At 51.3% G+C, this 57,671-nt stretch carries 53 protein-coding genes and 3 tRNA genes (1 of these 56 only partly in view); 28 read left to right on the top strand and 28 right to left on the bottom strand.

Translation table 11 applies throughout. The features are described 5' to 3' along the window. From Pr1d_RS16865 to Pr1d_RS16855, 3 genes are all read right to left on the bottom strand, one after another. Positions 1-712 carry the 5' portion of an S-4TM family putative pore-forming effector gene (locus Pr1d_RS16865; RefSeq protein WP_148074618.1) on the bottom strand. It extends 257 nt beyond the left edge of the window, so the window shows 712 of its 969 coding nt (coding positions 1-712); it begins with the start codon at positions 710-712; its stop codon lies off the left edge, out of view. 246 nt (positions 713-958) lie between these two features. Further along, positions 959-1,192 carry a hypothetical protein gene (locus Pr1d_RS16860; protein ID WP_148074617.1) on the bottom strand — a complete coding sequence of 78 codons (234 nt, stop codon included), beginning with the start codon at positions 1,190-1,192 and terminating at the stop codon, positions 959-961. A 21-nt stretch (positions 1,193-1,213) separates the two neighbouring features. Next, the gene (locus Pr1d_RS16855; protein WP_148074616.1) at positions 1,214-1,624 is read right to left on the bottom strand and encodes a hypothetical protein; all 411 of its coding nucleotides are present in this window, start codon (positions 1,622-1,624) and stop codon (positions 1,214-1,216) included. 155 nt (positions 1,625-1,779) lie between these two features. Between Pr1d_RS16855 and Pr1d_RS16850 the strand changes: the two genes are divergently transcribed. After that, on the top strand, positions 1,780-1,962 hold the full coding sequence (locus Pr1d_RS16850) for a hypothetical protein (RefSeq protein WP_148074615.1): 183 nt from the start codon (positions 1,780-1,782) through the stop codon (positions 1,960-1,962). A gap of 30 nt (positions 1,963-1,992) precedes the next feature. Here the strand turns inward: Pr1d_RS16850 and Pr1d_RS16845 are convergent, their stop codons facing one another. The 7 genes from Pr1d_RS16845 to Pr1d_RS16815 all read right to left on the bottom strand — a co-directional run bounded on the left by Pr1d_RS16845 (position 1,993) and on the right by Pr1d_RS16815 (position 15,743). Continuing rightward, on the bottom strand, positions 1,993-2,715 hold the full coding sequence (locus Pr1d_RS16845) for a 3'-5' exonuclease (protein ID WP_148074614.1): 723 nt from the start codon (positions 2,713-2,715) through the stop codon (positions 1,993-1,995). After that, positions 2,712-3,023, bottom strand: coding sequence for a hypothetical protein (locus Pr1d_RS16840; protein ID WP_148074613.1), 312 nt, complete (start codon positions 3,021-3,023; stop codon positions 2,712-2,714). Before Pr1d_RS16840 ends, Pr1d_RS16845 begins: the two co-directional genes overlap by 4 nt. 579 nt (positions 3,024-3,602) lie before the next feature. After that, positions 3,603-4,781, bottom strand: coding sequence for a PD-(D/E)XK nuclease family protein (locus Pr1d_RS16835; RefSeq protein ID WP_210417748.1), 1,179 nt, complete (start codon positions 4,779-4,781; stop codon positions 3,603-3,605). Positions 4,782-4,860: 79 nt separating this feature from the next. Continuing rightward, positions 4,861-10,413, bottom strand: coding sequence for a DEAD/DEAH box helicase (locus Pr1d_RS16830; protein WP_148074611.1), 5,553 nt, complete (start codon positions 10,411-10,413; stop codon positions 4,861-4,863). Positions 10,414-10,437: 24 nt separating this feature from the next. Then, a complete protein-coding gene (locus Pr1d_RS16825; RefSeq protein WP_148074610.1) occupies positions 10,438-11,517 on the bottom strand; it encodes a hypothetical protein in 1,080 nt (359 codons plus the stop codon). After that, positions 11,514-14,462 carry a hypothetical protein gene (locus Pr1d_RS16820; RefSeq protein ID WP_148074609.1) on the bottom strand — a complete coding sequence of 983 codons (2,949 nt, stop codon included), beginning with the start codon at positions 14,460-14,462 and terminating at the stop codon, positions 11,514-11,516. The genes Pr1d_RS16825 and Pr1d_RS16820 overlap by 4 nt, the downstream gene beginning before the upstream one ends. 21 nt (positions 14,463-14,483) lie before the next feature. Next, entirely contained in the window at positions 14,484-15,743 is a 1,260-nt protein-coding gene (locus Pr1d_RS16815; RefSeq protein WP_210417747.1) for a Druantia anti-phage system protein DruA, read from the bottom strand. A 439-nt stretch (positions 15,744-16,182) separates the two neighbouring features. On the opposite strand from Pr1d_RS16815, the gene Pr1d_RS16810 reads away from it, so the two are divergent. Next, on the top strand, positions 16,183-16,599 hold the full coding sequence (locus Pr1d_RS16810; RefSeq protein ID WP_168205293.1) for a hypothetical protein: 417 nt from the start codon (positions 16,183-16,185) through the stop codon (positions 16,597-16,599). 188 nt (positions 16,600-16,787) lie between these two features. Here the strand turns inward: Pr1d_RS16810 and Pr1d_RS16805 are convergent, their stop codons facing one another. Continuing rightward, complete coding sequence (locus tag Pr1d_RS16805) at positions 16,788-17,111, bottom strand: hypothetical protein (protein WP_148074607.1); 324 nt, start codon at positions 17,109-17,111, stop codon at positions 16,788-16,790. Between the two features lie 502 nt (positions 17,112-17,613). Here Pr1d_RS16805 and Pr1d_RS16800 point away from each other — a divergent pair. Continuing rightward, entirely contained in the window at positions 17,614-17,991 is a 378-nt protein-coding gene (locus tag Pr1d_RS16800) for a hypothetical protein (RefSeq protein WP_148074606.1), read from the top strand. 163 nt (positions 17,992-18,154) lie between these two features. Here Pr1d_RS16800 and Pr1d_RS16795 read toward each other — a convergent pair whose 3' ends face one another. Further along, positions 18,155-18,973 carry an ArdC family protein gene (locus tag Pr1d_RS16795; protein WP_148074605.1) on the bottom strand — a complete coding sequence of 273 codons (819 nt, stop codon included), beginning with the start codon at positions 18,971-18,973 and terminating at the stop codon, positions 18,155-18,157. A 645-nt stretch (positions 18,974-19,618) separates the two neighbouring features. Between Pr1d_RS16795 and Pr1d_RS16790 the strand changes: the two genes are divergently transcribed. The 3 genes from Pr1d_RS16790 (at position 19,619) to Pr1d_RS16780 (ending at position 23,317) form a co-directional block, all read left to right on the top strand. Next, the gene (locus tag Pr1d_RS16790) at positions 19,619-19,999 is read left to right on the top strand and encodes a hypothetical protein (protein ID WP_148074604.1); all 381 of its coding nucleotides are present in this window, start codon (positions 19,619-19,621) and stop codon (positions 19,997-19,999) included. A 91-nt stretch (positions 20,000-20,090) separates the two neighbouring features. Beyond that, the gene (locus tag Pr1d_RS16785; RefSeq protein WP_148074603.1) at positions 20,091-20,627 is read left to right on the top strand and encodes a hypothetical protein; all 537 of its coding nucleotides are present in this window, start codon (positions 20,091-20,093) and stop codon (positions 20,625-20,627) included. Positions 20,628-21,124: 497 nt separating this feature from the next. Further along, positions 21,125-23,317 (top strand): sigma-70 family RNA polymerase sigma factor, encoded by a 2,193-nt coding sequence (locus tag Pr1d_RS16780; protein ID WP_168205292.1) that lies wholly within the window; start codon positions 21,125-21,127, stop codon positions 23,315-23,317. A 329-nt stretch (positions 23,318-23,646) separates the two neighbouring features. On the opposite strand, the gene Pr1d_RS26750 is transcribed toward Pr1d_RS16780, so the two are convergent. Then, a complete protein-coding gene (locus Pr1d_RS26750) occupies positions 23,647-23,823 on the bottom strand; it encodes an ATP-binding protein (protein WP_390622091.1) in 177 nt (58 codons plus the stop codon). A gap of 958 nt (positions 23,824-24,781) precedes the next feature. On the opposite strand from Pr1d_RS26750, the gene Pr1d_RS16770 reads away from it, so the two are divergent. The 19 genes from Pr1d_RS16770 to Pr1d_RS16680 all read left to right on the top strand — a co-directional run bounded on the left by Pr1d_RS16770 (position 24,782) and on the right by Pr1d_RS16680 (position 39,731). Then, complete coding sequence (locus Pr1d_RS16770; protein WP_148074601.1) at positions 24,782-25,531, top strand: DUF5131 family protein; 750 nt, start codon at positions 24,782-24,784, stop codon at positions 25,529-25,531. Positions 25,532-25,534: 3 nt separating this feature from the next. After that, positions 25,535-25,732: a hypothetical protein gene (locus Pr1d_RS16765; RefSeq protein WP_148074600.1), complete on the top strand. Its 198-nt coding sequence runs from the start codon at positions 25,535-25,537 to the stop codon at positions 25,730-25,732. Between the two features lie 226 nt (positions 25,733-25,958). After that, a complete protein-coding gene (locus tag Pr1d_RS16760) occupies positions 25,959-26,408 on the top strand; it encodes a hypothetical protein (RefSeq protein ID WP_148074599.1) in 450 nt (149 codons plus the stop codon). A gap of 161 nt (positions 26,409-26,569) precedes the next feature. Next, on the top strand, positions 26,570-26,854 hold the full coding sequence (locus Pr1d_RS16755; RefSeq protein ID WP_148074598.1) for a hypothetical protein: 285 nt from the start codon (positions 26,570-26,572) through the stop codon (positions 26,852-26,854). A gap of 146 nt (positions 26,855-27,000) precedes the next feature. Then, on the top strand, positions 27,001-27,768 hold the full coding sequence (locus Pr1d_RS16750) for a vWA domain-containing protein (protein ID WP_148074597.1): 768 nt from the start codon (positions 27,001-27,003) through the stop codon (positions 27,766-27,768). A 2-nt stretch (positions 27,769-27,770) separates the two neighbouring features. Beyond that, positions 27,771-29,111, top strand: coding sequence for a hypothetical protein (locus tag Pr1d_RS16745; RefSeq protein WP_148074596.1), 1,341 nt, complete (start codon positions 27,771-27,773; stop codon positions 29,109-29,111). A 101-nt stretch (positions 29,112-29,212) separates the two neighbouring features. After that, positions 29,213-30,469, top strand: coding sequence for a hypothetical protein (locus Pr1d_RS16740; RefSeq protein WP_148074595.1), 1,257 nt, complete (start codon positions 29,213-29,215; stop codon positions 30,467-30,469). A gap of 207 nt (positions 30,470-30,676) precedes the next feature. Beyond that, positions 30,677-31,066 (top strand): hypothetical protein, encoded by a 390-nt coding sequence (locus Pr1d_RS16735; protein WP_148074594.1) that lies wholly within the window; start codon positions 30,677-30,679, stop codon positions 31,064-31,066. Between the two features lie 86 nt (positions 31,067-31,152). Further along, positions 31,153-31,773, top strand: coding sequence for a CAP domain-containing protein (locus tag Pr1d_RS16730; RefSeq protein ID WP_148074593.1), 621 nt, complete (start codon positions 31,153-31,155; stop codon positions 31,771-31,773). A gap of 87 nt (positions 31,774-31,860) precedes the next feature. Then, positions 31,861-32,601 carry a hypothetical protein gene (locus Pr1d_RS16725; protein ID WP_148074592.1) on the top strand — a complete coding sequence of 247 codons (741 nt, stop codon included), beginning with the start codon at positions 31,861-31,863 and terminating at the stop codon, positions 32,599-32,601. Further along, a complete protein-coding gene (locus Pr1d_RS16720; RefSeq protein WP_148074591.1) occupies positions 32,598-32,861 on the top strand; it encodes a hypothetical protein in 264 nt (87 codons plus the stop codon). Before Pr1d_RS16725 ends, Pr1d_RS16720 begins: the two co-directional genes overlap by 4 nt. Continuing rightward, positions 32,858-34,306, top strand: coding sequence for a TraM recognition domain-containing protein (locus tag Pr1d_RS16715; protein WP_148074590.1), 1,449 nt, complete (start codon positions 32,858-32,860; stop codon positions 34,304-34,306). Before Pr1d_RS16720 ends, Pr1d_RS16715 begins: the two co-directional genes overlap by 4 nt. Positions 34,307-34,559: 253 nt before the next feature. After that, complete coding sequence (locus Pr1d_RS16710) at positions 34,560-35,096, top strand: hypothetical protein (RefSeq protein WP_148074589.1); 537 nt, start codon at positions 34,560-34,562, stop codon at positions 35,094-35,096. A 483-nt stretch (positions 35,097-35,579) separates the two neighbouring features. Next, positions 35,580-36,134 carry a hypothetical protein gene (locus tag Pr1d_RS16705; RefSeq protein WP_148074588.1) on the top strand — a complete coding sequence of 185 codons (555 nt, stop codon included), beginning with the start codon at positions 35,580-35,582 and terminating at the stop codon, positions 36,132-36,134. Between the two features lie 445 nt (positions 36,135-36,579). Then, the gene (locus Pr1d_RS16700; protein WP_168205291.1) at positions 36,580-37,236 is read left to right on the top strand and encodes a hypothetical protein; all 657 of its coding nucleotides are present in this window, start codon (positions 36,580-36,582) and stop codon (positions 37,234-37,236) included. Between the two features lie 101 nt (positions 37,237-37,337). After that, complete coding sequence (locus Pr1d_RS16695) at positions 37,338-37,676, top strand: hypothetical protein (protein ID WP_148074586.1); 339 nt, start codon at positions 37,338-37,340, stop codon at positions 37,674-37,676. A gap of 81 nt (positions 37,677-37,757) precedes the next feature. Beyond that, positions 37,758-38,105, top strand: coding sequence for a CHC2 zinc finger domain-containing protein (locus tag Pr1d_RS26745; protein ID WP_148074585.1), 348 nt, complete (start codon positions 37,758-37,760; stop codon positions 38,103-38,105). Further along, the gene (locus Pr1d_RS16685) at positions 38,102-38,539 is read left to right on the top strand and encodes a TSCPD domain-containing protein (protein ID WP_148074584.1); all 438 of its coding nucleotides are present in this window, start codon (positions 38,102-38,104) and stop codon (positions 38,537-38,539) included. Before Pr1d_RS26745 ends, Pr1d_RS16685 begins: the two co-directional genes overlap by 4 nt. Positions 38,540-38,891: 352 nt before the next feature. Then, the gene (locus tag Pr1d_RS16680; protein ID WP_148074583.1) at positions 38,892-39,731 is read left to right on the top strand and encodes a GP88 family protein; all 840 of its coding nucleotides are present in this window, start codon (positions 38,892-38,894) and stop codon (positions 39,729-39,731) included. Positions 39,732-40,357: 626 nt separating this feature from the next. On the opposite strand, the gene Pr1d_RS16670 is transcribed toward Pr1d_RS16680, so the two are convergent. From Pr1d_RS16670 to Pr1d_RS16615, 12 genes are all read right to left on the bottom strand, one after another. Next, positions 40,358-41,413, bottom strand: coding sequence for a tyrosine-type recombinase/integrase (locus Pr1d_RS16670; RefSeq protein ID WP_148074581.1), 1,056 nt, complete (start codon positions 41,411-41,413; stop codon positions 40,358-40,360). Between the two features lie 144 nt (positions 41,414-41,557). Continuing rightward, positions 41,558-41,631: transfer RNA gene (locus tag Pr1d_RS16665), tRNA-Val, on the bottom strand. Between the two features lie 38 nt (positions 41,632-41,669). Then, positions 41,670-42,077 carry a Sec-independent protein translocase subunit TatA/TatB gene (locus tag Pr1d_RS16660; RefSeq protein ID WP_148074580.1) on the bottom strand — a complete coding sequence of 136 codons (408 nt, stop codon included), beginning with the start codon at positions 42,075-42,077 and terminating at the stop codon, positions 41,670-41,672. A 102-nt stretch (positions 42,078-42,179) separates the two neighbouring features. Continuing rightward, positions 42,180-42,371 carry a Sec-independent protein translocase subunit TatA/TatB gene (locus Pr1d_RS16655; RefSeq protein WP_238476525.1) on the bottom strand — a complete coding sequence of 64 codons (192 nt, stop codon included), beginning with the start codon at positions 42,369-42,371 and terminating at the stop codon, positions 42,180-42,182. Between the two features lie 227 nt (positions 42,372-42,598). Then, positions 42,599-44,434 (bottom strand): prenyltransferase/squalene oxidase repeat-containing protein, encoded by a 1,836-nt coding sequence (locus Pr1d_RS16650; protein ID WP_148074579.1) that lies wholly within the window; start codon positions 44,432-44,434, stop codon positions 42,599-42,601. Between the two features lie 28 nt (positions 44,435-44,462). Next, entirely contained in the window at positions 44,463-44,894 is a 432-nt protein-coding gene (locus Pr1d_RS16645; protein ID WP_148074578.1) for an ExbD/TolR family protein, read from the bottom strand. Between the two features lie 84 nt (positions 44,895-44,978). After that, on the bottom strand, positions 44,979-45,668 hold the full coding sequence (locus Pr1d_RS16640; protein ID WP_210417745.1) for a MotA/TolQ/ExbB proton channel family protein: 690 nt from the start codon (positions 45,666-45,668) through the stop codon (positions 44,979-44,981). A 144-nt stretch (positions 45,669-45,812) separates the two neighbouring features. Then, positions 45,813-48,272 (bottom strand): tetratricopeptide repeat protein, encoded by a 2,460-nt coding sequence (locus Pr1d_RS16635; RefSeq protein ID WP_148074576.1) that lies wholly within the window; start codon positions 48,270-48,272, stop codon positions 45,813-45,815. Between the two features lie 114 nt (positions 48,273-48,386). Next, complete coding sequence (locus Pr1d_RS16630) at positions 48,387-48,974, bottom strand: hypothetical protein (RefSeq protein ID WP_148074575.1); 588 nt, start codon at positions 48,972-48,974, stop codon at positions 48,387-48,389. Positions 48,975-49,275: 301 nt separating this feature from the next. Further along, positions 49,276-50,094, bottom strand: coding sequence for a BON domain-containing protein (locus Pr1d_RS16625; protein ID WP_148074574.1), 819 nt, complete (start codon positions 50,092-50,094; stop codon positions 49,276-49,278). 311 nt (positions 50,095-50,405) lie between these two features. Beyond that, positions 50,406-50,657, bottom strand: coding sequence for a hypothetical protein (locus Pr1d_RS16620; RefSeq protein WP_148074573.1), 252 nt, complete (start codon positions 50,655-50,657; stop codon positions 50,406-50,408). Between the two features lie 282 nt (positions 50,658-50,939). After that, entirely contained in the window at positions 50,940-52,832 is a 1,893-nt protein-coding gene (locus tag Pr1d_RS16615) for a thioredoxin-like domain-containing protein (protein ID WP_148074572.1), read from the bottom strand. 244 nt (positions 52,833-53,076) lie between these two features. Between Pr1d_RS16615 and Pr1d_RS16610 the strand changes: the two genes are divergently transcribed. The 3 genes from Pr1d_RS16610 (at position 53,077) to Pr1d_RS16600 (ending at position 54,471) form a co-directional block, all read left to right on the top strand. Further along, positions 53,077-53,150: transfer RNA gene (locus tag Pr1d_RS16610), tRNA-Ile, on the top strand. A gap of 93 nt (positions 53,151-53,243) precedes the next feature. Then, positions 53,244-53,316, top strand: a tRNA-Ala gene (locus Pr1d_RS16605). Between the two features lie 153 nt (positions 53,317-53,469). Beyond that, entirely contained in the window at positions 53,470-54,471 is a 1,002-nt protein-coding gene (locus Pr1d_RS16600; RefSeq protein WP_148074571.1) for a tyrosine-type recombinase/integrase, read from the top strand. Here Pr1d_RS16600 and Pr1d_RS26740 read toward each other — a convergent pair. The 3 genes from Pr1d_RS26740 to Pr1d_RS16585 form a co-directional block, all read right to left on the bottom strand. After that, entirely contained in the window at positions 54,461-54,691 is a 231-nt protein-coding gene (locus tag Pr1d_RS26740) for a helix-turn-helix domain-containing protein (RefSeq protein ID WP_210417744.1), read from the bottom strand. The genes Pr1d_RS16600 and Pr1d_RS26740 overlap by 11 nt on opposite strands. Positions 54,692-54,982: 291 nt before the next feature. Further along, positions 54,983-56,482 (bottom strand): replication initiation factor domain-containing protein, encoded by a 1,500-nt coding sequence (locus Pr1d_RS16590; RefSeq protein ID WP_148074570.1) that lies wholly within the window; start codon positions 56,480-56,482, stop codon positions 54,983-54,985. A gap of 304 nt (positions 56,483-56,786) precedes the next feature. Beyond that, on the bottom strand, positions 56,787-57,050 hold the full coding sequence (locus tag Pr1d_RS16585; RefSeq protein WP_148074569.1) for a hypothetical protein: 264 nt from the start codon (positions 57,048-57,050) through the stop codon (positions 56,787-56,789). Positions 57,051-57,671 lie beyond the last annotated feature (621 nt).

The raw sequence follows: 57,671 nt of genomic DNA, 5'->3' as shown, positions 1-57,671 counted from the left end.
CTGCAGAGCTTTCATGCTTGCACACATCTCGATATATTTTCGCTGCCAAGGGTAGGGTGGGAGCCAGAACCGATATGACGATCGTATTCATATTAAGTTCGAAGTAGACGCAACCTAAACAGATCAGTGCAGCGATTACAAAACCCGACAACTTCACTCCCATAGCTAGGTTGCGACGAAGTTTGGAGTCCCAGAAGAGACTAGCTCTCTGGCAGATAAAGCGTGCATATTGAAGTGGCAGTTGTCCGACTTGCGTCGGGTACCAGTCCTTTAGCTCGGTCTTGTTTCTAAGTCCCATTCGTCTCAGCAATCCTCGAGTCATCCCAGGGTTCTTGGCAGCACGAACGAGTCCAGCGATCTCTTCCTTCGCGGTGGATGGGCCGACGCGGTAATCATTCCAAGGCAACTCGAATAACGTCGTATCGAATATTTCTTGAATATTAGCGGCCATTCGTTGGTAATTATTACGGCATTTTTCAAGCAGGAGGGTATTAAAGAAGAGCACCAGAAACGAATATACGGCTGCCAAGGCCTTTCGGTCTGGATCGCCGGGAAACCAATGGTAGGCGACCTGGGAAGCCCCGATAGCCGAAATCGCGAGAAAGCACTGTACGTTGGAAGCGGTCTTCGCCAGTTTATACGCACGTTGCGAGGCGAATAGCAAGTCGATGAACTCAGGTTCATTCTGGCGTTCTGGAATTGAATTCGACATTGAATTGACGCTCGTTGGGTTGGCCAGCATGGACCTAATCGATTATCTCTATCATAGCACTAGTCTTCGGTTCTCAGGAAGAAGGCAACCTATTGTATTGATGTCCAGCTAAGGAACCAGTTCTAAGTCTCGTCCACATCAGTCGATGCGATTAGAACCTGCATCTGTCGTAAAAACCGAACGCACGAACACAACCCACTCCCTCCTGCGCTGCGAACTCACCTTTTGTATCGTATCGTTAGCTGATCAGTTGGACAGTGAAAAAACGGTCCCGTCTGGGAGCAACACGTCTCCTACGGTGAGCCCAAAGGCTTTTTCCCAGTCGGAGGTGAATTCAGCCTCACCGGCTTCGCTTAGAAAGCCATTGGCATCGATGTCGGCCTGCACCTTGATACAAGCATCTTTGAGGGAGATCGCTTCAATCTCGACAGTGCCGTGGGCAGGAATATTGACGGTTACGGGAACACTCTGTTTTGGCATGACTAATATTCTCCTTTTTGATTAGTAGTCGTTGGGGTCGGGATAGGGTTTTGGGGGTGTGGATGGTCGGCGAGGTTTCGAACAAGCCTGTCCTTTGCCACGAAATACAACTTTCTCCTCTCGTGTGGGCTGAGGTAAGTTACTGGTTGCTTGATTCACATACTGCACCTCGGTTGGCTGATTCTGGAAGAAGTCAGCCGTGAGTTTCTCCAGGTGCTTTTTGGCCGCTTGCCGAGCACGAGTCTGCTCTTCGTAGTTCCAAAGGTCCATTTCAGGGATGATCACCGCTTGCCCCGTGCGGGGATTGACCCAATAGATGCCCAGTCGAGCCGAAAGTCTTTGCCTACCGCCAACGATCGCTGAAAAGATCTGATAAGCGGTCCGTTGGCCGATCTTTACAATGGGGCTGACTGGAGTGCGTTGTTTTGTCATGTTAGCCTACCTCGCTTGATTTCTTTGCTAGATATTCCGACAAACCTCTCCGCTAGTCAAATCTATCTGCGTCGATTCACTGAGTCACTCAGTCTGTCCTTTCATAATCGCAAAGAACGTTGCTTTGGAACGCAAAAGGGAGGTAGAATTGAGGCATGAGTTTACAAGTCATAATTCCTGATGATAATGCCAAGAAGGTCCTAGAACGGTCCAAGGCTACGGGAACGGCCCCCGAGGCTATCGTGATCGGTGCAGTGCGAGAAGCGTTTACCAAGTCGGGGATTACAGAAGCTGAGTTATCCGAGCTACTTGAGAAAGAAAACACGCCCTCCGCCTAGGGAAATGATTCGCGTGGCCTTTGACTAGCTTTAGTTGGCCATCTCTCTTACCACAGCATTGATGGCCCGATTCAGCATGTTGCGAAGTGATAAGCCGGTAACTCCTGACAGGTGGTCCAAATACAGCCGTTGATTGGCAGTGAGGGCCAGAATTTGGCTTTTGAGCACTCGGTAGAGTTCAATCGTCGCTCGAATATCGTTCATTGCCGTGTGGTCTGGCGTAGTCCGTACCCCAAAATACTCAGCCAGCGTGCCAAGCTTGTAGTCAGCAGGTGGGGTGAGCGAGTGGTCTTCTTGAAACAGCCAGAGGGCACGCTGCAAAGTACAAAGTGCTTGGCGAGCAGCAGGCAAATACTTGTAGTGCTGACGATACCAGCCGTGCAAAAATCCCACATCAAACGCCGCATTGTGGGCCACAAGTTTGGCGACGCGAAAATGGCTACCATCTTTCTTGCGCAGATCCACGGTGGCGTGCCGGCGCAAGTAGTCCGCAAAATAGATCGTGACGAGTTCCGAGGGGATCGCCGTCATCGCCCAGACATCCGGGTCGAATTTGTTGATGCCGAGTGCCTTGGGGTCACACATAGCAGGATCGAATTCGACATTCATCTCAAACGATTCAATCTCAGAGAGTGATTCGGCATCCACGGCAATCGCTGCGATCTGGATGACTGGATGGCACGCTTCGACATGGAGCCCGCCCGTTTCGAGGTCGACAAAGACGAGCCGTTCTGCTGTGAGTGCAGCAGTCATTGGGCAGTCTCAGAAAGATTTGCGACTGGAGTGAACTGGTCACGAGTTCGTTGGAGGCACTCTGCTGCGGCAATTTCAGCGACGCGGACACTTGCCTCGTGGTGCCGGGGAAGCAGTTTATCTGTGCGAAGTCTCTTCTTCCCAAACGGGTACTCTCTTACGACTCGGTAGTAGTAGTAATCAATCTCCGGGTCCCCGTAAGTCGTTCCCTGCCAGACTTCGGCGACAATGTCACTATCCTCTTGGTCGGCAATCCGCTTAAGTAGTTGGTCTTTCCGTTTGGATGCCTGTTTACGTTTTGTTTCCATAGTGTACTTCTCCTACGAAGGTAATCAACACAATATAAAGCTTGCACAGAGGTAAGCAACTTTTTCTCGATGCAGTTCGCCACCTCACATTCTGGACGAGTTGCCTACTCAGGTTCAAATCTTACGCCATCCGTTAGTGGGTGCACTAAGCAACTCCCAGTCGAGTTATTCCCAGTAGGCAGGGTGGTAAGAATCTCACAGCCCACTCACCAAGCAACGGATCGCTGGAGCACCCAATGGAGAGGTCAGGCAGCATTGCGCGGCTGGCAACTAAACCTCTCGTAGAGTTGGGGGATGATGGTCCCAGGCACACGCTACAGAGCAAAAAACTCTCCATACGCTTCCAGTACCCGGTCTCCTACTGAGAGCGGCATCCCACACCACTGGCAAGTTGTTTCCATCTGCCACTGAGTAATGCGATACCACTCGGCTTCTGCTGCGGCGGGAGGGGAAAGGGAGAAGCGTCGTGCGTTCCCAAAACCTGACAGGGAACAAGTTGCAACGCCGGCCTTCGGGTTGGTATCAGCGGCACGCCCTCAGAGAGTCTTTGTGACAGTGGGCAATATGAATTGTGTGGATTTATGGGCTACAAAGAAATGCTTCACTCGTAGTTCCCATTTTAACTACGCAAATGTGCGATTCCTTTTGATCGTCCACTTGCTGCGGTACGTTAATGTGGACATTCAGCAAGCGAAGCCTCTGACCGGTGCGAAGTTCGAATTGCAGGTTAGCCGTTCGCATAAGAATGTTCGTGTGTCGCGAGGCTATCGGATCATACATACAGCCATCCCAACTCAGCGGTCCATGGCGTCCGGTTAGAGTCACTTCGACATCGCTAAAGTATGGCTGAGGAGTCTCCAGCACGGCAGATGAGTTTGGCAACCAATTCCAATACTCGTCGCACAAATGCCGCACCGGGCAGAATGCGCAATTGTCAACGCCGGGTCTGGCGTCAGGCAATTCCTGCGCAATAGACTCCAGGGCCGTCGCAGTACGCTGGCGCAATTCCTCTCTTAGCACAGCCATCGCTTCGTCATTAGGAGCGGGAATCTCCGTTTCGTGCTGTGAGTACGAAAGAATCAATCTGTTTGCGCATCGGCGAGTTGGATTCAACTCGGCGTCTGCTGACCAAAGTACCGCATATGCGGAGATTTGCAGGTTGTCTGCTGGTTTCGGACTCCCCGTCTTAAAATCTCGGATCTCGCATACCGTTGCAGATAAAGACAAGAAATCTATAAACCCCTGCCAACCGATCGCAGCATCGCGAACCTCAAGCTCTGTATACGTTCCATCGACCAGTGGTCGGCGACCCATTGGCGAGCGCGACTTTCTTAAGCGCGTGGTATTTGGAGCCTGATCTCCGAGCGTTAAGCGTGAAACGTGCATTTGAACCAGCGACCGTAGTTCAGGTAAGCGCGCCGTAAGTCGTTGCCGTATTGTTTCCAAAACTGGGAGTGCGCGAGGGTTCGTCGCGTATGATCGTAAACCCTCAATGATGCATTCCTTTATGACAACGGTGTATCCACCCAACTCGCGAAGGGCTGTTACCGCAGACGCATCTCGGACCGAAGTGCAGCCCTTCGCAGATATCGCAGCATTTATTCGACCGATCGCTCGATGGACGACAGTGCCTTCAAGCGACGATTGCACGGGAAGCAACGGATATCCGCGCCCTTCCCACAGCCCCGAGTATTCGGCCCATTTGAGTGCCCATCGCCTGGGGCACGATTCCAACTCAAGTAGGGTCGAAAATGACATCCGCTCCGGCGCAGCGGGCCACCGCGATGGACTACACACATTCCAAATGGCAGTAGTATTATCGTTCGACATTTCGGAGTTAGCTGATCTGCGGGATGAGTTCGCTTGTAGCACGCGGTAAATTTCGTCGAACAAGCATTTCATCGATTAATCGGACTGTGATCGCGGCACCAAACTCTTTCAATGTCGCGATCAATTCGTTGTCAGTTTCGCCAGGCGTCAATGGCCCATGCAGAGCGATTACGAATTCAGCGCCATCGGAGATTCGCATCGCGAAGATTGGCGCAGAAATCTGGCCAATGCCCGGAACGTTCAGTTGCTTGTTACGCTCTATGGTGACGGATTCCAGCTTCTGACGCCGAAGGTCTTCGAACAACAAATCCGTCGATGCGGCTAGACGTGGAGCATCGATCGCTGGATATGTGCCGTTGAGCAAAAAGCGAAGCAAGCTAGCGCCTACTTGCCTGTCCAGCAAGTCATGCTCAAATTTATTCTTATAACTTCTAAGACAACGGTAACAGGAACGATCGCAATTCTCTGGACACGACTCCAATATTCTTAGAGCTTCTGTAAAGACGACTAGGCCGAGCTGGCCGGCTCGACGCGAGAAGCCTGCGCCGCCGGGAAGGGTATCGTAAAGATAGATTTCTGCTTCCAACCCTTCGCGACCCGCCTGGGTTAATGCCGGACGGAACTCAGCTTGAAGCTCATTCGGTTCGAGTTCTAGGATTGAGCATGCCGCATTGGTGATCGCTTCGCTGACTGTCCGTAGCGCAACGTCGGTGGACAATATTCCCGGAAGCAGATTTATCGGGGGCGTTACAGACAACGAAACGAGTAGCACGTCACTGATAAAATCGGTCCCAAGCACCATGCCTTTGGTCGCACCACCTCCTGGGCAGTCTTCATCTCGGGGAACAGGAAATGGCTTTTTGTGTACACTTCCGACAATGCCATTCGGCAATGCAGTCGGCTCGGTCAGCCCACACTTTGTGCAATACGTATAGCCTTCGTCGCGAGGACCTCGATTTGTAACGAGCAGGTGCTGCCTCGTTGAAAACACTCGCACTCTTTCATTAAGTGTCCTCCACGTTGCCTCAGCAGGAGGCGTATGCATCGTGAGTTTTGCGCGAGTCGCGTAGCTCTTTGCCGGTTGATCATCGGGTGATGTGCCTTCTTCCTTTGTGACGGGATGTGCAAACCCGGGTGGCCGCAGCCAGTATGTTGCGGGACCGAAGGTGCCCACCCCCCCGCACGCTTCGCAGTCCTTTATTTCTCCGCGGACACCGTCTTCAAGAGTGGTTGTCTTAGCGTAGCGGCAGTTGCTGCACTCGTAGTAAAAACGTCTTGAGGTCCAAGCGCGATACCGGTCTTGCCCAACCGGAGAATAGATTGCACCGGAAGTCCATAGCTTGTTCGCGACCCATATTTCTTTTCCAGGAGCGTACTGCGTAAGAGCGACGGGTAGACCTTGCGAAGGAGTATAACGAAAGGCGGGTCGATATTGGGTCGAGCGTTCGCGATCAAAAATATGGAATGTCGCTACATCCGTCGGAAAGGCATAACGTGGCAAAACGCCTTTGTAGAGCAGACGGTCAAGCAGGTTTTCTGATGCGGCTTCGCGCCCAGGGGTTTCTTCACCCTGTTCTTCCGGCACCTCAAGGCTGGTCCCGGCTTCACTGCTTTCTTCGTTAGACGAACTGCTACCGCCTTCTCCTGAACCCTCAACGTTCGCAGCATCGAACTCGATCGCTTCGTCGATGGGACGTAACGTGTGCTCAACGAGAGCATCTAAAAGCTCCTGCCGCTCAACCGTAGGGATCTGGCTCGGAAGCCAAGCATCAACATCGGCTTTTAATTCTGCCTCCTTCGCACGCAGCCACTTTTCAAAATCGACTCGGTTCAATACTTTCGTAGCATTCTTGAAGTCTGAAACTGTGCCCAACACCGCAAACAGATGCGGCTGAGATTCAGGTTCGATATCAGGGAGCTTGTCCTGATGATACCTCTGGAGCAGATATGCAGTGACGTGCCGACGAGCGATCTCAGGATTGTCCAACGTAAGAGTAGGATCGTCGACATCCCCTCTAATCATTAAATCGGGATGGGTAAAGTAGTGCTCATCGTGGCTGTCGGCGCTGCCGAATGCAGTCACCGTTGCCACAGCGTTCCCGCGTCGGCCTGCTCGACCAGCGCGTTGTTGGTAGTTGGCGCGCGCCGGGGGCATGTTTCGAAGCGACACACCCGACAAGCTACCGATATCTATACCCACCTCCATGGTCGTCGTACATGACAACACATCGATTGCTGGTCGTTCGCGGCCAGCATCATCGCGACCTAAGTCGACATCTTGAAAGAGAAGTTCATGTTCCTCGGCCTTGGAAAACACTTCTTGCGATTGGGCGGTATTGAGCTGTGCCGTATGCTCCGCCGCAATAATTGCCATCGGAGGCGTAGGAGGAACGTGCATTGCGTCTACAGTGCTCGCCCGGTAGTAACCCTTTCTCGCCTTAAATACCTCGTCTGTATTTGGATCGATCGGTATCGCGCTGTCCTGTCCGCAGTTGACGCAAGTAAGTCGGCCGGGAAATGGCCGTTGTGAAGTGCGACATGATTGGCAGTACGCCCATGCGCCGGCAATCTCAAGCGAAAGCTCACTTCCTTTCAAACGATACTTCCCAGCTTCGCGCTGTTCTGTGAACAAACGAAGGAGTTGGGGCAACCATTGCTTCTCGAAGATAGAACGCGCATTTCTATCCCGAAGAAGAATCTTCATGTCGTTGAATTTGCCTGAGTGTGGATGCACGTCGCGTAAGTACCAGGCTGGTGGCATCCGACTTAGCCAAAATGATGAGCGGCCCCAGCATCGCAGCCATGCCCGCGAAAGCGCACGTTTCTCCTCTGGGGATTGAACGCATCCTTGGATATCGGGAAGCGCATCGAGCTTCGGCGTATGTTCTGGCCGCTCGGTGATTGATGCGAGCCCCAATGATTCAAGGCCGTAATATCGGTCAATCAACGGCTTAGTGATGGCCTTAAGAAGCGATTCCGGTGGAGCAGACCCTCTTAGCCGAACAAGGAGTTGCAAAAGATCTGTGTCGCGGGTGAGAACACCGTTTGTGACTGCTTCTTCAACTATGTTCTCGTCGTCAAAGCTCTCGCCAACTCTAAGTTCAGGTCGTAGCCGGACACCCAACACCTTCGTGGCCAACAACACACCAAGATAGAGGTCTTCAAGACAAATCAAGTTGGAAATTATTGGAACGCCTATGAGTTTCGCATATCCCGAAACAATAAGTGGTCTAAGGGCGTCTTGCGTCGAGTACGTTTGGACATTCGGCGCAAGCCTCGCAGCGGTTTGCCGAGAGTCGGAGAATATCAATACTTTCCGGCCGCGAAGTGGGGCCAGATGTGTTGCAGGTGCAGGACTAGGGGGCTGAACTTGGATCTGCTTCGTAATCAGAGCCTGAAAAGGCTGATCGCCTTTCGTCTGATGATCCTGCACAGACGAGCGGCCAAATGTTGCGCTTTCACCGCAAACTGCACACGGCCGAAACTCGCCGGGCGAAGAGTTGCGCGGCTCGTCGTCCGGGTCCACTGCTACTGTTCGATCTGCCCGAAGGTAAATTTGTCTATTGCGTTCGCCGAGTTCGGGGGGATTCAACCGTCCCGTCACAAGATCGTATTCTGCTGGTTCAACTCCATCTGAGAGGAGGGGACGTTCCAGTAATAGGTCGAGAGGAGCGAGCTCGTCGAATTGGCGGGCAACTGTACGAAATGCCCCTCCCGGTTCCGACCAAAGGAAGTTTGGATTGTCTATGTTATCGGTGTATGCGCGAGCGTACGCCGTGCCACAGTTGCGGCACGTATACATCTCTAATACGCGCGACCCACAATCGCATCTGTCGCGCGGTTGACTGTAGAGCATCCCTGCTGGTCCGCCACGGCTTGATTCAGGCAACACGCTGCATTGCGAGTCCATACAGACCCAGAGTCCGGCCAATCCACGGTAAAAGGAGTGAACTCGGCATGGAAGTAGCCCTGGTTCTGTTGGCTCACGGCGCGCGTGACTTCCGAGCGCAAGCAGTGTCGTTATAGCGTGAGCTGCTTTTGCCGGTGACGACGAGTCGAAAAACGTTTCTCCGAGGGAGCTTACTGGCTGTGCCTCTCTCATTGTCGAATTGATAAGTTTCGCCATAGGCGGGTACGATACGAGCGCGTCGTATAGAGAGCGCTGTAGTCCACTTGTTTGCGTCACCTGTCGATATTTGAGAAACGAGTCGACTGACGCTAAACGTGCCTCGTCAGTCGCGGCCTCATAAAATGCTTGTAGGTCAATTGAGGCTAGCACGTCGACATCTGCCTGGGTGCCTTTGGCCTCGTCCGCCCGAAGGTGAAGATCTCCTTGAACTTTTCTAAAATCTGCGGACTGCTTTCCAGTTAGTTCTGCTCCAAACTCGACTGCGTAATCTGCATCTTGGAAGCTAGCGCTTGTACAAATTACCTGAAGGCGTTCCGGTGGAATTCCAAGACGCGTCCGAAGTCGACGCACTAGTAGCGCCACTTCCGCGCCTGCGGCACCACGATAAAGGTGCGCCTCGTCAATGACCAACAGGAACGTTTCCTTAGGATTAGCGGCGAGCCACTCCTTCGTGTGGTCAAAAATCGGCCGTTCAAGTGGCCGCATAAGCATGTACTCCGCCATCGAGTAGTTCGTTACGAGAACGTCGGGCGGAGCTTCATGGACCTCGTGTCGCGTAATCAGTTCGGGATCGTAGGGTAGTGTAATGCAGCGTTTGAATGCACCACTCTTTGAGTCTCTCCAACGCGAGCCTTTTTTTCCGTACCAGGCTTCTAGGTCAGGCTTTGCGGGCCACTTGCCTCGCTTTTTAAGTTCGTCGACAAGCGCTTTTGCCGCCGCCTGCTGCGGTGATGGCGGTGACGCCGCAAGTTCCAAATTATGAACATAGTAGCTTCCGATCGGTTGCAGCCGCTCTTTATCTTTGTCTTCATTGCGAACGCCCGGATACAAAGTGCGACTCGTGTATCGCGCGAAACGCGCGGGCCTACCGCTCCATTCGACGAACTGCCCCGCGATACGAGGATCACCGAAAAGCAAACGCAAACGGCCGAGCTGATCGTTGACCAGCGCATTCATCGGGTAGAGAACTAGGGCGCGAACAGCCGAGGTCGAGCCAAACCGCTCGCCGTTCTTGCTAGCTTCCTGTGCGAGCTTTCCCAAGATAGGAAGTAGGAAGCACTCCGTCTTACCAGATCCGGTCCCTGTCATTACTACTAGACTCTTTCTGTCCACAAGCGAGAGCTTGATCGCTTCGGCTTGGTGGTGATACGGCGGATCATGAATCAATAATCCCAATTCTCCCTGCGGCTGAGATACTGCCGAATAGATTTTCAGAACAGACGGATCTAGCCCAAGTGCAGCGAAGCCTGCTCCGCTCTTATAGCGTGGAGTACTCTCCAAATACGGACGCTGGTGGATGACGCCCGGTTGCTCTAGCAGTTGACGACGTTGAGTAACGAGCGTCGGATGGCTGACGTGATACGTGGCTTCGATGTAATCTCGCAGCGCATTGAAAAGCTGCTGGATTGTCTCGCCTATCGTCAAAGACATTATGATCCTCCTATTTCCATCGAGCTATGTCGCCACGACTTCTTCAAGCCAAAGCGTATCGCGAGCAAATTTCACTTCTTGAGCAAACTCTTCTTCGCTAATTCGGTATGCGAACAAGCAACCGGTGATCGGAACCGGTTCGCCAATGGCGTTCCATCGCCGCCGAGCCCACATTGGGACTGGCGAAAAGAGCTGAAGGACTCTGCTGCCAGCCGGTCCAGTTAGCAGACGATATCGTTGCGGTTCACCACGAATTGCGTCAATCGCCAATTGAAGATGCCAAGCCTCGTCGCAGCCCCGCCATCGACTCGGCTTGCTTGGCAAGTCGAGCATTATCTCCGGCTGTCCATCCTTCAATTGGACATAACACCATAGATCAGCACCGTAGGCCTGAGATCGTCTCGCAACAAAGCGACCAGTATGTGATTTAGGCTCCGTCCAGCGTCCTCGGTAGTATCGGGTTGGCCTCGTCGAATCAAGAATTACGAGACCGGGGATTTCTCGCGAAGGTGTCTGTGCTTCAAGCACTCTATCAATTTCAGACTTGAACTGAGCGGCAGTTTGATCCTCAGAGTAATGAAGCCACGCATCATAAGTAAGCTCAACCAATCCAAGCTGCTGAAGGTCGGCGGCCAAATCCTCATTAGCCAGCGGCACGAGCTTTCGGACATATGCGATGTACTCAATACGCGCTTCCAAATCGTCAGGCAGTGGGGACAACTGATCCGAGGAGATACCGAGCAACAGCGCCATGCCACTTTCTCGGACCACAAACGCAGGAGGTGTAGCATATAGCAACGCGGGCGACATTAAACCGGTAGCTTCGTCGCACTTCCGCAACTCGCACAGATCCCCGTGGGCCACCATCGCCTCCAGCGTCTCGTCGATTTGCTCTTTCACTTCGTTGATGTCATTTACAAGACCTCGCAATGGCGCTACGACGTTGCGCACCAACGTTGCCGCTGTGCAAGGACAGAGAAAGCCCGCGGCGCGACGTAACGCCCCCGCGATGGCCTCTACTGACATCATGTCGAGAGCGGCTGGATCTAGCCCCAACTCTGCAACCTTTTGGGCCTGGACCTCAGGCCCGGATAGTCGTCTCATATCCATTTCCAACTCGCGTAGATTTCATTTCCAGACGTATCTGAATCTAGATGATGATCAGTTGTGATGACAAGGTATCGTGCCGCTCTAGCGAGTGTTGGAACTTCTTCTATTAGTCGCTTCACTCCATTTCTTAAATTGTCACCAGCCCACGCAATCGCACTGCCCGGTTCACTTGCAAGTCGAAGAGCTAGTTCACTCAACCATTGTGGGTCAGTATCTGTCGCTCCCTTAGGCGATGCGTCTGCTGTTTGCGGCTTTGATGTAACAGACGCTTTTAGTGACAGATATCGTTGTGCCAAATACGTGAGGCGCTCGATCCGCTGACGGCAAGACTGAGAGCTCAGAAGTGAGCAATCGCGAGAAATGACCGCGCCGATGGCAGCCTCATCACCCCTTCGCGTAACTGCATCCTTCAATCGAGACATAGCGAATGTGCTGCTAATGTCGTCGACATCCGCACGCGCCCAGTTGTCGCCGCCAATCAGTTGAAGGATGTGACGAATGATGCAAACGAGCACCTCCCGCCGCCACTTTGCCGATAAGATGCCACCTGGAAGCGATGCGCTCATCCACGAATGTGCCACGCCTATCGCAGCGCATACTGATTCGACACTTCGGGGCATCGATCCGATTGTCGGAGAGCATGTCAATGCGCCAAAAGAATCAAATACTGGGGTAGGCGGGACGATTACAGCCGATGTGAAACCATTCAAAGACGCGGAGTATAAGCCTCCTAATTGCTCCGCCAAGTATTCTGGCGCGTTCGCGAGGGATGTGAATACCGCAGGCGTCTCGAACGAAGAATAAGTAATGGTAGGGGGAGTGCTGTTACCACTATCGTTGATCAACCGAACGATGTAACGTCGGCCGTCACGTCTGACGGTCCACCGCAATGGCGAGAACTCACGTTCAGCGCTAACAACAAACTCGCCTAGTTCCTCAGCCGTAAACGCGATCTCGCAGTGACGCGCTGCATCATACGCGGCTTCGGCTCCTGGCTTTTGACGAAAGTGACGCTCAAAATGTCTGCTCCAAGCATCTGGGCTGACAGGCAACTGGAGTGCAGGCAATCGCTCGGCAAATGAAGGAGGGCCATTCTTCTTCTCGCTCAATGACACCTGGCATTTAGCTCTCCGGCCCGCAGGGCCTTCGATCGCAATCTCGGTGCGGCCCTCCCACAGTTGCTCAAGGGTTGGTACGGGCGGATCTATGCTCACCAACAGTGGCCCATGAGGACTCACGCCTGGCGACCACGGACGCGCATCTCGGATACGCATGACTATATCGAGTTCGCCGAGATCTTCGATGTCGCCTGAATTAGCACTCCTGGTTGCGACATGTACTGTGTGAAGGCCTACTGGCAACTCTGGGAGTGCGATGAATATCGGCTCGCCTGGAACAACGGGTGCGATTTCCATTGGCGCAGAAGAACTATCAAGGCCTAGCAACAAAGCACCAACGTGATGGTCAGAACAAATAGCCAGAGTCGGTCGTTCAGACGCTAACCATTCCCCATGCCCTTCGCCGTCCCACACCACAGCCGAGAGTCCAACCGGCCAGACTTCAATTGCCTTCGCGCGCGTCACACCAAGGGCCTCCAGCTTTGCATCCCATGTTGAGTCGAGCGCTGAGGGAAGGTCAATTAGCGCCGCAGTCACACCCTCGCAATTGACTGTGATAGGACGAACCATGTCGTCGTATGCAAATGTGTCCGTCGATCGTAGCAGTATGTACTTATTCCCGGGTCGAACTTTCAGACTACGCGCTACATACGCAAGTCCGTCCGTCGCAATTCGAAATAGCCAAAGCGGTCCGGGTCGTAGAAGGCATTCGGTGCAAAGCAGAAACTCCAGTGAGGGATCTGCATTGTCAAATTGGATCAGCACTTCATCTGGCTTCGGCCAGCGAGTGAGCGTAACCACTCGTGGTCCTCCGAGACACCAGCCTCGCGCGCGAGGGCCGATGGAAGTACCCGCGATTACGCATCGCGAATTAGTGAGAACTTCGCTTGCAGTAGGAAAGCGGAACAGCAACGACGACAAATCCGGAAGTTCGAGAGCAACGCTCCACGTAGCACCTGCAACATCAACAGGCTTGAGAATCGCTCTCGGCTCAATCCCGAGAGCGGCAATTTGTGCCCTGGCCTCTTGCGGACGCCTGCTGCCTGACAGGCCGCCTTTCTTAACCAGGGAAAGTCCCCGAACCTGAGCACGTTCGTGAGCAAATTTACGAGCTCCCCGAAGCCACTCGCGAGCTCGCCGCTCTTGGTCCAAATCTTCGCCGATTCTTTTCAGCGTGGGCGCGTAAAGCAAATTATCGAACCCTGGGTCGCCTCCTAACAGGAGTGCGGTAGCAATCTGACCGACAAGTTGCTTGGCCTGAGAAAAATTTTTAAATCGGGACGTACTGTTCCAACTTCGAGATGAGATAAAGTCCCCGAGTACCATTGGGGACTCAAATAGTTCGGCCGAAAATGAATGGCGTAGTTCGTAGAGCACGCGTGCGAGTTGCCGCTGAAGATCACAAGGCAAAATCGCATGGGTTATGGGCCAACAAATAATCGAAAAGTGATCAGCCCAACGGCCAGTAGGCTGCGCGCCGCCAAAGTCTTTTGCAAAACTCTGAAACCGTCGGCGCAACCAATCGCGATCGCCATTCAAAGACCATCCGGGCGTTTCGTCTTCGAAAGTTTGCCAGAACTCATCGCCCGCGTAGCCGTATCCGATTTCGGACGCATACGCGATCCATGCCAAGGCGTGTTTGCCCGATGGTGTGTCTGAAGCAATGTGATTGCGTATTGCAGTTGCTAGGTCAGTACGCTGATCCTTATCCAGGCCATGTTCTAGAGCAAAAATCGGCCTGTCTGGCGACAACAGGGTCCGAGCGCTGCGCAAGCACGCGTAGTGATTCTCAAGGTAAATGTGCCAGTCGACGAGTTCCACTTGTCACTCGGTTTCTCGGAGTTAAGCGTAAGTCCTACGAATCTCCTCCATGGGCGCTTCCAAAATGCGGTGACCGTTAGAATCGAACATCGGCTTGAAGAGTTCATCGATCTGCGTTCTTCGCCATTGCCTAAATTCACGCATTCGAGCTGCCCTTGGAGCAACCCAACGATCGATCGCGAGGTCGGAAACTGTCTCTGCCGATTGAAGTCCGCGGTAATTTGGCCTGACCGCCTCGCCGCGGAGAATCTTCGTCGCGTTAGACGCCAGTTCGCAGATGTAAAGCTCACGGAAGATTCGATGGCAGAGAATGTCAGGGTTTTCACCAAGGAGTTTAATTGACTCCCGCATGGCGCGCATTTTCCAGTTGGGACCTTGCCCGAAGCGGTGGTTCTCCGCGTACTTGTGCTTCTTGCGCTTTAGATACTCGCGCATCTCACCGAACAGCTCATCCGGTATGTGAAAATGCCCCCATCCCTGCGTGAAGCCTACGTTCTCGAAATAGGGTTGGCCATCTAGTTTTAGGCGATTATAGATCGATGATCGTCCCAGCGAAGACGAAGTAGTAACCATAACAAGACTGGCCTTCTTCATCCGACCAGAAATGACGCCTTTAGTTTGCCGATAGCGCAAAGCAAAATGGTCCACCACCTCGCGCGTGCGTATTAAGCTCGCGATTAGCTTGCCGCCGAGCAGCATGTTATACGGAGGCACAGCTCCGAGAACAAAGGCGTCCAAGACGTTTACAAGTCGTTCGCGCCGTCCATGCGAATCCCATCCAATCAGTTGATCGCGAACCCTCAGATTGAATACAGGATCTCCTAGAGCGAAGATCCCGATTAGCTTTCCGTTATGGTCGTCCCATACGAGGAATCGCATGCGGCGACCATATCCCTGGGAAACGGGAACGGCCCAAGTCAGACTAGCGAGCCTAAACAGTTCCGATTGCTCCGTACCTGCCTCGATCAGTTCGAGCCGGGGCATTATGCGAGAGGGAGCTATTTCACGGCCATTCGCGAAGAATTTCCTAAGAGTGGGGAGTTTCTCATCGATGAACGATTGGGACTGTTGAATTCGCTCGGCTCTCTGCATTGCATGAAGCCGTCGGATACCTTCCTTCGAGGTGTCTGGCGGCGCTAGAGCGCCGTCTGCGGATCGAGTGAAACCTAGGGACTTCAAATGCCGGCGAAGAGTGCGTTTGAGCCTCGCTTCGACAGTCAGCAACGGAATGGTCCGTAACTGACGGCTATCGCCCCCATTCTTGTTTGCGCGCTTCGCCACGTCGGGGACCCATCAGGTAAGAAGAATGGAAGAATCTGATCGTAAAAAATGGTTCGTAACGCGACTGCGAGCGCAACGTCAAGCTGCTGCTGAGTCTACAACTTTAATGGGGTAAGGTCCACCCCCGAGGTATCTTGAGAGAACGTCCTTTAAAGCTAGTTCAGGAGCTTGCCATGGCACAGATTGCGCGATCTGCCTGATCGGAAATGACGCGATGTCCCAGAGTGACGCTTTCGGAACTTCGATAAAAGAGTACCTAAATCAGCGTAATGTCGAAGAGTGGAGGAACTCTCTTCAATCCTGCGACGAGAGAGCCAACTAACCTGTTGAAGTAGGAAGAAACGATCGGCACTTTACCCTTGCTGGCAATTTCGCGGATGCATTTCAAGGTTTACTAGGAGCTGTTCTTGACGGAACCGTGGCGCTCGCACAGAAGCCAGTGCTGTGGGACGATATTTATAAAGTTATTCCGAGCAATCAACAAGACACTATTGCTCGCAGGGTGATCGAAATGGCTGATGCTCCGAACAAGCAGCTTGCGGCGGTAATTGACCTATTCCCCGATCGTCTTGAAAACGCCGCAAAGGCACACAGTGAGGAGTCGTTTGTCCGCAACGCTTTGGTTCCGCTGCTTCGTTCAACTAAGAGCGACAACTTACGATGGTTGCCAAACGTTGTGACAAAACGTTATGGCGGCTGGATGAACGTACCAGAGTCAGACCGGATAACGTTCGCGAAAGAACTTAGCGCTGCTTTTCGTGAGGCAAGTGAGGAGTTAAGGGATCACTTGCTTAGAATTGGCCATGAACTAGAGCTGCGAATAGAAGAACCAGAAGGATCTCAGGAAGGCACCTAGACGCGTTCGAGCATTCTCTGGCGAAACAATCAGTCTATCTGTTCGAAAATACTACGTTTTTATGTCGCCTGATAAGAAGACTTATCGGGCAAATGCTTGAATAGCCAAGCATTTGCTGGACTCACCAAACCCTAACCACTCTCGGATCTGGGAGCAAGCATTCTCGGCGAATGAGTCCGCGCACTTCGTTACTCTCCACCCTTCCACCAATCGGCAGGATCCTCTGGTTCGCGAAACTCGTTCGCCAGCTCGCGGAGTTGCTCGATGAATGCCCGCTTAACCAAACCCCGAATCTCTACCTCTAGTACTTCTGTTAGCATCTTCGGAAGCAATTCGCGGACCTCGAACTGAGCTGTTGAACAAACTTCTTCGCACAACGACTCGCGAAGTTCATTCAGTAGAGTTTTGCTAACGTCCTTTGCTAATTGTGATCGCTGGTAGACCACGTCGTCACGCAGGAATGGAAAAAGCATCACCGTGGTCTCAAAATCAAGAGTTCGTTGCTGTTGCATGATTGGTTTTTTCTGGTGTTATGTCGCCTCGTGTAGAAAGTGTGATTTAAGAGATTTTTTCGTAACTGGTGCCCACGGCCATCAACGGAAATAATTCCAGAGAGAAGCACTCTGCTCGACTTTTGTTGCTCAAACTCCACGCGAAATCAAACCGAGGTAAAACTTTAGCGGTGGGATAGTAAGTAGCCCTTGACCTGAGTGATACAATCAGAAGTCACTACGAGAATGCCCCAAGGCCAGTCTAGTGCCAAACACTTCTGACCAGAGTAGGCAGTTGAGCGCAATATCGAAGAGAGCGAACCCACAAAAAAAGCCCGCTACCACCGAGCGTCCTGCGGGTAGCAACGAGCCGAGAAAGGAGTTGGCGATGTTAGTTCCGCCAGGGGTATTGTCGAGTGCAGAGGGCGAAGGGCCAGCGGCCGTCGCATTTAGGGGGCGTATCTAGGAAAGCAACACAAGTGCTAAGAGAAGAGATGAGTCAACGATGACAGAGGGTCAGTTGATGTTTGAGTTTTCCCGGGACTACCCGGAGCTAGTCGAGAAGGCAGTCCGGCAAGCAACGACCGAGGTGGTTCGCGAGTTTCTCAAGGAGAAGGAGGAACTGGTCAACAAACTACTGGGCGAATTGGTGAGGCAGGAGGGAAGGCGAGTTGCTCAGAATGCCTTTGATGGTGAGCTGCGGGGAAATAGCCAGGAATCGCTGCCAGTGGTGATGCGGCGGGAAGCGATCAGCCACCTCGTCGACTTGCGTAAGAATCTCGCCTTGAAGTTGGTCATGATGGAGCATCAGCTGGAGGAGCTTTGCAAAAACATCGATGATGAGGCCAACTGGAGGAAGCGGGGCGTGAATCAGGAAGAGGAGGACGAAGCAGACGAATAACATTGTCAACTTCAGCGAGAATCATTTGCTAAGGAGCCTCTTAGGACCAGAGAGAAGAAGCCCGACTTAGTTTGGAAGTTCAATTCCCAAAGAGAGGTCTGGAGCGACGTGCAGCGTGCTTTTCCAGAACCTCTTGTAAAAACCTCCTTTCGTTGACAATTTCTCAAGCGACTTCCGAGAGTGGTTCCAGTGGGACCGCTTCTAACTGCTCTAACAAGAGCGAAGCGGTCTTCTGAATCCGTTGTAAACTCCTAGCAAGTTGCTCCGAGTCTCCAGCGTGACAGTGGATGTAATCAGCCGACTGCTCCAGGGCTCCTGTAAGTCCAGCCGCCGTGGAGACCACATAGGCGACAGATTCCGCTTCAAGTTCCTTCACCGTCTTCGATAGCGTCTTACGGTCTTCTCCCCGGTGCAAGAGTTCATGGGCCAGCTCATGGGCGAGCGTATTGAACTCAGCTGCCGCAGTAAGACCGGAGAGAAGTACAATGCTCCCTCCTTGGGAAATACCATCGGCACCTCCCAAGTCCTCCTCGTAGGAGAGTGTAATCCCAAGACCGATGGCTGTGGTGTGAAGCCGGGAGAGCTTCTCTCCCGGATCCCCTTCAATTTTATGGATATCGGGCAACTCCTTGCCGTCCGTCTGCGACACGTCGAAGACATGGACGGCGCGAAAGCCAAACACCTCGGACTCTGAACTGCCATCCTCGGCTTTTTTCTTGCCGACTAAGGGGGCCAAAATACAGATCCCTTTTTCTCCTTTGCGAACCTGGCGGTTGAGTTTTTGCCAAGCCCGAAAGCCAGCGACCCTCGTCGCGGTCGGCATTTGCCTGGCAATGAGCATGCAGTTTCCAAACGAGTAGTTGTGAAATCTGCTCATGGTCTTGAGGAACTTCGTGAGTTCCTCACTCTTGCCAGCAGCAAGCTGCGCGGCAAGTTCTTCCAAAGCTTCGTCACTCAGTTTCTTAGCATCGTCTCTTTTCATGGTAAGTTCTCCTGGTGGGAGTTGGACTGCGAAGAGCCTTCGCAGACCGGAATAGGGAAGGGAGCGTCCGTCAGCAGCAGTTGCCACTTAAGAACACTCACGCAGAATCCATCGAGATCTCTGCCAACTAGGCAGAGCCACAGCGAAGGGCCGAGTAATTCGTCCGTTCACCGCGTGATGGATGCGAAGTTGAGAAAGTTGGTCAACGAACGAGTCGTCTCGCCAACAATGGACAAGACCCCCAAAGGGTCAATAGAACCTTCTCAAAAGCTAGTGCTGCACGCCGCCAGCCTCGAGCAAGTCTGCGTGGGAGCAGTCCTGCTGGAGACGGCGGGTTGCGCTTGCGGTCTACCCGACAGCAATCATGAAAAGAGCAAGTGCCACAGGCACTGTCGTAGAGAAAATAATAGCACGACTGGGGAGGTACTCAACTTGAGAGCCAGAGCCACCAAAACGTATACTGAGAAGGCCTCTCCAAGACGCGGCAACTGTGTGAGTCCCATGAGACCAAGCAGGGCAACAAAAAAGCCCCACGTTACGTGCTCCTAGCAGGTGACGTGGGGTAAAAGGAGTCAGCGAGTGTTTGTTCTGGCTATGTAAACATTCTCAGGTCCAGGCGTCCGGAGTCCAGGGAGGTAGAATGAAGTGCAGAGCATCAATGAACGGCAACAATTAATACAGGTTATCAAGGAGCGGCCCGAGTTCATTGAGGCGGTCGTTGAGCGGACGGTTTCTCAGTTCGTGGAAGGGCTTCTTGAAGAACGGAGAGATGAGCTTGGTATTGCGGTTGAGAGTGCCATCAAGCAATCGCTTCTCAAGTTGTCAACAGAAGAGTTCCTTGACTTGGTCGTATTTTTTGAGGAGGCAGAACCGTTGGTAAAGCCGCTAACTGATTCGGTTCTCGATAAGACGCGTCAGAAGTTTGCTATGATGATGCGATATCAGTGGGAAGAGATCATCAATCTGAAAATTGACCTGCGGAAGCTTCGTGAGACAGTTGAAGGAGACGGCGATTGGTGGCGCTAATGCGGAGAGTGACGACAACTGAGTGCGGATTAATTCCACACATTTGATTTCTCTGCCAACTCGTGCTACTTAGAAGGACATGTTGAGAAGAGTGGCAAAATTAGCTGTCTTTCGCAGTGCCGAGTTCGGGGAAGCGACACTACCCCTCCCTGAACCACTTCCTGAGGCCGTAGAGGCAGGGGTCTTTTGTGATGCCATAACGGGTTGTGGGACGCCAAATCAAACTCAGATTCGAGCGCTCACCGAAGAGCATGCCAGAGAACTGTGGTCTTTGCTTCACGACCTGGCGTTCTTGACCGAGTGCGCGTCACGAGGCCTTTCGCCAAGTAGTGGACGGCCGTTTCCCACGCAAGCAAAATACGAAACCACTTACCTGGCGATGAATCTCGAGGCCCACAGGCTTACCGAGCACTACCGGGATTTGCTGGAAGCCTATGCCAGTGGTTTTGGGCACGATGCCGCCGAAGCCCTGGATCGGAGCTTGATACAGTTGGTTGATCGACCGATTGAAGTGCCACTTCCCAGGCGGGTGGGTATTTTGCAGAGGGAACTTCTTAAACGGGAATGTGCCGCTGTATTTCTCAAGGAACCGCGCGCCCGTCAAGTATGGGCCACCTCAAATAGTTAGCAATTCTGGGTCAGATAATTAGGCTCAAATCTCAAATATTAATAACTCTCCTCGAATTTTTTGCCTCGTAGAAGCCTATGTACAGAGCATTTTACTCCCTCATTCTGCCTATTCTACCATGCCTTGCTACAAGGGGCGAATTTTTTGTCCTCCGTGCAAGAACTGAATTGAAGTCGCGCCAATAATAGTCCAAGAATCAATGAGGGAAAAAAATAAAAATTCAGGAAACTTTTATAGATCGAATCTCCATAAATAATGTAACTAGCTATTGGCACTAATAAAGAGTGAGTAGATCCACTATGCGTCCTGTGAATACTCAGCATTTTACAGTTGGACAAGAGTCTAGATGCGACCAATCAAGAGCTGTAAATTGCGCCGATGTTGGAAGCAGGGCATGCCGAGAACTACTCCGCCGGCTATCGAATCTAAAACCCCAGAGGCGCCTTTCTTCAAAAGTAAGACGCGAGCTGATACTGAGTATTGCCGCGGAGAGCTCTTTGAACGATCAATCGTTTCTCTCAGAAATAATGTCCTTAGGAATTGCAGGGACACCGGCTATCGATCAAGTATTTAAATGTTGGGCAAATCCTGAAAGCACCATTAATACAGATTCAGTGCTGTCGTTAGTAAAATGCTTGGCTATTCATCGCGAATGGCCTGATTGTCCAAGTCTTTTCGATGAAGAGATTTTTTCCATTCAGGAAGGGTTACTTGATGTTGCAGCAACAGTGAAATCATTGCCACTCCCCAAAAATGTGCTCACAGAAATATGGCAAGATCTCAAAGTGATCTTCGATGCTGTAGCTGTAGTTTTCAAACCTTACATCACACCTACTGTAAAGAATTTCAGGAAGGGATTTCTAGAAATTCAGGATATAGGTTTCGAATGTGAAGGGTCAAGAGGGATTTTCATTGAAGATGTTGAGGACATGGCAGCAACTCCACCTGAAGGACTCGACGCCGTACTTAGCAGGGCAACCCATGGGATAAATTCTGGCAGAATCTCAATTATTGGTGCTATCTCGCTATTGGTGCCCTATGGTGAATGGGCCTCTCTATTGTTGCCGTGTTTGCTAAAGCATTGGGGAGAGAAGCTAGATAGTATTGCGGCGGATTCAGTAGTGCTTTGTCTAAATTATCTCACCTACTGCAAGCATGGTGGCCTTGGTGAATTCAAGTATAAGAAGTTTGTCGACGAAATATCTGTAGCATTCTGCGAGGCACTTGATAATAGCAGGCTAGATTTTCAAGAGGCTAGCAAGATGGCGTCAGTAGAGGATGTTGATCCTTTAGTAGGGTTAAGTGATATCCACAGCCGACTTCAACTAGTTTTCTGGCCGCATGTCCACAAATTAATTGAAGGTATAGCAATCCGATTTGGTAAACAGTTTGCTGAAGACTTTACGGTGCAGTGCCTTAACACCTATCGCTTTGACGGTGGAGAGATCATGTTTTTTCTATCGAGCATACCGCCTGACACAACACCACAGATGGTGCTGCTTTTCGACCGCATTGCTAGCCGTTTGGTTGTGAATTCTAACTTCCGACCACGTCCCGGGTTTCTGTTAATACTGGCTGATTGGTTCGCTTTACATGGGAGTACATTCTTTAAGCACATAGACAAACGACTTCATCGCATTTATATGGGCTGGCCTGGGCTGGTGTCTCTCCTAGAATCGGAAGGAGAATTAATAGACACAGATTTTGGAATGGTTTTGCTCAAGCAGTTCGTGCCCGCGAATGATAACACTGATCAACCAAGTGAATGGATAGCGACACTTGCCGCCTTAAAGTCTCCTCAACTCTATTTTAATAGCCTCACCATACTCGAGAGGAAGAGGCTTGCTGGAAGACTCGTAAACGAAGTAAGCAAGGTAGTGGAATCTAGGGCTATGCTTTCGCTTGGCTTACTAAGTGAACTCGGCCCAACGTCTTTTTTCATACTCAAACATGTCTGTGAAGATAATCATTCACTACTTGAACGACTATTCGGACATTCAACCCGAAGTGATTTCTCCGTCCAGGATGCTGGAATATTGTTGCTCCACGGAATTTGTTCTTCCCATGAAACACTGAGTGATGAAGATTTTTTGCGATTCTTATACAGGGACTGCGGCGAGTTTTTCGAGACCTTATATTGGAAGAAAGAAGAGTGCCTAATCAAATTAGGGATAATTCATGAATGCTCTCGTCTACAATTGGCGGATCTCATCGAGGAGTCCCTACTGCGTTTGCGCGCGGATCGCAAGTTCAATCAAAAGCGGCTTGAACAGATAGGATCTTGGACCGATGGCCAGAATCTGAAAAAGTATCTGTTTGGTTGGATAAGGAATATATTGAAAACTCAGTATGATCAATTAAGTGGGCATGTGTATTTGAGTCCATCCCAAGTGCCCGGTCTCGCTCCAAACGTGGATCTGGTTGATTGGGCAGAAACAATACAAGCTTTCCGTCGGGCAGTTGCATCGCTCTCCAAGAGACAGCAGTTGATCTTGAGAATGTTAGTGAATGAGTCGATGACACCAAATGAAATAGCTTTGTATTTGGGTGTTGATAAGAGCACCGTATCCAGAGATCGAAAAATAATTGCCACTGTCCTGTCAGAATATCAATATGCCATCGAAGGGATGAAGTACCCTGAGCAGTACGATTCTTTAATCGATGCCATAATTGAAGTAAACTTCCTTTAGTTTCTCGAGCATGACATCTGATTCGGGTTTCAATAGACGTACGTACTCTCTTATAAGCAACGTAGCAATAACCACTTCTGGTATACCAAATACTCGGTTACACTCTTTATGTCCTCAATGCTAACCAGCGTATCTCCAGCGAAGTCGGCCAGCTGACCGGTATCAAATTCCTGTACCACCCGATATGAAGGTAGGGTTTGGGGTAACTTCGCTGGGTTGACAAACCCTACCTTAATGGCAGGCAGTCACGGGTCGGGTTTAAACCGGCCAGGCATGATCGGGTTTACACCGGCCAGAGTTATTGGTGTTTGCTAGAGTGATGTTCGTCGCTATTTCTCTGCTTCATGAGCTGATTTGTTGGTGGCGCACCGGTGATCGGGTTTAGCAGGTTTTGATTCGTGACCAGATTTGCCGCGTAGGCGATAACTACGACCGGTGATCTCGATCAACTCCGCATCTTGAAGGAAGCGGTCCAGGATGGCCGTGGCCACCGGAACATCGCCAATCAGCTTGCCTCAGTCCTCCAAGGGACAATTGCTGGTCGTAATTGTCGAGCGGAGTTCGTAACCTCGCATGCTGATCTCGAACAAGAACTCTCCGCTTCGCTTCGGCAGATTTTCCAAGAAAGTTGGAAACTTAGGTGCGTTCCAGCTCCATTAGCTAATGAGGTGTCGCAATTGTGCGGCGAATAAATACCACCGTAACAAAGATCAGAAATAATTCTACATGCATGAGCGATTCAGCTGCTCAGCTTGGCAAGATAGGTCGCCTATGCCAGCAGGTCGAACTATAAATAGAAAATGTGGTGCTCAGTTAGTTCTAGGGCAGTCCATTCGAACATAGAGATCTTATAGGTACATGCACAAAATGTCGGCGTGACTTGAGTGTTGTGGTGATTAAGAGGCAGTCCCAATACCACATTCTTTTCCGCAAAACTTGAACGATGGTATAGGGTGACGTCAAGTTTTGAGGGTCTAGATAGGGCCTCTAAGAAACAAGCCTGTCCAATGAATGCCTAAGCAATAGTTTATTTGATAATGCAAACGGTAACACCGCTACAACTTTGGATTGGGATTTGTCGGAAAGTCATATTTGGGCTATTGCTCCTTTCGATTTTACGTGGATGTATGTTCGGATTTTAACTTGGCTAGTGCTCCCTTAAATCGAAGTGGCATGTTTCCATTTCCGTTGAACAACCTTTCAAGATTACCTGAAGTTGCAAACAAATCAGACAGAATCGCCAACTTCCAAGGCATCTTTGGCAGTTAGCTACAAAATGTCCAAGGGTTGATGTACTAAACCACAGATTGAGAAATCGAAGTTGCGGCTTGCCTCAATACAAAAAGTTTTCGAAGTCTGGATCGGGACCGGGCCAGATAGGTGTCGTCGGGGCACAATTTGGCTGTCGAACGGTCCCGATCCGGCTATCGGAAAGCACATAGTTGGTAGTTTCGGAGGACGATCATGGCAGAAAAATCTGGAATCGGCTGGACGCACCATACTTTCAATCCCTGGTGGGGGTGTGAAAAAGTGAGTGAAGAATGCCGCTATTGCTACATCGGAGCAATCATGAAACGTGCCGGCATCAAGCATCCGTTTGCTGGCCCACGTCGCACCAAGACCTGGGAAATACCATTGCGGTGGAATCGCAAGGCACAGGATGCGTCGATTCGGCGACGGGTATTTACTTGCTCAATGTCGGATTTCTTTCATGCGGAAGCAGATGCGTGGCGACGAGACATCTGGAAACTCATCCGTGAGTGTGAGGCGCTTGATTGGTTGATCCTGACGAAGCGATCCGAACGAATAACGGAGTGCCTCCCTGCAGATTGGGGCATGGCCGGCTATTCGAATGTCTGGCTGGGAGTGACCTGTGGTCATCCCCAGTCCTACTATCGGATTGCTGATCTTCTCAAGATTCCTGCGAGAGTTAAGTTTATCTCCGCCGAGCCGCTACTGGGGTCATTGGATTTACATCACTACCTGTCTGGTATCGACTGGGTAATCACTGGCTGTGAGCAAGCAGCCAAAGGTACCCGACGCCCGATGGATCTTGGGTGGGTAAGAGATATCAATCAGCAGTGCCTTGAGACCAACACTGCTCACTACTTTAAACAATATTACGATCAGGAGAGGGGAACTCCTCTCACCAATGGACTGATTGACGGCGTGGTGTGCCAAAACTTTCCTCCCCCCACTATCGTTGAGGTGTAAGGCATGCGACGACAAACCAGAAAACTGATTGACATAGCCAAAGAATTGATTCTGGACACCTCATTTGTAAAGGTGGAAGATTGCATTGCCGAGTGGAAAGAACGTACCAAGAGATCCAGAGCACGATACTACTACTATGAGAAGATTGCTCTAGTCGAGCTAGATGATGAACTGCGCAAGAGGAACGACTCCGCTGCCTGAAATCGAGACGTAACAAGACATTGTCAGAGAAAGTTAGATTGACTTAGAGATGTGATCATTCGATAGTGAAGATGTAGTCGAGCTCGACACTCGACGCAAACTCGCAAACGCACGATACCCGGCTGGCCTCCTATCGCGTGATTAGAATCATGCGATGCGAAGCTATTCGGGTTTTTTCTGTTTAAATTGTATAACACACGCTTACAACATTTTACAGAGTACGAATATGGCGAAGTCCAAGCACAAGCATCGGCGTCAGCTCCCAGAGAATTTTGAAATTGGGGATTGCACCTGTTTACAACTTAACCTGCAAGGGTGTCTGATCGTCTCTGAGCAGAATGAAAATGGTGACTGGCTGTTAACGCTGCAAATAACTGGAATCACCAGTGAGCGTCTGGAGTACTCATCAGGAGACAATGGGCTGGCTCCCACAACTAAACTCATCCCAGTCCTATGGGCTACTAGAGGCGATGAATTAGAGGTCGTGGTGGAAGTTGGAGCACGACAGCGGCTCCAGGCATTGGGGCTTTCTGCACGACAAAAAGAAGCCTTGCGATCGAATCTAGCTTCGCTACCAGCTGGAGAGGCGGCGAACCTCTTGAAGGAATTTGTAGAAATTAAGCAAAAGCCAGTCAGTTCGACTGGACACCTAGTTAATAAGAATGTTGAAAAGTAACCAATCCATCCTTGAGTATTGCGTTTTAATTACTGCTCCGAAGGATACCTGTATAGCAAGTTGTCCAGAAGAAAAGAGCCTGAAATCGTGTAGCTGCCCTGTGGAGACAGAGCAATTTCATTTCTGCATGGATGCCTTCCATTTTTGTTAGGAGTTATTCCATGCCCTCTGAAAAAGCAGCTTTACCTGCCAAAGAATTCCAGCTGGGGACCGTTCGAGTCACGATTTGGCATAACGAGTCAGAGTTCGGTCGTGGCTACTACCGATCGAACTTTCACAAGATCTATCGTCTCTCCGAAAGCGATCGTAAGAAAGACGACAATGGCTGGAGGGATACAGGGAGCTTTGCTCCCGAAGACTTGCCAGTGATTGCGGAGTTGTGCCGCCTGACTACGGATTGGTTTCAGCAGCAGGCCGCAGTAATTTCAAATCGAGAATCTGCCTGACGAGTTCCAGCGGCGAGTGAGGCAGGAATGTTCCGCAACTCGTGCAACTAACCTGACCTCACTCGCACGTTTTACTCATCAATTACACTCAAATAGTAAAGTCAACTGTAAGTATCTGATTGGCGTAACTAAAGAACGAGAACAAAATGATAAACCCATTCAAAACGATTTCCAACTCGCTTATTCTTCGAAAGCCGGAACAATCATCTTCAACTCGGGCACTGCAATCTTTTGCGTATCCTCGAAATGAGAGAATACGACCGGGCGAGGTCCATCAAGTCGCAATCGGCTGGGATAATTCGCCATCGACACTCGTTAACTCGGCGCAAACCGAGATTGCCAGTGGATCTGAGAGGCTGACCTCCCAGGTCTGCGACATGCCGAGTCTGCGCCGAAAAATCGAGTTCGCCATCTTTGGCTTTGGAGAAAATACACCCACTAAGTGTTATTGCGACTTCACGCTTGCTGATGCTTTCAAAATGCCACCACTTCCAACGAGTTATGGAACGTGGATTTATGAGTTGTACATCGAGATGATCGATGCGTGCATCAACCAGATGGCGAAAAGCTCTCGTGATTATGATCAAGATGTACGAAGTGCCTGGCTATTCTTCTTTTCGGACTTTTTGCTCGGGGACCCCTCCAAGCACAAGCAGGCCCTCGAAAAAAAGCATGAAGCAACCGAAAAGGCAGTGAATATTTTCATCATGGGAGCCGGTGACATGGTGGACGAGAAGGTGGCTTGTGAATTGGCTCAAGCCTCACGTCCGCCAGTGTGGCTCAAAGACGTCGAGGACTTTACCAAGTTTTTTGATTGGCTACTCCGTTCCCTGACTAGAAAAGGGGCTTCCATGCCCGGGCAGCAATTGAGACTAGAAAATTTTGGGGGCAGTTCGCTCATAGCGGAGGGTTAACCATGATCAGAAAAGTGCGTTTGGAAAAGTCTGGTTACTCGATCAACCTCGGCCCTCCGGTAACAAATGCCGCTGGGGGGATGGGACGGAACTTTCTGCATGAAACGAATGGTGGAATGTTTCTCAAAGAAATGTTCGACGAGTTTCCTGAGGCAAAGATTCGATATCTCCTTCAGAACACTATAGTTCCCTCCAGGGACAGTCACAACTACGCCTGGCCGCTAGACATCGGAATCGATGAGGCTACTGGCGAGCCCAAGTTCTACCTGATGAAGAAAGTAGACAATAGCGTTGATCTTGGGGATGTAATGACTGCCGCAGATTGGTTAAACCCTGATTTCAAAACGCGGGTGGCACTCAATGAGGTTAGGGGTTTGATCGACCTGGAGCGGGCTGGTTATTTTCCAGGGGATATGCCAAATGCCATGGTTGATCCTGAGGGGAAGACCACCGAGATTGATATCGATTCCTGGCAAATAACCCGGCCCGGTGTGGAATTTCTCTGCGGTGTAGGTAAGCCCGACTGGCTGGCCCCGGAGCTATTAGCCCCTTGGCGAGAACAGCGGCTGGACGAGATAGCTACCACATCGCTGCATATCTCCTGGTCGCTGGCAGTCTCCCTTTGGATGATCCTGCGGGGAGACCACCCGTTTGAATGTCGTTTTGTCGGTGCGGGGATCAAACCAGGCAGACAGGACCGCATTGAACAAGGTTATTGGGCCTTTTCCAGTCAACATTCTGATTTCAAGCCACGCCGCGGAACCCAACCGTTAAATACGCTTGATCCGGAATTGAGTTTCTTGTTTCGCAAGACCTTTGAAGTGGGACATAGTAAGCACGACGAAAGGCCAAAGCTTGCCGACTGGGAGAACGCTCTTAGCCGTCTGGACTCAGGCGGTGACGTCACACTTAGCGACCTGGAATGGGAGTGCGTGAAAACTGGCAGTATCCCTTCGCATCCCATCAAACGACCTGCACGAAAGGGAGCCCAAAAACCAAACCGGAAGCGAAAGGTGGTCGCTGTCGCAGCGGTTTCCGCTTTGGGAGTCGCAGCCTACGCAGCAGGTAGCTACGGGCTGAGTTCTAATTTACTTAGTATGTTGCCATTTCCTTCCTCCGTAAATCAATATTCGCATGAGGCAGTGACGAACCCTCGCGAAATGTCAACACAACGCGATGCCCTCCCAAGTCAGAAGTTAACACAATCAGATGCCTTATTGATCAAATCTAATTCGCGGGCTGTTCCAGCTCCTCCAGCGATTTCCCTCCATAAGCTTAAGAAAAGTAAGCCAGGTGAAATCCCGTCACTGTGGCAAGCAATTCAGAAAGAGAGCGAAAAATGAAAGTCGTCCCATTTGCGATCTTTGTATTTTGTTTATGCCTTTGCCATAACAGCTCTCTTTCAGCGAGCGAATTGGATAGAACTGGAAAGCACGCGCTTCAGATGGAAACAGAGCACGTTTCAGAACTTATCCGTCAGGCAAGAGAGCAGGTTCAAGCAGAGCAAGCTGTATTCGAAAAGTCACTCAATAAAATGTTTGAAGATGTGGATGCGGCGATTGCAGCTATCCAGGAGGGTCACACCCTCGGTGAAAAAGAGACGTTGGCCGCACTGAAGCGGCTGGCTCCGAGGTTACTGGAACTGGCTTCCGAAGTCATTCGCTCCCACCATGAGGTCGAAGCTAACGCATTAAATTATGAAGAGGAACTCACTCGCGCCATCCCTGTATTCTTAGATGCTGCCAGGGCATTTCGTGTATTTGCCGAAGAAGAGCCTTATCGAGATCTTGCTTTGCAGTACCAACTCTTGGCTGAATCCCTGGAGGCCATTGCGCAGAAGTTCACTCGATTGAAGGGCCAAATTCCCTCCTCTCTTAGCGAAGTCGATGCTAACCTGCGCTACATCGAACACACCGCGCTCTTCTTAGGGCGTCTGGAAGAAGTAATCTTCTTATTAGATGAAGCAGACCCTTCCACCGAACGGTTTATTGCTTCTCTTCTCGAATACACTAACGCCTTCGAAAGATTGCGAGAACAGCTCGAAGCGTTCCATGCGGCTACGACCAAAGAATTTACTGTGGAACTTAACAAGGTGGAGGAAGCTAGTCAGGATCCAATTGCTTCTCAAGCTCCGCACTCAAGACAAAGTGATCTAAATCCTGAGGTCAAGCCTTCCCACACCCAATTAGCCAGTTACCGCGCTCCAACTCCCCAGTGGAGTCCACCTGCAAAGTCTCCTCAAAAGAGCTCCTTATTGGAAGATCCCTTTGGCGAAGGCTGGGACGACCCTTTTGGGGAAGACCGCATTTTCTTATCAGAGCGTGATCTGGCATCACTTGCCGGAGTCTGGCGGTTGGGAACAAAGCCAGTTTGCGTTGCTCTTTCTCGGCAAGGCCAGCAGCTGAAGTTCGGTCTCTACTTTTCCAAGCAGATACCCTCTGCCACAGGAACGATCGGCATTGAGAGTGGTGTCTTGAAATTCGATCAACTAATTTTTGCCATGTGGAATGGTCAAAGGCTCGACGTAAGTGATGCAGAGATTGCTATCACCGATGCCTCGACACTCCAGATATTTGTTCGCGCCCACAAACTAAGTAGCGACAATCGTTTTATCCCACTTAATTCTATGCATCAGTGGACCCTTCACAGACTGAGTCACTATGAAATTGAGAGACTCAAAGAAGTTCATTCCAGGAAATAACAAACACACTAAAAACAGAAAGCGAGTTTTTTGTTCGACGACTACTAGTTTGTTTTGATTTTCGTTTTCTTGCTCTTGTTCGCTTCGCTATTACCGCTCCTGAGGGAATGGCTATAGGAGAGCGGAACTGATAACGGTGCTGCTTTTTGCTCTCTACGATTTCAAAAGCAACACCACATAAAGAGGAGCAAAGCTATGGGGTTATTCATGAATAACAACAAGCACATTGAAAACGGAAGCAGAAACAACGGAGAACGATTTCGTCCCACGGAATCTGCACGTGTAAATGAGACAACGATCACGGATTTGTTCATTACCGAAAGGGGACCCTTATGGGGCCTATCTCGGGTGAATGAACAGGGAGGTCGTTCGTATCGCACGATGAAGCCTGAGCAATTGGGGGACGCGGCTGAGGCGATCGCATTTTTATGCGGAGTCTTTGCCAAGGATACCAATTGTCCATTGGAACTGAAGAACTACCTGAGCGCGCTCGGGAAGGAACTTCAGTCGGTGGTTGACCGGGCGAAAGCCGGTTTTCCAGCCCGCGAGAACGGTGAGTCGCCTTTAATGGGGCTACTCTCAGGAAACGCGGCCTAAGTAGTTAGTCGAACGGGTGCGGGTCACTTGCTTTTTAACAAGCAAGTGGCTCGCCCCACTTTTTTCTAGTCAAGGGACAAGATGTGATGAAGCCTAAAACCACCAAGCACCGCGTTATCATCTTACCCTTGCCGATCTGGGTGGTGGTGAATGCTGTGAGTCTTGTCTGGCAGCTTTCAAGATTTATCTACAAGTCTTTCCAGTCGGCAACCGCTACCGACCCGTTACCGCCTCTCCCCAACAAGACAACTCATCAAACTGATCCTGCATGTGCCCAGATGGCGTGGCTGTTGTTTGCGAAGCTCAACTACTACCGCTTGACCCTTGGCTTGCCTCAAGTGGTTTGGAATGAAAAGCTCGAGCAGTCTTCGCTCTATCACAATGGGCGAATGATTGCTCTGGGAGAATTTGAACATGTGTTGAGCGACGGCGTGGAAGTTTGGGATCGCATCACAAAGTTTGGTTACAAGTACTCCGCATGTGCCGAGAACCTGGCGTACTGGGAAGATCCTCGGCTGACGGTTATCGAGCTTGCCGAAAGTATCCATCAGGGCTGGATCGACAGCCCGGGACATCAGCGAAACCTTGTCGGTGACTACCACGAGGTGGGAATCGGTGTTGTGAAACAGGGACATCGTTATTACGCAACCCAAAATTTTGGCACTCCCCGGACCGTTTTTTCTGGCGCCATGTTGTCAGCTGGCTGAGCCGCCCACAGAACACGAAACCCACGACCGAACCCTAGAGCGGGCGCGAACTTGCGCCACGATGAACACGAGAAAGAGCACCCCACTATGCCGACCACCGCACGACCACCCGACCCGTCGCCCCTCCGCCGCAAAGCCGCCGAATACGCAGCCCGTGACCTGGCCGTGCTGCGACACGTGTATCGCAATGGCGTAGCGCTAAATGCCACGGTGAGCGAGTCCCTCTTTGGCGGGAAAGAAGCGGGACATGTGTTCCGCCGGTTTGGGGACCGGAACTGGCTAAACGTACAAGGCATGGATCTGCCGGGAGGACTCAGTTATGCGACCTTGACTGCGGCCGGCGGCAAAGAGATTGGCCGCGAGATCAAACCGAAGCAGCCGGGACCGGTGGCCCTCGATGCTGCGATTGCTGTGGCGTATTACTGCCTTCTGGAAAAGCCCGGTAGCAGACGGTACCGACTTTTGCCTGAAGAAATGAAAACTCTCAAGGCAGGCCTGGCGGCAAATGTGCCGCATATCGTCACAGAAGAGTTTGGCGAGCCGGTAGTGTTACGGGTCTTCCAGGCAACGACCGGCAAACCGGCTGCTGTGCGGAACAAGGCGCTTAGCTTTTTCGAGCGGGCACTAGCTGATAAGCGTCAGGCAGCGTGGGTAAGAAGTGGCCAGTTGGGACTAGTCCTCCTCGGCCATACTCCCGAACGGGTTGCTCAGCTGGAAAAAAGTCTTGCTGCCGATGCTCGCTTCGGGGGCTATAAGGTGCAAGTCGGCCTGGGACCGACTGCCGAAACTTTGGCTCGTTGTCTGCGTGAGCGGAGAAAGAAGTCATGATGAAAGCTCGTACTGATTCTATCTGTTATGGCACGGATCTGACCACCGGCCAACGAGTGAGCTATTCCCGCGCAGCCCACGCCGGGAAGATGATGCAAATTCGCGGCGAAACGGGTGGTAAAAAATCAGTACTCATGACTTCACTAATACTCCAGTATCTCCAGCCTTACCAAGTGGGTGGCAAGGAGGTGATCGACCCGTTATGTATTGTCGACCTCGGGGGTGACCTCTTTACCTATAACGTCATCAAGGAAGAATGATGAAAGCTCGTAGTGACTCAATTTGCTATGGCACGGATCTGGCTACCGGCCAACGTGTGGGCTACTCCCGCGTAGCTCACTACGGCACCATGATGCAAATCAGGGGCATGACTTCGGGAGGGAAATCAGTGCTCATGACTTCGCTCATGCTCCAGTATCTCCAGCCTTACCAAGTGGGTGGCAAGGAGGTGATCGACCCGTTATGTATAGTCGACCTTGGAGGTGACTTATTTACCTTCAACCTCATTATGGAAGAATGTATACGGTTGGGTCGAGTACTCAAGTGGCTATCGCTCGACCCTTTGGATGAATCGTACTTCTTTGACCCACTGCAAAGCTGTAAGAGCCTCTCAGGCAGTTCGGCCAGAAAAGCAAATTTTGTGACTGCTGGGCTGAATCTCGCCTATGCTGAAGGGTTTGGGACGGGCTATTTCGGGCGTCTCAATTACGCCACGATCCGGGAAGCGTTTATCAGACTGGGCCACCAAGGAGTCGTGTCGCCAACGCTCTTAGAGTTAGGTGAAGAACTTTCCGAGATGGCCAAGCGACAAAAACAGGGCCGCGAAGCCGCCGAAGCCCTTTATGCACTCGACCAGTTACTCGACTATCCCTCCTTAACCAGGGGAGAAGATCCTACTAAGCGGATTGATGTGGATGAGGCCCTCGAAGATTCACAAGTGCTCTATTTCTTCTTGCCCACTTTGCAAGAGCCGCTCGCTGCCCGGGCAGTAGGGACGCTCGCTGCCTGGACGGTCATTAACGCGGCCGCCTATCGCCAAAAAACTGGGCAATCGAAGCGGAACATTCCTCTGGTGATCGATGAGGCGGCCCAGATCGTGCATGGCCAAAGCTTTCAGGATGCCCTCGTCCTCAGCCGCAAGTATGGGATTCGCATCCATATGCTCTATCAATCAGAAGCCCAGCTGCGAAGCAGTCGTGGTACCGACATGTCACAAGTGGTGGGCGACAATTGCGCGGTGAAGGCGTTCTTCACGACGGATACGAGTAAGGGCCAGGAACTAGCCGATCTGCAAGGCTACAGCAAAGACGAAATCGTTCCGAGGCTTGGTACCTCCCGGTCGGGCCTGCGGACCACTACTAGTGAGCAAGAGAATGAAGAGCCAATTCTGAAACGTAACTCCGTGATCGATACAAGTAGTACGTTTGGCGAGTTCTTCCTGTTGTTTAACGACGGCAAAGGTCACCGGGAACCAATTCGCATGATGTCAGAGTTTCCGACAACACTCGAGAAGCACGCTGAGCTAAGCAATTTGCCACTCCCACGCAAAGTTGTGCCACAAACAGTTCCTTCAGTTCACAAGGAGGAGTGTTCTGTGAAAGTCTCAACAGATTCCAGAGACGCACATCACGATCAAAGAGCGGCAGCACTGCGGAAACTCCTAGCGGCACTCAAGCAAGAAGAAAAGTGGAAGCTCTCCGTGTGACAAGATTCTGCCTCTGCGCAAGAACGACCATTAACGACTAAAAGGGAAAACTATGTTGCTCACGCTTACCTCTCCAAAATGGAATGCTCTTTGGCAAATGGATGCTTCCCCGCCTCTAGATGCATCGCTCTGCATAAGGAGTGAATCCGTCCACATTAGCTTTCGAAACCTTACTGGGAGCTGGTTAGAAACACTGCAACTTACCGCAGCAGACCTGACCCGCTCCCTGTACGGTTTTGGAATGAGTTTTCTCATGTTTTGTCCTTTTCATTCGGTTTGGACTTCGCTGAGGGCTGCGGTCTTGAGCGAGGGGCAAACAAACGTACCGAAGTCGCCCCTTGTTGTGTCTGACTTCGGTCCAATTGAGGAGGAACGAACCATGGGAATGGATGTCTATGGACGAGAGCCGAGTGATGAACAGGGTAACTACTTTAGAGCAAGTGTCTGGAGCTGGTTACCGCTACATGAGGCGATGTACCGAACGTGTGCTGATGTATTAGACCAGGAGCTAATTGAGGCAATGGCATTTAACGGAGGCGATGGACCTGAGGACCAGGAAACCTGCAATCAGATCGCCGATCGGATGGAAGCCTTGCTGCGTGAAAAGCCAGGAGGCATCGAAGTACACGCAACACTTCGTAAAACGGCCGATGGTCGACTGCTTAGTCCCGAGGAACTAGCGCAGCTCGATCCGAAAGTCGAAACTCAAACTCCTTACCGGGTAACTGGTGAGCATATGCAAGAGTTTATCGGCTTTCTGAGGCACTGTGGAGGTTTTGCCGTGTGTTAAGGCACTCTCTCTTCCAAACCGCGAGGAGGCCCCAAAGGCCTCCTCTTTTAAAACAAATTGTTTCCCAGTCGTCCCATGACCAACAAACACAATCCAGCAACCGATCCCGAAGTTAGTCAGCTGTACCTCGCTTGTACAGCCTGCTCGGCAAAGTTTTATTCCCAACGGCCTCTAGAGGCCTGTCCTCGCTGTGGCTGCGACCAACTCTTGTCCGATAGGGCTACGATCCCGTGGCGGCAACCCTGTGATACGTCGGATTGCGGGCCGGCGAATCGTGCCAAAGTGTCGGGTACAGGCGGGGGGCGGCACGTCAGAAATTCGCAGGGCAGGGGCGAGGACGGATAGTCGGGGTGCGGGCAGGTAAGTAGACAGCACGTAAGTTGGCGCCGGGGGCGCAGTTGGAATGAGGGCAGGGTGGCAAGCGAGGTGCTGGGTGATACGACAACGCAGATTATCAAAACGCTATCAACCAAGGTGCGCGTCATGACCGCTGCCCAATTGGCAGACTATTTTTACTTCGACAAGAAGCATCCGCAAGAGTGCGCCTATCGAGTCATTCGCAAACTCAGTCAGCGTGGGCTGGCAATGAGTTGGCAGGGGATGGTCTGCCGGCTGGAACTCAACGAACCTCTACTTCGTTGGAGCCCAGGAAGCATAATTCCTGAGATTAGTCAAATTGCCTGGCAGAATGAAAAACGCTGGAAGATGGCTGTCCCTACGAGAACCATCTGCATCACCGCCACGGCCCAAGCAGTAGCAGAGTATGGAGGACATTGCCGGGAGCCTCGGCCACGAGAAGTGGAACATGACATTAATCTTGCCGAAGTGTTCTTGAGGCTTGATGCCCAGTCAACTTTGGAAGGTCTCCAATTGACTCCAGAAGATTCGATTCCTCACGACAACCAGAAGCGTCCAGATGCGTTGCTGGAGCGTAACGGAGAGCAGATCGTTATTGACCTCTTAGGACGAGGTTATAGCAAACAAAAAATCCAGACTCTTTGGCAGCACTACCGTGAGGTGCCACTAGAACTTTGGTAAACGACTCACCCTGTGTGTTTTTTCCGTTCCTTGTCAAGATTCGCTTTTCAAGGTCGGTTTAATTCGGTTCGCCTGGAAGTTTTTATTGACTGCGGTTAATTCAACATCCTTACGACCACATACGAAGGAGCGAAAGCGTATGAAATTTAGAAGGAACTACCACGACACGAGACAACAAAGGCTTTTTTACATGCTCTTTGGATTCGGATTTTGTCTAGCGGGTTATTTGCGCTGGCCATCTGAACTTCGAGAGCAGTTGCATGAGTTCGCGTGGAAGGTGTTGGTGGCATTCATACCAACGTTTTGCGGGTAATTGGCTGCGGCTAGCACCCTTTGTCTTCGGGGAAAGGTCACTGCGGTGACCTCTCCTCGGAGGCTATTGAGAGAATGGGGCTGGACTATCACGCTCCCAGCTTGATGCCAGTTTGTTTCGGGAAGTGGGGACTTGGCTAGTGGCACGTTGGGCTATTGGCGAGGGACACCATTAACAGTCACCGTCGTCCCTGTTGTCGAGGGCGGTGAACTATTCAAGGAGGAACACAACATGGCATTAACTGTAACAGAACGTGAGCATTGGAAAGATCGCATTGCGAGACGAATCGACAAAGCGATTGAGGCAGTGTACAGCACGAAAGATCCTGGACTGCTTGAGCGTACGGAAGCCCAAGCAAAACGTCAGGCAACGAAGTTGCTTGGGATCGATTTGCTGATGGAGCAGCGAGACACCATTTCGCAAGAGATGAAGCGTCTTGAACGACAAGATGTGAAAGTGATACGGCAAATGGTGGCCACGATTCGAGGCTGCGATATTGAAGAGGTGAGTCATGACCACTCTTACCGCAGTATTCCCTTCGAAGTGACTGCTGCGGTAACGAGGCGTGCGGCGATCCTTGAGGAGGAATTACTGGCTGAGCAAGAGCTTGGCAGGCGAATCCTCCTGCTTCGACGTGAAAAAGAAGAGTTGCTCGATACGGTCTGGCTGGCGACTTCAGGCAGGCAGATTAAAGAGCTGTGGACGAAGGTGATGGAATGCCTCGTCCAAGAGCCGACTTCCTTGCAGTCGGACGCTCTTCAGCTTCCACCTGACGACAGCGAGTCTTAAGGACTTTCCTGGCCCCACAACCCTGGGGGGCTGCACAATGTTGTGCAGCCCCATTTATTCAAAGTAAGAGACTTTCTCAAAAGAAAGGAACACCAATTCCCATGGCTACCACAACAATCCAGTGGGGCAGGTTGCCCCTGCTCGATACCCGCGACGAACACGCCGATGACCATGTGACGGTCGATGATACGCTCATTCTGCTCGCCAGTGGTGACCTGATCATCTATGACCGCTGGTATCGCGGAAACTTCTTGGGACTGTGGGGGAGTGACAAGATTGACTATGCGTTTCCCGGTGGGCACGCTTATCGCGAAAAACATAGTAACCGGCTCACCATTCGGACCGGGGGACCCAATAGAAAAACACTCCATTATGAGTACCAGCGGATTTTGTTGGTTGTGTCAGCGGTGTGGTACCAGCTGATTCCACGGCTCAGTTAAGGCAGTTGATTTGTTGAAAAGAATAGTTTCTTCAGGGCAGATAGTTTTGTTTAGCAGTGAGGAGCGTGATAAGGTCAAGGCATGACACAGTTTGAATCACAACAATCAACTCATTTAATCGATTACGCAGCCATAAGGGAGCAAGTCCCGATGCGGCGTATTTTAGAACTCATGGATTGGCAAGAGGTCACTTGCCACGGCGATCAGCTACGCGGCCCCTGTCCGATCCACAAATCAAGCTCCGAGCGGAGTCGCAGTTTTTCAGTCAACTTGAATAAAAATGCCTACCACTGTTTTGGATGTGGCTCTAAGGGCAATCAGTTGGACCTGGCGAGTGAATATTTTGGACTATCTCTCTACCAGGCGGCACGAGAGGTCTGCCAGCGAACAGGGATTGAGGTGCCGATCCGAGGAGCATTTAGACGATGACTGATAAGCACAATACTCCATCTGAACAAACACAACCTGGTCAAACAGCAGGCTCCGATACGCCGCTTGCCACGGCCACGTTTGCAGCGAGAAGAAGACTTCCTGAAACGAGACATTCGATCACCCACAAGTTTAACATCGCAGGCCATGAAGGGTATCTTATAGTAGGGCTCTATGATGACGGTACTCCGGGCGAGATGTTTTTCAAGTTAGCCAAAGAGGGAAGCACCATGGCAGGGCTGGCAGACACTATTGGTATTTTGACGTCGCTTTGTCTGCAACATGGAGTCCCGGTAGAGACCTTGGCCAACAAACTCCGTGATACCCGCTATGAACCAGCCGGCGAGACCAAGCATGCAGGGATCCCCAGAGCGACTAGCCTCAGCGACTATATTTTTCGTTGGCTAAGCCTCACCTTTGAAACGACGGCATAAAACTCAGTACCTAAAATAAAATAATCCTTAACCAGCTGCGATTCTCCCAGCACAGAGAAGAGGAACCCGTTCTTCATGCGAAGGCGTAGCCCCTTGTCACGGGCAACGACAGCGTAAGCGGACAGTACCTCCACGGACTCCAACCAAGCGTGCATTAGTTCAAGTTTTTCCCTAAGCATTCAATCATAACCCCCTTTAACCCCAGGATTATTTTAGCTAGGCGTTTTTCTTAATCAGGCATCCGTCTTCTTGCTCTCGGTTCCTGGCTTTAGACCTGTGGGTTTAAGGCGAGGAATTAGGGATGTGCAGCACCCACCTCGGTGAACCTTGCTGCACAAAGAGAGAGGCATAGATGACAGAGAGAAAAACAAAACGTTCGCTACTTCGGGTACTTCGCACAGGAGATCCGCAGTCGTTTTTTCACCACTTTACCGCAAAGGAGATTCTCGAAAAGTTGGGTCCCCCACGGCAGTTACTCAGTACGTCAACCAAGACAGACAAGTCCCGAAAAGTTGGAGTTCTCTCGAAGATTCTCTATCTGACTTCGGGGGTATTTTGTCCCTCAGCTACGCAGTCGTGCCTCAAAGTTTGTTTGGGGCACAGTTCAGGTCGGATGACGATGCTGCAATCGGCCAACGCTCGTGACAGGCGATCAGCACTGTACCTCGAAGACCAGGAGCACTTTATGCACCTTTTGAGGGCTGATCTCTATTACTTGCGCGCCGAAGCCAAGGCCTTAGGGCTAGTACCAGCCGTTCGGCTCAATGGCACGAGTGACATACCCTGGGAGCGGCTTCATGGTGAGCTGTTTACTGAATTCAACGACATTCAGTTTTACGACTACACCAAGCTCCGACCGAGGATGTGGCACTTCCTTAGAGGCCGATTGGTCGACCAGCCATTTCCGCCGAATTACCACCTGACGTTTTCACTCAGTGAAAAGAACAACAGCGACGCTGAGGCGTTGCTTGAGGCAGGAGGAAATGTCGCGGTGGTGTTTTGGCCAGTCGTTCCCGACTGTTGGAATGGATACCACGTTATTCCAGCAGACAAGCACGATGCTCGGTTTTTGGACAAAACCGGATGTGTTGTTGGGCTCAGTGCCAAAGGGATTGCACGGGAGGACCTCTCGGGATTTGTGGTAAGGACGGCAGATGCGTCTGCCAGATTAAACGTCTTGAACGCCGCTTAGCTATCGGAGGTAGGAGCACATCGTGCTCCTGCCTCCACTTTTGAGTTAGTGCAGGATCAACAACACAGGAAGTCAGAAAAGCGTCTGTGCTGAAAGTCAAGGAATAAATCGATGGTAAGCAGCAACCTTCCTCACCGTAGTCATTCAATCGGCCAAGTAGCGAAGAAGTGGGGAATCAGTCCAGAGCGAGTGCGCCAACTCATTTTAACGGGCAAATTGGGCGCTTTTGAGATTCCTTCGGCGGGTAAGTATGGGAAGGCGCTGAGAATCCCTCATGAATATGTCGAAGCAGCAGAAATGGAATGGGCAGTGGAATCATCGATCCTTGGGAGACAGTCGCCCCAACGTAGCCATCGCAATACGAGTAAATCATCACTGAGGCATTTTCCCGAACTTAGACATGAGGCTGAGTAAAACTCTCCGAGGAATCAGAAAAGCAACAACGTCCGATTCGGTCGGCCCGCAGGTACTGATTGTGGGTACTTTCAGGGTGCCACGGGCCGACCGGTCGATTTCTAATTGCCCTTTGCCGTACTGTATTTATTCCTTTGTGAAAGTCAACAGAGAAGAGGAACCCGTTCTCTATGTTATGCCATTCCGCTGATTATGCATTTATGAAACGAATATTATCTCCGAATTGAATTGATGGCCCGCCGTTGAATTTCCTTGAGGCGATCGGTATCAATATGGACATAACGCTGTGTGGTCCGCACATCAGTATGTCCCATCAACTCCGCCAGTTCAATATCAGAGACTTTGCCAGAAGCCTCCGTTCCAAAGGTATGTCGAGCTGAGTAGAGAACGAGTTGCTCTCCCGCCTTCATTTGGATGCCAGCCCGTTTTCTGACTCGTGACATCTTTCGACATAGAGTGTCTTTTGTATAAGGAGTTCCATGAGCATTGAGAAAAACAAAGCTATCCGGGTCAGGATTCTGCTGAGAAAGTCTTTTACATAATTTTAGCATAGGGATTGGCAAGGGAATGATCCGAGGTCTTGGTTTCCTCTGTCTAGTAATCGTCTTGTGATCTCTGAGAATCCAACAACCCGCCTCTAAGTCAACCCAATCCCACACAAGTGTTCGAATCTCCACGGGTCGGCATCCGGTCCAGCGGAGTGCTAAGAGAATACAGCGAAAACTCTGATCACTGTGCCGGAGTAGTGTTTGAAACTCGGCAGGAGATACTATTCGCGTGCGAGCCTGCCCACGAGGTTTTTCATAACCGACTAAGGGATTATCAAAGAGCAAATCGTGCCTCACCGCCCAGCCATAAACTGTTTGTACTACAGCAATCGTGTCTCGGATAGTTGAGGGACTGTACCGGCCTACCATTTTCTGCTCGATTTTGGCCAAATGAAGCTTTCCTATTTCCACGACAGGAGTTGAGGGACCAATAATTGAGAGGGCTCTCAAGAGCTGGTAACAATAATTGGTATGGGTCGATGGTTTCCTCCGAGCCAAGATATCGTCGAGAAACTCATCTGCCAGATCTGAGATAGGTGCCGTGAGCCATTCCGAAGAGGCCCCTTGTTCGGCCTTTTTACGTTCAGACCGTAACTGCCGCAGTTTCCTACAGGCGGTTTTGTAGTCTTTGTCGAGATAGACACGTTTGCGCTCGACCGAGGAGCACCAATAACCAGAAGATTCGTGTAGCCAGGGCTTACCAGTTGAAGGGCGGGACATAATCGGACTCTCCAATAACCGTGTGAGGGAACAGGTCTGGAACGTCCGATTCGGTTGGCTCGCTACCCGATTGTGGGTAGTATTGTGGGTAGTCGGGCTCAACCAGCGATTTGGCAATCGACGTAAGTCGTTGCCACACAACAGTGGGCGACACAAGATTCGAACTTGTGACCTCTACGGTGTGAACGTAGCGCTCTAACCAACTGAGCTAGCCGCCCGGGTGAAATTGGATTTTAGCCTGCCTTGAGAAGAGTGACTAGGTGCACTCGGGGCGATCGACTGGGGTTTCTGAAGGTGTAGCCTGCTCTGATGTGGAATCGTCAGAGCCTGAATCATCAGAGGTTGTGACATTGTCGAGAGTGCTGTTGACGACGGATTCGCGGCCACTGTAGTCGGGCTCGCTATAGGTGGGGCTGTCGTATTGGGGATTGTTGTATTCGGATTCGTGATAGCTGATGCGGCGAGGTTCGTCGTCGTAAATGGCGTGATTGAATTCGTTCTGTATTCCTGAAAGTCCTTTGCGAAATTCAGACAAGTATTTTCCCCACGAACGCGCGACCTTGGGTAAATCACCTCCGTACAGCAGCAAGGCCACCAGGACGATCAGCATCATTTCGCCGGGGCTGGGGCTGATGAATCCAAACAGAAGGGACGCGTGGCACATCGTGAGTGACTATTTCTCTAGAAACTACAGGGCTCTCTCGAAACCAAGGGGCTTTCTCGAAACTAGCTGGCAGGGATATCGGTAAAGTGAATCGCGCAGAAACTATTCGCTCTGGTCCTCAATACGACTGTTCGGATCCGATTCGGTGCCCTTCATTCCCTTTTTGAATTCGGTGATGCCCTCGCCTAGCGACCGCATCACTGATGGAAGCCTTGTGCCGAACAGTAGCAGGACGATCATTGCCACAATCAGCGCTTGCCAAATACCTGGAGTAAACATTGTAGCAGTTGCCACCTTTGCCGTTTGCCTGCCGAGAGTAAGCTAGTCAATGCGAAACGTTCGCTCAACATAATCAGGTCAGCTGACCTTAGGTCGTTACACTCGGCTGTGAGCTAGAAGTCACTACAGTAGATTCTACTGGCAGGTAGTGGTAAGTCAAACCGGTTCCGGTTCGCAAGAGGTGTAAATCCGCCTGTTCCTAGGTGTTTGACAGCCAGGATGGCTGCCCCACGGGGAAGGACTTATCGCTGGAGAGATTGCCAACCCTCACGACCCGCAATTTCGCCAGTCTCGACAGTGGGTTTGTAGCGGTAGTAGACTTCCAAGCAGAGGGCGGAAAGTGCCGTCGTATAGACCCGACCGCCGTACCCTCCCCACACCGTGTCGGCATTCCAGCTACCGTCGTTTTCCTGAGTGGTCAACAACGCTGTGGTCAATGCATGATTCCACGACTCCCAACACTTTGCGGAAGAGGGAGAATGGTCTTGATTCTGTTGCAAAGCTAGCGTGGCATAGTACCAGTAATAGAGGTTACGATTGCTCGGGGAGGGTAGCTCTGTCGAGAGCGATTCCATTGCTTCGTGGATGGAATCTGGGTTGAGCGCTGAGTTGCGGTCGGCTTGCAGCAGTTGGTGGCAGAACCACGCCTCGGCGGTCATCGTGCGGCTGGCAGGGCTATCGGGGCGGTAGGACGCTAGGCCACCTGCATTTCCACGTCTTACCCGCCGCAAGAATCTTTCAATGCGTGTCCAAGTGACATTCGGTACTTCGATGCCTGCCAATTCAGCACTCTTGAGTGCCATGAGTTGCCATCCGAGTTGGCTAGTGTCTCCTGTATCACCGCGACGATAGCGCCAACCTCCATCGGTCGGATGTTGCATGGCGAGCGAGTAAGCAGTTGCTGACCGAGCCAGAGGCTCAAGTCGAGAATCGTGAGTCATGGCAAAGGCTTCGCAAACCGCTAGTGTTGCCATCGAATGGCAGTAGGTTCGAGCAAAGAGTTGGGCTTCACCGTAGAGTGAGCCATCAGCACGCTGTCGTTGGCGCAAATACTCCAAGCCGCGAGCGACTTCAATTCGATAGGAGCCATGTTGGTGGGAATGGCCATTGCCCAGAAATGCCAACAGAGCGAGTCCAGTGATTCCTGTGTCGGCACTGGCACCAGCACCACCTCGGTTGTGGCCGAGTACTATACGTTCCTGCCCGGAGCCAAACCGCGAGGCGTCCCAACCGCCGTGATCTGATTGCGCTTCTGCCAGCCAGCCAAGCGCTGCCCGCACTGCCTTCTCGGTCTGTTCGCTGCCACCACGTTGAGAAGCCAATTTAGTTAGATCCATGGCAAAGCGGTCGGCATATTTCTCAGGAACTGCAGGCTGATTAGGAGTGGTTGGCGTGGTCACGGGGACAACGTCTGAAGTCTCGTCGAGGTGTTCCATCTCAGATTCGCTCGCAATGGATTCCACTGGAGGTTTTTGTGATGTTTCGCTCGTTTCCGGAGCGGACTCGGCTGGTGATGGGTCTTCGTCTTTGCTCGCGGGTTCGGTTTTTGCAAGGTCGCTTGCCGGCGAGATGGCTGGTGCCGGCAGAAGAGCGGGGGCTTTCAGGAGTGGGGCAGGGGGGGAGGGTTCCTTTTTCGTGGTAACCTTGGCAAGACTTTCCATAGCTACAGAGTCTGGCGTTGAGGAGTTTGTCTCCTCAATGGGATCAGGAAGAGGATCAGCTGCTGGTGCTACAAGTGGCGGGGCAGCCAAGTGTTCCCAATCCGGTTGAATTTCTTCCTCTGGCTTCGATTCGACAATAGGTGCCTCGGCAGGCAATACAGCAACTCGAATGGGCACATCGACACCCGTTTCAGGGGCCCCCGTAATGATTCGCACGGTAACAGACAAGAAAGCAAAGATCACGTGGACCCAAAGCGAAAGGATCGCACATTTTTGCCAAGTTCGCTTATTTGCCCATCGAGTGCTCAATAGCACAATGAGCAATATTGTGATCGTTCCCAACACTCCCCACATCGCCACCCAGGTCGAGGAAGTGAGTCCCCAATAGGCGAGCGGTGGTAGGTCGGGGTATTGCATAGATTCTTCGCCGCGCTTGAAAGACCGACTAGCGAGTTGTGATTGCTACTGCCTGAGCGAGTTTGACTGTGATGCCCAACTCCGAAATATTTGCGTCTTTGCATGCCGCCAAGGCGGCGGCGACGTGCTGAAACGCACACGAGGCATCTCCGCGGATCACCACGCTGAGCTGGGGGTACTCCTGTTGCGCTACTTTGAGAGAATCGGTTAAGCGTGTGAGAGTCGTTTCTTCGCTATCCAATAAGAGCTGGCCGTCGGCTTGAACGCTCACAACTCGTTGCTTGGGAGCCGCGGTGAGGGGAGCAGCGGCAGCAACTTCTGGGAGCTCGATATCGATGTCACGTTCTACTTCAGCAAACTTGGTTGCCACCATGAAAAAGATTATCAGCAAGAACACTACGTCGATCATCGGCGTGAGATTCAATTGGGGAACTTCAGCTTGCTGTGTCTTGAGGGGCACGGTTGCTCACCTTGATTTAACCTATGAACGCCCCGGGATGGCATCCCGGGGCGTTCATAGAGATAGTTTATTTCAAACGATGCTCTATGCTGCCTTCTTTTGTTTCGAGTTGCCACGAGGACGATTACGGCGATCTTCGAGTCCCTCGGCCGAGATCAAGTGAACGATCTCTTGTCCGCGTCGATCGACTTCCATGACAAGCGTATCGACGCGACCGACGAAATAGAGATAAAAAATCAAGGCTGGAATTGCGACCGATAGGCCAGCAGCGGTTGAGAGCAATGCGCTGCCGATGCCCCCTGCGAGTAATTCGGTGCGGCCCATAGCCGAACTGTTGGCAATGACGTCGAACGACTGCATCATCCCTGATACCGTACCTAGTAGTCCCAAAAGCGGGCAAACGGTCGATACTCCGTTGATGACTCGCAAATAGCGATGCAATTCATTCGCAACACGTTCTCCCTCGTCAAGTACTGCTTGCTCGACTTCAACTGCCGGTTTGCCCCATTTGCGCACTGCAGCAGTGAAGACTCTGGCGATGGAACTCTCGTTGGAATCACAGCGGTCGAGAGCTTCAGATTTCTCCAACCCTCCTTCACCGATTTGTAACAGAAATCGCTCGACAAACAGGCGAGGCACGACTCGACGCCGACGGAGACTTAAGGTGCGTTCAAAGACGACCAAGAGCAGCACAAATGAACAGAGTAAAATGGGATAGACCATCGGTCCACCCGCGGAAACCATATCCCACAAGCTTTTCGATCGCTCGGCCATTTGCACTGCTCCGGAGGGTGCCTCCTGAGCGTGGCAAACTGTGCAACCAAAAAGTATGGCAACTGCCAAGGCTGTTGCGTTCGCTATCTTGCTTACTTTTAAGTTTGTGGTTTTCATCGCTAATGAACTCACGCTTGGTTCAGATTAATTCAGCAAAGTCGATGGCTCGAGGGTGGCTTGTCGCTGGGACCACTCAAGCCTTCCGGACAATTGATCTGCAACTTCGGAATCTTGCCAACTCTCCAAAGCTTGCCTATAGAGCTGGATTGCCTCCTGCCAACGTCCTTTCAGTTCAGCGCATTTTCCTGCCTGCAAGGCAGCACGCGCTTGCCACTCTGGGAATCTGTGTTTGAGCATCACCTGCTTATAGGCATCATGGGCGTTTTCGTAGTCGCACTGGTGGAAATAGGTTTCACCGATCATCCACTGAGCCATGGCAGCCGTCTCTAGGCCGCTTGTCAATTCATTTTGTAATACTTCTTGGTATGCTCCTCTGGCTTTGGACATTTGCCCGAGCCCTGCTAGAGCACGGCCACGGAGATAATCCGCCTCGTAAGCCAGTTCAAACTCGGGATATGAGACATCGATGTCTTTCACTAGCTCCAAAACTTGTTTCCATTGTTGCTGTCTTGATGCCAGCTGAGCCAGCCTCAGTGGAACCATCGGTATCCAAGGCTCTGCCAGTCCTACTGTTAGCAATTGGATGTTTTCATACTTTTTACGTGCTGCAATGTATTCACCCAGACGAAAATCAGACTCTGCTTCCCAGTAAGACAATCTTGAGGATATTGGTCCTGTTTCAGACTTCCAATCGTGGCTGTTCAGTAGTTTTCTGATCTCTGGCCATCGACCATCTTCCGCATCGAGTTGACACTTCAGACAAAGGGCCTGCCCTCGAATCAAATTGTGCCGATCACCAGTTGCCTCTTCTTGTTGATTCCAGGATTCGAGTATCAGTTCGATGTAGGTGTGTGCTGTTTCGCTATCCTTAACATCGGCCGCTGCCAGTGCTAGCCAATAGGCGGCCTCATCTGCCTGGGGGCTTTGGGGAAACTTTTCTAGCAATTCTTTGTGCAGATTCTCTGCAATTGCCTGCTCGCCTAGGTCTGCTTTAAGCCGGGCCAAATTTATCAGGGCCTCTGCCGACCGATCAAACGAAGGGAAATCAGCGAGTAGTCGTTTGTAGACACTTGCCGACTCGCTCCTTTGCTTCAGGCGTTCGTGGAGTCGTGCGATTCTCCACAGGGCTTCGGGACGTAAGGTCGTCTCCCCCTCTGCAGAGATCAAGTCGCTGTAAGCTGCAAGTGCGGCATCGAAGTGTCCTTCTCGCTCGAAGGCCACTGCTTCCTCGAAGGTTGCCGTACCCGAAGTCCCAGCGGCTGGCAAATTATCATTGGAGTTTTCGATCCAAGGATTTGCGGCCAACAGTGGCAAGTATTCACTTCGAGGATACCGTGAGCGAAGCAACGCCGAAGCCTGCTCAAATTCCTCTCGGTCTCCGGACTTTCGAGCGATCTGAATGAGAGTCCACACAGCGTCATCGGCCCATTGGCTGTCGCCGTGGTTGTCGATCAATATCGCGTCCCATTGTTTTGCCTGATGAAATTGCTCGCTCTGCAGACAGCTTTCACCGAGATAGTACAATGCTGCATCGTGGAAGGAGGAGGTTGGCTCAGCAACAGCTTGCGTGAATTCGCCAATGGCAGTGGTCCAATCCTTTTTGCTGTATGCCATCATCCCGAGTAGATAATGATACTCAGTGGCGAGCAACGCATCTAAAGGAATCTGACCTATCTCTTCAGCGATTTCTTCATTCCGGGCGAGTTTCCAGAGTGACCAGCCTGCCGCAAGTCGTGCACGATTCACTAGTGAATTAGCCACTGGAAGCCTAGAGGCGAGGCGAAAGGTCTTGAGTGAACGCTCGTATTGATGAGCGTCATACTCAGCTCGGCCACGTAGAAGTAGTGCCTCAAGTTTGATGTTGGAATCTTCACTTTGCGTTAGGGAACCTAGCGTGACAGGAACCTGGTTTGGCTGGCCACTCGCCAAGAGTACTCTTGCCATTCCGAGTCGGGATTGAACAACTGAACCACTATCGGTTTCCTCGTTGATCGCGGTTTGATAGAGAGCGATCGCCTTGGCAGAGTATCCCTCCTCTGCTGCAATATCGCCAAGCAGTGAGTTGGCAGCAGGAGACAACGGATCATGGGGATTCTCACAGAGAAACTGCCTGAGTGCAAGCTCGGCCTCTGCAGTCTGTCCTGTCATGCGAGCAATCTCGCCGATTCGAAATGCAGAACGGGAGCGATACTCAGCGCCGTCTCCTGCGGCGAGTACCCGCAGGTAGGCCTGTTTGGCGGCGTCGTGTTGGCCGAGTTGCATTGAGCACTCACCCAAATAGAAATTTGCTTTCGCGGTGGACTCTAGATCGCTAGCTCGTGCGGCAATAACCTTGAATTGCTCTAAAGCAGCTAGCCATTGTCCCTCTCGATAGCACTTGGCAGCTTCACGTACTATAGCTTGATCGAGCGGCGGTGCTGCGTGCGCCGGCGAACAAATAGCAAAAAGGATAGCCAGAATTTGTAGAGGAAGCCTTGGCTTCATAGCGGAATGCGTTGGAGCCCCTCCAAAAAAAGAGGCTTGCCGGCCCCATTCGTGGAGTGACGGCAAGCCTTGTTTGAGTTTACTCGATTCATGCGACTTTAACAGTCGCGGCGACTAAAGCTCTGCCTCGATAGCGTTGTCGACATTTCCCACCATGTGAAGGTGGTTGTGGTCGACATAGATGACTTCACGAGCATCCTCGTCCCGCAATGTGTGAGGGAAAGGCCAGCCAATGCGACGAACATCTTCGTAGTAGATGGTGCACTTGTAATGAGCATGATGCTGTTGAGCTGGTCCAATGAGGGGATAGACACGAGGCGGATCGATATAATCAGCGATCTTTTCCTTTACGATTCGCACGTCGTTTCGATTGTGCTCGTGTAGGAACGGGACGCCTCCTTGAACCGGTTGTGCCTTTTCTAGTGCCCGCATAACTTCGTCATCGCTGGGAGGATCGAGAGCCACAATATCGGCACCTGATGTTAGCGGACCAAGAATTGGTGCGCGATCATAGCGTTCATGATTCCAGAATTCATCCTCTTTCTTCTTCTGAAGATAAGGAGTCACTGGAATAGGGATCGAGAAGGGCATCAAGTTCGGTCCTAGAGTAGTTACACCCCAGAAGCAACCAGTGGTTGAAAGGGATCCAATCGCAATGACGGAAGCCAGAATCGCAGAAGTGAACTTGCGCGGATGAGACATCGAATCTGCCTTTATCAAATCAGTGATTCGTGTGGAAAACGGATTAGGCGGCTCTGCCTTTCCAACTCCGCTCCACTGGACGAAAAGCGACTCAACAGCCTAGCTGAGCCGATGATACTGTTATCGAGTCAAGCTGGGAAAAACTTGCGGCCTTTTCTGATTGTAGCGAAAAAAAAGAAAAGTGGGGCGTTCAGGTGCTAGCATGTCTTCCTGCTTGGTTGGCAGCGCGAAACGAAAAAACCCTCGCCCAGCTTGATGCTGAGCGAGGGTCGGGAACCGAGTTTTCAATTCAAAGCTTGCACTACCGGCAGTTCTTGCAGTCCTTGAAGTCCAAGAACCACCAGCCGTCGTCCCATTCCAGAGTGACCTTTCTCCAGCCCAGTGGCACCTGGGGATAAGGATAGAATGGGCCGATGTATGGCCAAGCCGAAGCCGAATACTGCTTCGGATAGGTCAGAGCTGCATAGTTTGGGGAAGCAGCGTAGCTTGGCCAGGCATAACCAGGCATTTGTGGATTGTCATAGTTTCCCGATGGTCCCATGCCGCCAGGAGCGTAGCCACCGTCACCACCCATTCCCATACCGCCCATTCCACCGCCAGCACCTGGCATGCATGCCCCGTCCGGACAATACTGTGCCTGTTGGCTAAAGGAAGCTGCCCGAACGTTCGCGTTTTGCCCCTGTTGGCCCATGTAGGCATAGGGGACTGGCATGTTGTTGTTTCGCTGTGCTTGTCTAGGAGCACCTTGACGAGGTGCCTGACCAGCCTGTGCACTACCGAAGCTAGCAGCTTCAGCTTGTCCGTAGGATGACGAGGTAGCAGAATCTTGGACAGGCTGTTCCACTTCGATCTTGCTGATCACGTGTTGAACGCCATTGCTACTGCGTGCAATCTCTTCGGCAATTTGTTTCTGTTGTGGGCTGGTGACAGTTCCTTTGAGCCACGCAACCCCGTCTTCGTACTTTACGCCAACGCGGTAGCCCTTGAGCTTACCGCTTTCTTTGAGATTGTCGGCAATGTGCTGTGCTGCATTTTCGTCACTGGTAGCAGCAGTTGTCGTCGAAACCGCTGGTCCAGTAGCTGCAATTAGCAGTGCCAAACCTAACATGAAACTCCGCATGGTTCCCCCTCCTGAATTATTCGCCGCTATGTCCCACCCTTTTAGCCCTTGGCTCACGAGCGGTCGATACGCTGCAATTGAGTAGCACCTACGTGGTGCACCTAGACCATCGAATAGCGGCGAGGATATTGAATGCCTTCACGCCAACCGAAACGGTCGATCTGAAATATGGTTTCGGCGCGCGAGGCTACGGAAAGGGAGTTTTTTTCCGATTCTGACGGAAAAAACATCCGCAAATGGAATCCTAGGTAAGCTGGAGAGAGTTTAGCGGCAAATCGCTGGGTACTGCCAGCAATCGATCGCGGTGGTGATCATGGACCAAAGTCAACGACTGCCGTCACTATCATGGCCCCTAGGGTTCCTGCTGAGAGTGGCCACAGGTCAAGACAATAAACCTGTCCCAGGATGGTAATCATGGCAATGATTGGTAGGCTGGCAAAAAACCCACTCTGCGCCAGCGTCTGACGAGAACCAGCGTTCTCTTTGCGAACCATCCAGGCCGCTAGTAGCCCAAAGAGGTGAATAGCAACCCAAGTTACCTCGAGTGCAATAGTATGATCCATCGTTAATTCTTTCGTGCGGGGAGTCCATTACCGGCGTCGTATACTCCCGCATGCCAGAATCAGATAATAGCCTAGAAGAGTCTGCTAGCATGATGAGAGTTGTTTCGATGAGATATCGAAGCCGAGTGAACTTACATGCGATTCGTATGCCAATCGACAGTTTTTCGCATTATGCTGGGAACAGCAGATTTTCTCTCAAGTCGATTGTCAAAAGAAGTCTGGCTTTGTAAGAAATGCAAACGCTAAGCTGCAAGCGGCCGCTTGCGGCTTAGCGTATTAGTGCTAGAGCTTCTTGAGTTCAGATTCGATTTCTGCAACTTGAATGCTATTTGAGATGACTTTTCCGTCAGGACCAACCATGATGGTCAACGGTACCGTAACCACGCCGAGCTCACTAGCCAGTCGGCCATCAAACCCCCCCTCGGCATACATTTGCTTCCAGGGTAGGCGATTGGATTGGAGGTATTGAATAACTGCATCACGATTGAAATCGAGGCAGACGCTTATAACCTCTAACGTCTTGCCGCCATACTTTTGCACTAGTTCTTTCAGCACAGCGTGATCAGCTGTACTATGCTCAGAAGAAGTGGTCCAGTACTGAATGACGACCGCTTTGCCATGTAGCTTCTCTAGGTCCACCGGCTCACCATTGAGATCAGTCCCTTTGAGGGAGATTTCTTTCCCTTCGCTGCTCAATCGCGTAATAGCCCCTTTGGCTAGATCGGCCGCAATGTTTTCGGGAAAATCACTTGCCAGCTTGCGATACCACTTGATGGCCTGTTCAGTTTGGCCAGACATTTCATAGCCCATAGCCATCGCTCGAAGCGCTTCGGCACCATGTTCCGATTGAGGGTGTGTTTCCACAAAGGTCTCTAGGTCTTTCATCCACTGTTCTTGGGCCTTCGAGATATCAACATCTGGCTGAGTGAGAGTGACCCCGTAGTACTCAGCTGCCATCCGGTGGAATTCGAAGTAGGCCTGCAAGTCCTGAGTATCTTCGCTTTCGGCTAGTTGTTTTTCCAGATCACGGAGATAAGCTACTCCCCCGGGATAGCTCCCTTCTTGAGTAGCCGCACTCACGCTATCGGCCAACTGCTTGAGCCATTGATCTCGTTCGTTGGAATCCGAAACAGAATTGGCAATCGCTAGCAGTAGTCCAGCCCGTTGCTTGTTGAGCTCCGGTTTATCAGCCGGGGAAGCGGTGTTAAGTTTTTCGTCAACCTTTTCCAAATCGGCGAGCAATCCTTGCAATTTCTCTGTAGGCGCTAGTTCGCTATCGATACTGGCCCGCTCACCGATACCTTGCCCACCAGGATCGAAAAAGAATCCTCCTGCCACTTGTTGGCCAGTTCCCAGCGTCGGTCCGTCGATCAACTTCCAAGCACCGCCGACGCTAATAAGTGTGCCTAACTGAAGTTGTCGATGTTCGGTTCCGTTTTTCACCATCGCCCAAACGCTTTCGTAGACCATTAAATCCTTGCTAACACCTTGAGATCCTGCTGGCACCATCCCCGGCTTGACGCCACCAAAATCGCTGAAAACAAACCCTGGTTTCAAATCTGCCGTGGAGACGATCTTCTTGAACTTGTCGGGGGCGGCCTCAATACGTTTTTCCAACTGTTCAGCGCGGGCCGCATCGAGGCCTAGCTTCTTGATATCTTCCGTAGTCAGGAGCAATCTCTTGAATCTCGCCAAATCATTGTCGGCTAGGGCTTTCACAACTTCCTCAGAGACTTCTTCTGGAGAAATCAATTTCCAACCATCAATTGTATTGTCTTCATCCTGATCCAATGCCCAGCGGATACCGGAACTATGGAACCAGCGATATTGGTCAGCTTTGCCATTGTTGTTGGAATCAATATCTCGATAGACTTCCAACCCGTCTCGATAATAGCTCCAGATATCAACCACATTGTCGCCGTTGGTATCGCCAAACTCGCGTAAAATCTCGCGTTGAGGACCACGAACGACCCAGGCTGTGGATCCTTTGGTTTTCTCAGCCTTAATGGTGCATTCGTCGATTTTGTCCGCTGCAGGCGTGTCGAAATCGACACCGGCCTGAACAGGAGTGAGCTTGAGAGCATCAGCCACCGAAGGTGCCGCCTCTGCTTTTGAAGTAGGAACAATCGACAGGAGAGACAGCGCTGTAATCAGTCGAAAATGAGGGGAGAGCATGGCAAAATCCTTTTTTAGGCTCCGATGAGCTGAGTCCTAGAGTCTGTCTGTCTAGGTAAGCGGTAAACTAAGCTTGTTATAGCGTCTATAGCACGTTGTAGGCCAGAGCGAACCATCTTGAGGTAGATCGAAGGATTCCTCATTTTTGCCGTTTGACAGCATCCATTTGCGTTTTAAAATGTGAGATTCGGCACAAGACGGGAATAGCAAGCGGCAGCGTGCTCTCCCGACTGAGTGCCCGAGCGGGCGCATAGCTCAGTTGGTTAGAGCGCAGCCCTGATAAGGCTGAGGTCCCAAGTTCGAGTCTTGGTGCGCCCACTGGTTGATAGCAGATATGGGAATTCGGATTGCGGAATACCAGAGAGGTATTCCACAATGCTTATTCCGAAATCCGCATTCCCCATTTAATTTGGGGCCGTAGCTCAATTGGGAGAGCGCCGGCTTTGCAAGCCGGAGGTTAGGGGTTCGAAACCCCTCGGCTCCACTGACTTACGTCGACACAAAATGGCCTGTCACAGATTCTGTCACAGATAGGGCCATAAAAAAAGGCTTCCTAAGTAGCGTCAACTACCAGGAAGCCCGCGAACCTTTCAGCTCGCTTTGGTGAATTGTTTTCCATTGCTGAGAGGTTTATAAGATGTCGAAAAAGTTTCCAAAGCCGTGGTATCGCCCTGCTCGCGGTGTCTGGTACGTCACCATCGACGGCCACCAGTTCAATCTAGGTCCCGACGAGGACGCCGCGTTTGAGCAGTATTACCATCTCATGAGCAGCCCGCCGGAACTGCGACAAGCCGGAGACACGGTTGCGGGCATCATTGATGCTTTCCTTGAGTGGTGCCAAATCCATCGAAGTCATGCCACCTACGAGTGGTACCGATCACGAGCACAGCTGTTTGTTGACTCGATATCCAATCGACTTACCGTCGAGCAGCTCAAGCCGTTTCATCTTCAACGCTGGATCGATTCCAACCCACAATGGGCACCAGGCAACAAACGAAATGCTTGCCGAGCCATCCAACGTCCACTCGCCTGGGCAGTGCAGCAGGGGTATATCGACAAATCGCCATTGCAGTACTTCCAAAAGCCACCTGCAGGGCGACGAGACCAAACAGTGTCCTTTGATGAGTTTCGCCGCTTGTTACGCAATACACGGGACCGTTCATTTCGAGACCTGTTGCTTGTTACTTGGGAAACGGGAGCCAGACCGCAGGAAACATTGAGAGTTGAAGCCCGACATGTAGACCTTCACCATTCTCGATGGGTCTTTCCGGCCAACGAAGCAAAAGGGGGCCGCCTTCCACGAATTATCTATCTCAATACAAGAGCACTCCGAATTACCAAACGCTGGCTCGACAGGAATGAATCCGGGCCAATCTTCCGCAACACTCGCAACAAGCCCTGGACGAAGTGTTCAGTAAATTCTCGCTTTTTTACTCTCAAGCGATTGCTCGGAACTCGGTACAGTCTCTATTCCCTTAGACACACTTGGGCAACCAACGCACTTAAAAACGGGGTTGATCCAATCACGGTGTCTCAATTGATGGGTCACGCTGATACGAACATGCTTGCCCGGACCTATGCCCACCTAGCCCATGATCCCGCTTACCTTCAGGCAGCAGCACAAAGGGCTACTGTTTGAGGTGGCGAAGGCGTCCCCGAGGGCGTGGCGGTCTCATTGCCGTTTTGTTCCCGGGCTTGCGGCAGGATTCTACATATCCCGCCAAATCGCTCTCACATACTCGGATCGCTCCCCGTCCGAGACCGATTCGATGACATGCAATTTTTCCTTTCTCGATCAATTGATAGACACACGTAGGACTCACGCGGAGGCTTTCGGCCACTTCTCTAACTGTCAGCATCACATTCCTTCCTTTCTCGATCACGATTTCCGATTCCTGATTTCGCCTCGCTTTTCCACAAAGTATCAATAGACTGTGGCAACTTCGGCAGAGGCATCTCAGCCAACGTATTGCAAAACACTAACTGTTCCCCGTTTGATAGTTTCCGATCAATGCTCAGAGTCATCCCATAGCTCGCATACCCCTCATCAACTTCAACCTCCACAGTTGTTTGCCTCTTGGAAACATTAAAAAGCACCTGCATAAAGCAGTCCGACCGATTGACTCTCCTCCACATAAACAAACTCCACACTAAAAAGGTAAACCTAGGTTCTGCTCCCGAACACGGTTTTCGGAAGTGTCTTTCTCAACTACACACGCTTCATCCATCACAGGCGGTACAGGAACGCCTAGCTTCATCATCTTTCTACGAACTTCTGCACATAGATCACGATCTGCTACTACATCACGCATTGCAAAATCCGCCTCCCGAAAGAACTTCTCATTGTCAATGATTGGTTTTCCAATTCTGGCAAAGATGCCGACTAGTATTCCGACGACTTGCTTGACTTGCTTTGACATATTTACCGACTGCTTTGGCAGAGGGACCAAAGGCAAGTTGTCCGACTCTCCGAAACAGTGAGTAAAAGCGTTGCAAACGTTTTCCCAGAGTGGATGCATCGCTGTTCGATCAGTGTGCCTGCGATCTATTGGGCCGTCAGTAAGTCGAAACCAAGATCTAATTACCTTGTCTAGAATTGTCGCACGCATATTGATCCAGTCTTCCACAGTATCGACGCCATATTTCTTTAGCGTCGTGCGACTCAACTGGAGTTCAACCCGAGTAACTGATTCAGGGACAACTGCCCACCCGCGATCTACTAAGAGGCAGAACTTGACTGACTCACGACCGCACTCACGCAGCTTGTCATAAACGCGGAGGAGCAGGGGGGTTTTCCCGACAGTGAACCCTGTAGCATGTCCATTTTGGCGATAGGGATTCGGCCCATGCTTAGCACGAGTTATGAACCATTCTGAATTACAAATCTCACAAAACTTACCAACTTCGATTTCTGGAAGATCGACGCACGCATCAACACGAGACAAACGATTTCGCTCGATATCTCCGCCCATCGATGCGATATAGTCCTGCATGAGCCCCCAAACCTTAGAAAAGCCCCATCGCATGAGTGGTTCAGAACTCGCTTGTATGCTCACATTAGGGCAAGAAGAATGCACTTCAGGCATATTGGCTATTAATACCGTCAGGCCATGCTGACTGTGCAGCCGCCAACGCATCCTTAGTCCGCCTTTACCACCAAGTCGAGCACCGCTAGGTGCAACGATGAAGGCGTGCTTACCAAGCATCACTTCGTCAGCTGCCCCAACTTGGATGTAATTGTCTTTAGCACGTTCTAGATCGACAGCAGCAGCTTGAGCCTGATCCAAAGTTCTGGCCAATGAATCGAATCCGGTTGAATCACTCGACTCATCTGATCGCGTGAAGTCAACATAGAAGGAGACTCCCAACCAATCTTCACCACCTAGAGGTTGGAATGCACATTGATATGCAGCTGCTTTGGTTGCTCCGGCTTCAGGGGGCTTGTCTAGATCCTGTTCAATTTCATTAGACTGAGTTATGCATTGGTGATTGTGGGAGGGGGTGTTACCTAAGGGCCCCTCCCACTGAGAAGGATCAAACGAAACATCCGCATCCGCGACTTCTCGAAGGTGCTCGGCAGCCGCACTTCGAGGAAGTCGCGGATGCGAAACAGTCCTTTGCTTATTAGAGCCATCTAAAAAATCAGCCATGCGCGTATTCCTATCTCGGTGTCAAGGCACCGCTGGAAACGCCCATGGCTTGCTAATCTGTTCTATCTGTCCAGACGCTGGCTCAATGGGTATGAGTCAAATTAGTTTTATTTAGGTTGCCGGTTCAGATCCAGCTCGCCTATACACTTTTCTTCTATCACGTTCAATGAAATACCGAGACCATTCTTACTTGGAGTAAGTTTATAGAAGGCTTTTCTTCTCGTACGTCCAATGAACTCTATCACTTTCGGCAAATCTCCAATTTGCACGATCCATCGCGCAGTTTGCGAATCCTTTCGCATTATTATTCTCCTAGTTGTAATTCCCTTTCCTCAGCCATGGCATCTTCATCAGTCCTAGGTTCAAATCCCAAAGCTTTTAAAAGTCCCTTGGCAGTTTTGGAGGTAACGAACTTTACTATCCATTCCTGATCCTGAAGCCCAGCTTCTAAGAGCATGGACGCCATTCTTGACTGGCTGGCACCCATTCTTACTGCCAATTCGGCCACTCTATCAGCCAACTCCTTGTCGACAGTCACAGTCATACGCACTTTTTCAGGTTCAGGCATGAATACTCTCCAAAGGCCATTTTATCACGATATGCATAGAATATCACAAGATGTGATTTATGTGCAATGCCATTTTTCTAGCTATTTTGAGGGTTTTCCTACAAAGCCGCAGAAACTAGCAAGGGGCCCGGCTCGCTCTTTCTGCAAGCTCTTGTGCTACCCATATTCCCTCGCACCCTTGCTATTTTCTGCGGAATAGGATGCCAGAGTACTGGCGAGTATTTATTTGCCGCTCATTGCCGCTGGGCTAGCCTCTCTCTGTTCACAGAATAATCCGCACTCGAAACTTAGTCTCCCAGACTACTTGCTAGTTATCTAATCTGCAGCCTCTGCTAAATCCTACGGGTGACATTGAGTAATTATTATCGCCTGCATTGCAATGGTCCAAGCGTTGTTTACTATCAACATAACTGTAATCTCAGCAATCTTCTCTCTGGGAAAATGACACCTTCCCCCAATGTATTGGTTGTGCGATGGAAACTGAACCTAACACGGTGTAAATGGCAGTCGAAAATCAGAGCGCCTGGCGGTCGAAAAGTTTAGCGCTAGGTTGGTAGCGGGGATTGTAACTGGCCCTCCCGCTTGGGCCAAGTAGTTTACTCCTGAGACTTCTTTCGGCGC

Source organism: Bythopirellula goksoeyrii (genome assembly GCF_008065115.1).
Lineage (GTDB): Bacteria > Planctomycetota > Planctomycetia > Pirellulales > Lacipirellulaceae > Bythopirellula > Bythopirellula goksoeyrii.
The sequence above is the reverse complement of the archived record's forward strand: the minus strand, read 5'-3'. Positions and strand labels throughout refer to the sequence as shown.

Coding starts and splice junctions, on each gene's coding strand:
- Pr1d_RS16735 (WP_148074594.1), top strand. CDS start 30,677: ATGAATAACAACAAGCACATTGAAAACGGAAGCAGAAACAACGGAGAA.
- Pr1d_RS16585 (WP_148074569.1), bottom strand. CDS start 57,050: ATGCCTGAACCTGAAAAAGTGCGTATGACTGTGACTGTCGACAAGGAG.
- Pr1d_RS16695 (WP_148074586.1), top strand. CDS start 37,338: ATGGCTACCACAACAATCCAGTGGGGCAGGTTGCCCCTGCTCGATACC.
- Pr1d_RS16850 (WP_148074615.1), top strand. CDS start 1,780: ATGAGTTTACAAGTCATAATTCCTGATGATAATGCCAAGAAGGTCCTA.
- Pr1d_RS16855 (WP_148074616.1), bottom strand. CDS start 1,624: ATGACAAAACAACGCACTCCAGTCAGCCCCATTGTAAAGATCGGCCAA.
- Pr1d_RS26745 (WP_148074585.1), top strand. CDS start 37,758: ATGACACAGTTTGAATCACAACAATCAACTCATTTAATCGATTACGCA.
- Pr1d_RS16590 (WP_148074570.1), bottom strand. CDS start 56,482: ATGGCTGATTTTTTAGATGGCTCTAATAAGCAAAGGACTGTTTCGCAT.
- Pr1d_RS16845 (WP_148074614.1), bottom strand. CDS start 2,715: ATGACTGCTGCACTCACAGCAGAACGGCTCGTCTTTGTCGACCTCGAA.
- Pr1d_RS16840 (WP_148074613.1), bottom strand. CDS start 3,023: ATGGAAACAAAACGTAAACAGGCATCCAAACGGAAAGACCAACTACTT.
- Pr1d_RS26740 (WP_210417744.1), bottom strand. CDS start 54,691: ATGCTGACAGTTAGAGAAGTGGCCGAAAGCCTCCGCGTGAGTCCTACG.
- Pr1d_RS16760 (WP_148074599.1), top strand. CDS start 25,959: ATGGCGAAGTCCAAGCACAAGCATCGGCGTCAGCTCCCAGAGAATTTT.
- Pr1d_RS16725 (WP_148074592.1), top strand. CDS start 31,861: ATGCCGACCACCGCACGACCACCCGACCCGTCGCCCCTCCGCCGCAAA.
- Pr1d_RS16600 (WP_148074571.1), top strand. CDS start 53,470: ATGTCGAAAAAGTTTCCAAAGCCGTGGTATCGCCCTGCTCGCGGTGTC.
- Pr1d_RS16765 (WP_148074600.1), top strand. CDS start 25,535: ATGCGACGACAAACCAGAAAACTGATTGACATAGCCAAAGAATTGATT.
- Pr1d_RS16705 (WP_148074588.1), top strand. CDS start 35,580: ATGACCGCTGCCCAATTGGCAGACTATTTTTACTTCGACAAGAAGCAT.
- Pr1d_RS16740 (WP_148074595.1), top strand. CDS start 29,213: ATGGAAACAGAGCACGTTTCAGAACTTATCCGTCAGGCAAGAGAGCAG.
- Pr1d_RS16650 (WP_148074579.1), bottom strand. CDS start 44,434: ATGCAATACCCCGACCTACCACCGCTCGCCTATTGGGGACTCACTTCC.
- Pr1d_RS16770 (WP_148074601.1), top strand. CDS start 24,782: ATGGCAGAAAAATCTGGAATCGGCTGGACGCACCATACTTTCAATCCC.
- Pr1d_RS16750 (WP_148074597.1), top strand. CDS start 27,001: ATGATAAACCCATTCAAAACGATTTCCAACTCGCTTATTCTTCGAAAG.
- Pr1d_RS16660 (WP_148074580.1), bottom strand. CDS start 42,077: ATGTGCCACGCGTCCCTTCTGTTTGGATTCATCAGCCCCAGCCCCGGC.
- Pr1d_RS16795 (WP_148074605.1), bottom strand. CDS start 18,973: ATGAAAAGAGACGATGCTAAGAAACTGAGTGACGAAGCTTTGGAAGAA.
- Pr1d_RS16630 (WP_148074575.1), bottom strand. CDS start 48,974: ATGTCTCATCCGCGCAAGTTCACTTCTGCGATTCTGGCTTCCGTCATT.
- Pr1d_RS16640 (WP_210417745.1), bottom strand. CDS start 45,668: ATGGCCGAGCGATCGAAAAGCTTGTGGGATATGGTTTCCGCGGGTGGA.
- Pr1d_RS16710 (WP_148074589.1), top strand. CDS start 34,560: ATGTTTTGTCCTTTTCATTCGGTTTGGACTTCGCTGAGGGCTGCGGTC.
- Pr1d_RS16835 (WP_210417748.1), bottom strand. CDS start 4,781: ATGTCATTTTCGACCCTACTTGAGTTGGAATCGTGCCCCAGGCGATGG.
- Pr1d_RS16680 (WP_148074583.1), top strand. CDS start 38,892: ATGACAGAGAGAAAAACAAAACGTTCGCTACTTCGGGTACTTCGCACA.
- Pr1d_RS16715 (WP_148074590.1), top strand. CDS start 32,858: ATGATGAAAGCTCGTAGTGACTCAATTTGCTATGGCACGGATCTGGCT.
- Pr1d_RS16685 (WP_148074584.1), top strand. CDS start 38,102: ATGACTGATAAGCACAATACTCCATCTGAACAAACACAACCTGGTCAA.
- Pr1d_RS16635 (WP_148074576.1), bottom strand. CDS start 48,272: ATGAAGCCAAGGCTTCCTCTACAAATTCTGGCTATCCTTTTTGCTATT.
- Pr1d_RS16615 (WP_148074572.1), bottom strand. CDS start 52,832: ATGCTCTCCCCTCATTTTCGACTGATTACAGCGCTGTCTCTCCTGTCG.
- Pr1d_RS16805 (WP_148074607.1), bottom strand. CDS start 17,111: ATGCAACAGCAACGAACTCTTGATTTTGAGACCACGGTGATGCTTTTT.
- Pr1d_RS16670 (WP_148074581.1), bottom strand. CDS start 41,413: ATGTCCCGCCCTTCAACTGGTAAGCCCTGGCTACACGAATCTTCTGGT.
- Pr1d_RS16625 (WP_148074574.1), bottom strand. CDS start 50,094: ATGCGGAGTTTCATGTTAGGTTTGGCACTGCTAATTGCAGCTACTGGA.
- Pr1d_RS16720 (WP_148074591.1), top strand. CDS start 32,598: ATGATGAAAGCTCGTACTGATTCTATCTGTTATGGCACGGATCTGACC.
- Pr1d_RS16800 (WP_148074606.1), top strand. CDS start 17,614: ATGTTTGAGTTTTCCCGGGACTACCCGGAGCTAGTCGAGAAGGCAGTC.
- Pr1d_RS16825 (WP_148074610.1), bottom strand. CDS start 11,517: ATGAGACGACTATCCGGGCCTGAGGTCCAGGCCCAAAAGGTTGCAGAG.
- Pr1d_RS16730 (WP_148074593.1), top strand. CDS start 31,153: ATGAAGCCTAAAACCACCAAGCACCGCGTTATCATCTTACCCTTGCCG.
- Pr1d_RS16830 (WP_148074611.1), bottom strand. CDS start 10,413: ATGTCTTTGACGATAGGCGAGACAATCCAGCAGCTTTTCAATGCGCTG.
- Pr1d_RS16620 (WP_148074573.1), bottom strand. CDS start 50,657: ATGGATCATACTATTGCACTCGAGGTAACTTGGGTTGCTATTCACCTC.
- Pr1d_RS16860 (WP_148074617.1), bottom strand. CDS start 1,192: ATGCCAAAACAGAGTGTTCCCGTAACCGTCAATATTCCTGCCCACGGC.
- Pr1d_RS16755 (WP_148074598.1), top strand. CDS start 26,570: ATGCCCTCTGAAAAAGCAGCTTTACCTGCCAAAGAATTCCAGCTGGGG.
- Pr1d_RS16745 (WP_148074596.1), top strand. CDS start 27,771: ATGATCAGAAAAGTGCGTTTGGAAAAGTCTGGTTACTCGATCAACCTC.